The organism is Pseudomonas fluorescens group sp. PF-1, assembly GCF_054481335.1.
Genome location: NZ_JBTMNG010000003.1, coordinates 112,700 through 168,007 on the forward strand (window position 1 = coordinate 112,700; position 55,308 = coordinate 168,007).

The following is a 55,308-nucleotide window of genomic DNA, read 5'->3' on the forward strand; positions in this document are numbered from 1 at the left end:
GCGACGACAGCTTTCACTACCTGCCAACCCTAGACCTACACGTACGTCTCAAAGCCCCACGGCGCACAACCTTCGTACCCACCACCAGCAAAGTCGTCGAAGCTCTCGACCCCAAAGTCGCCCAAGCGCTTGAGTTGGCCGTACGCGTAAAAGACCGCGGCCTGCCCGTGCTTATCCACGGCGAAACCGGCGCCGGCAAAGAACACTTCGCCCTCCAGCTGCACAGCGCGAGCAAACGCAAAGACAAACCCTTCGTCGCCGTTAACTGCGCGGCCATTCCAGAGAACCTGATCGAAAGCGAACTGTTCGGCTATACCGCCGGCGCCTTCACCGGCGCCAACAGCAAAGGCATGCGCGGCCTGCTGCAACAAGCTGACGGCGGCACATTGTTCCTCGACGAAATCGGCGACATGCCGTTGATGTTGCAAACCCGCCTGCTGCGCGCATTAAGCGAAGGCGAGGTGTCACCTCTGGGCGCCTCCCGCCCGCAACACATCGATATCCAGGTGGTCTGCGCCAGCCACCGCGACCTGGCAGCCCTGGTCGAACAAGGCACCTTCCGCGAAGACCTCTACTTCCGCCTCAGCGGTGCCCGATTCGAAATCCCGCCGCTGCGCGAACGCACCGATAAGCTGGCGCTGATTAACAAGCTGCTCGACGAAGAATGCGAGCGTTCTGGAGAGCGTTTCGGGCTAAGCGATGCAGCCCTGGAAATGCTGTTGAACCACAACTGGCCGGGCAATATGCGGCAGCTGCACCACGCGCTGCGGTATGCGTGTGCAGTGTGTGCCGGGCAGGTAATTGGTGTGCAAGATTTGCCGGTCACGCTGGGTGCGAGTACACCCGTGATTGGCATGGAAACAGCGGCGGGAAGTCCTGAGCGGCAGGCTTTGATTGATGCGTTGGTGCGCAATCGGTGGAAGCCGGTGCTGGCGGCGCAGGAACTGGGGATTTCGCGGGCTACGTTGTATCGGCGGGTGAGTCAGCATGGCATTCATATGCCGGGTAAGGGGTCTTACAACTAGTCGATTACCAACAGAACGTGCAAAGGTCTATTACGCGCTGGCGCCCGCATTACGGTGAACCATTGGGTTGGCAGCAAGTTCCATTGGTAGGCCTGCGCGGCAACCCTCCGCGCTCCGATCGACGTGAACCTCCAGGAGTGCCTGATGGCCGACCCTACCCGCTCCACCGACCCGATCAGTTCAACCGTCGAAATCGACTACCCCGACTTCACACAGCTGCCGGAACACGTGCGCGACACGTTCGAGAAGCTCCCCACCAAAGTTAATTTCTTTCGCATGCTGGGCTACAGTCCTGGCGCGTTTGTTTCCATGATGGACTTGACCAACGCCATATTCAGAGACCTGACGATCTCCGATTACCACAAGGAGCTGATGGTGCTACTGGTGGCTGCCCACGAGCAGGTGGCTTACGAATGGGAGCAGCACGTATCCATCGCCCAGGTGGCCGGCGTGCGCCCCGAGCAGTTTGTGGCCATTGCTGAACACCGCCTGGAAGATATGCAGGTGTTTAAGGAAGACGAGCGCGTGTTGCTGCGCTTTGGTCAGGCCATTCTCGAGCAGGGCAAGGCGCCGGGCGTACTGTTCAAACACGCGCTAAAGCACTTCTCGCTTCAGGAATTGAGCGACGCCATTATTGTGCTCGGCTACTACCGGATGTTGTCGGGCTATATCCAGACCTTCAATATCGCCATTGACGCGCAAACCGACGGCAACTGGATTAAGGGCTAAGAACCATTTTGGCGCCGGGCAATAGCTCGGCGCCGCAGCTCAAATGGTTTGCTCTAACGCCGGAATCGCCTCAAACAAATCCGCCACCAACCCGTAATCCGCCACCTGGAAGATCGGTGCTTCTTCGTCTTTGTTGATCGCGACGATGACTTTGGAGTCCTTCATGCCCGCCAAGTGCTGGATGGCACCGGAGATGCCGACCGCGATGTACAGCTGCGGTGCGACGATCTTGCCGGTTTGGCCAACCTGCATGTCGTTTGGCACGAAGCCGGCGTCCACTGCAGCGCGCGAAGCACCTACAGCAGCGCCGAGTTTGTCGGCCAGCGAGTACAGGTGTTTGAAGTTGTCACCGTTCTGCATGCCACGACCGCCGGAAACGACGATTTTGGCAGCGGTCAGTTCAGGACGGTCAGACTTGGCCAACTCTTCGCCCACGAAGGACGACTTGCCAGCATCGCTCGGGCCGCACACTGCTTCAACAGCGGCAGAACCGCCTTCAGCAGAGACTGGATCGAAACCGGTGGAACGCACGGTGATCACTTTTACGGCAGCCGAAGACTGCACGGTAGCGATAGCGTTACCGGCGTAGATCGGACGCTTAAAGGTGTCGGCGCTTTCTACCGAAATGATCTCGGAGATTTGGTCAACGTCCAGCGCAGCAGCAACGCGCGGCAGGATGTTTTTGCCGTTCGACGTAGCGCTGGCCAGGATGTGGCTGTAGCTCTTGCCCTGCTCTCCATTTACAAGAGCAGCGATCAGCGGCGCAACGTTTTCCGGCAGCTGGTGAGCGTAAGCAGCATTGTCGGCTACCAGCACTTTCGAAACACCAGCGATTTTTGCAACAGCTTCAGCAGCGGCCCCAACATAGCTGCCGGCTACCAGTACATGAATGTCACCCCCGATTTTTGCAGCAGCAGCCACAGTGTTCAGGGTGGCAGGTGCCAGGGCAGCGTTCGAGTGTTCAGCGATAACTAGGATAGTCATTAGATTACCTTTGCCTCGTTCTTCAATTTCTCAACCAGCTCAGCTACCGACTTCACCTTGATGCCGGCGCTGCGAGCAGCTGGGGCTTCAACTTTCAGGGTTTTGACGGTGGACGAGGTGGAGATGCCAAGTGCATCCGGAGTAACAACTTCCAGCGGCTTTTTCTTGGCTTTCATGATGTTCGGCAGCGACGCGTAGCGCGGTTCGTTCAGGCGCAGGTCGGTGGTAACGATTGCCGGCAGGTTCAACGCAACGGTCTGCAGACCGCCGTCGATTTCGCGGGTTACGTTGACCTTGTCGCCAGCTACTTCAACCTTGGAGGCGAAAGTGCCTTGGGCGTAGCCGCTGAGGGCAGCCAGCATCTGGCCAGTCTGGTTGTTGTCACTGTCGATCGCTTGTTTGCCGAGGATGACCAGCGAAGGCTGCTCTTTATCGACTACAGCTTTGAGCAGCTTGGCCACGGCGAGCGAGTTCAGCTCTTCCGCGGTGTCGACCAGAATGGCACGGTCAGCACCCAAAGCCAGCGCAGTGCGCAGTTGCTCTTGAGCGGTGGTCGGGCCGATGGAAACTACGACGATCTCTGTCGCCACGCCTTTTTCTTTCAGGCGGACGGCTTCTTCTACCGCGATTTCGCAGAAGGGATTCATCGACATTTTGACGTTGGCGAGATCAACGCCGGAGTTGTCCGCTTTGACGCGAACTTTGACGTTGTAATCGACCACACGCTTGATCGCTACGAGGACTTTCATAAACGCTCCAGTTGGAAAAATTCAACGGTTGCCGAGCTGCTCGATAATGCCTTGGGCTTTGAGCTGCGCCAGGCGTTCATCGTCCAGACCCAGCTCGCGTTTGAGCACTTCATCGGTGTGTTCGCCGAGCATCGGTGCCGGGCGCAGGTATTCGACCGGGGTGCCTGACAACTTGATGGGGCTGCCCACGGTGACAAAGTCGGCTTTCAACGGGTGAGGAATATTCACCAGCATGTTGCGGGCGAGCATCTGCGGTTCATCCAGCGCCTGGGCGATGCTGTTGATGGCACCAACCGGCACGCCCTGCAGGTGTATGCGCCCTACCCACTCGTCTGCGCTGGCGCCGAGGAAATGCTTGGCCAGAATGGCGACGATGGCTTCGCGGTTGCTGACGCGGTCGGCGTTGCGGGCAAAGCGTGGATCGTTCGGCAGGTCGGGCAAACCAATGGCGGTGCACAGCGCGACAAACTGCGAGTCGTTGCCGCAGGCGATGATGAAGTCACGGTCACTGGCGCGGAATACCTGGTATGGCACGATGTTGGCGTGGGCGTTGCCGTAGCGGCCTGGCGGCTTTCCGGACGCCAGGTAGTTCTGGCTTTGGTTGCACAGGGTGGCTAACTGTACATCGAGCAGGGCCATGTCGACATGTTGGCCGAGGCCGGTTTTTTCTCGGCTCAGCAGCGCGGCCTGAATGGCCACTGTCGAGTACAGGCCGGTCATCAAGTCAGCAAAGGCCACGCCTACTTTTTGTGGGCCGCCACCGGGCAGATCGTCGCGTTCGCCGGTGATGCTCATCAGGCCGCCCATGCCCTGGATAATGAAGTCGTAACCGGGCTCTGCAGCACGCGGGCCTGTCTGGCCGAAGCCGGTGACCGAGCAGTACACCAGGCGTGGATTGATCGCAGCGAGGCTGGCGTAGTCCAGGCCGTACTTGGCCAGGGAGCCTGCCTTGTAGTTTTCGATCAATACGTCGCAACTGGCGGCCAGGGCGCGGATCATTTCTTGCCCTTCGGGGCTGGCGATATTCAGCGCCACCGACAGTTTGCCGCGGTTGGTTGATTGGTAGTACGACGCCTCGCCGGAGGACTCGGCGTTTTGCCCTTTCATCCAGGGTGGCCCCCAGCCACGGGTGTCATCACCCGCACCAGGGCGTTCAATTTTGATCACTTCGGCACCCAGGTCAGCCAGGGTTTGGCCACACCAGGGGCCAGCGAGTACGCGGCTCAAATCCAGCACGCGAAATCCAGTCAAAGCACCCATTTCAATTCACCTTTGCTTGCGTGCGCTTACACACGTTCGATGACCATCGCCAGGCCTTGGCCGACGCCGATACACAGGCTCACCACCGCATAGCGTTTGCCAGTGTGTTGCAAGGCACGTGCAGTGCTCAGTGCCAGCCGCGCGCCAGAAGCGCCCAGCGGGTGGCCAACGGCGATGGCGCCGCCGTTGGGGTTTACTCGTGGGTCGTCGAAGGCGACGTTCAGGCCCTTCAGGCAACCCAGCACCTGGCTGGCGAAGGCTTCGTTGATTTCGATGATATCCATGTCCGCCAGGGTCAGCTCGGCGCGTGCCAGGGCTTTGTGAATGGCTTCGACCGGCCCCACGCCCATGATGCGTGGCGCAACGCCCGCCGCAGCGGCAGACAGAATGCGCGCCATCGGCACCAGGCCGTGACGCTCGCCCGCTGCGGCTGAACCAATCAACAAGGCCGCTGCGCCGTCGTTAACGCCAGAAGCGTTGCCGGCAGTCACCACGCCGCCTTCGGAAAGCGGCTTCAGGCGGGCCAGGGCTGCCAGGTCCGATTGCGGGCGCGGATGTTCATCATGTTCCACCACGTTGGGTGGGGACTTGCGCCCGGTCGGCACGCTCACGGCAACCAACTCGTCCTGGAAGAAGCCGGCACTGCGCGCAGCTTCATAGCGAGCTTGAGAGTTGGCGGCGAAGGTGTCGGCTTGCTCGCGGGTGATGGCGTATTCCTGGGCTACGTTGTCGCCGGTCTGCGGCATGGTGTCGTTACCAAACTCCGCGACGATTTTCGGGTTGGGAAAGCGTGCACCAATGGTGCTGTCGAACACCGTCAGCTCGCGACTATAAGCCGCCTCGGCTTTGGCCATGACGAAGGGGGCGCGGGACATGCTTTCCACACCGCCCGCCACAAACAGATCGCCTTCTTTGCAGGTGACGGCGCGGGCAGCATCAATCACTGCAGCCAGGCCGCTGGCGCACAAGCGGTTTACGGTTTGGCCCGGGACGGTCACTGGCAAACCCGCCAGCAGCGCGGCGTGGCGGGCAATGTTGCGGCTGTCTTCACCGGCCTGGTTGGTGTTGCCGAGAATCACGTCCTCAATAGCTTCGCCGGGAATGGCGTGGCGGGACAGCAGTTCGCGAATAACGTTGGCAACTAGATCGTCGGGGCGAACCGGTGCAAGCGCGCCGCCGTGGCGGCCGAAGGGGGTTCGTAATCCGGCAAAAATGTAGGCGTCGAGCATTGAGAAATCCTGGCGTTGAAAGTCAGTTAAGGGACGGTTCGGTATGGCGCAGCGACAGGCCAAGGGTGGCGCGGCGACGCAACCAGGGGCCAGGGCGATAGCGAGGGTCGCCTGTGAGCTGTGTCATGCGCTCAAGTACGGTGTGCAAGCGCTTGGGGCCGACACTGTCGCCCCACGCCAGCGGACCTTGCGGATAACCCAGGCCGCGGCGCACGCCCTCATCCAGGTCATCCACGCTGGCGATGCCTTGTTGCACGATATCGCCGGCGAGGTTGACGATCATGGCCAGCACGCGTTGGGCCACAAAGCCAACGCTGTCATTGATCACACTCACGCCCACGCCATCGCTGGCCAGCAGCGCATGGCCAGCGTCGCGCATGTCGCTGCGTGTGGCTGGGTTGAGCATCAGCGTGCGGTAGCGGGCGGTGTCCAACAACGGGTCGATGCACACGGTACGAGCGGCGTCAGTGCCAAACAGGCCAACGGCGCTGGTGGCGTCCAACCCGTAAGGCGCCAACAGGCACAGCGCTTCGCCACTGGGCTGGGCGCCCTCTTCCACTTGTGCGCCCAGTTGTTGCAGCAGTTCGCTAAAGCGGGTGTGGTCTTCTTTGTTCTCGGTACCTAGCCAAACCGGTGGCAGGCTGGTCACGCTCGGCACAGGTTGTGGCGCAGGAGGATCAATCATCTTGCCGTCGGCGTAACGGTAGAAGCCGCGGCCGACCTTGCGACCCACATAACCGGCGTCGAGCATTTGCCGGGTTAGCGCTGCCGGTCGATACCGCGGTTCTTGGTAGAACTGGTTGTAGATCGACTCGATCACCGGGTGGGAGACGTCCAGCGCCGTCAGGTCAAACAACTCCAACGGCCCCATGCGAAAGCCCAGACCTTCACGCAGGATGCGGTCTATTTCAGCCGGCTCGGTAACGCTTTCCTTGAGAATCTGCAGGGCTTCGGTGCTGTATGCGCGGCCGGCGTGGTTGATGATAAAACCGGGGGTGTCTTTGGCGCGGATGCCGCGATGGCCCATGCGGGTGGCCAGCGCTTGCAGGCAATCGCCCACCAGTGGGTCTGTGGCCAAGCCGTCGATGACCTCGACCACTTTCATCAGTGGCACCGGGTTGAAGAAGTGAAAGCCTGCCACTCGCTGCGGTACACGGCAGTTGCGTGCGATGGTAGTGACCGACAGCGACGAGGTATTGGTGGCCAGAATGCAGGTGTCCGCTACCACGGCTTCAAGGTCGGCAAGTAGAGCTTGCTTCGCGTCAAGGCGCTCGATGATGGCTTCTACCACCAGGTCGACGTCGCCCAGCTCGGCAAGCACCGTTGCCACCTGAACCCGGGAAAGCGTCGCCAGCGCATCGGCAAACGGAATCTTGCCCTTCTCTACCAGCTTGTCCAGCGTGCCTTTCAGGGTGTCACGCGCGGCTTGCGCGGCGCCTTCGCGGTTGTCGAATAACATCACGCGCACACCTGCCTGGGCGGCGATCTGGGCAATGCCGGTGCCCATGATGCCGGCGCCGACTACAGCCATCTGATTAATGGTGCGTGTCATGGTCACTCTCCCGAGAAGATCGCTTTGCGTTTTTCCAGGAAGGCTTGAGCGCCCTCTTTCTGGTCACTTGAATCGAATAGCAGCTGGAAGGCTTTGCGCTCCAGCACCAAAGCGCTTTCCAGCGGCAGGTCGGCGCCGGCGAGCATCACTTCTTTGATTTGCGCGACGGCCAGTGGTGGCAGTGCGGCAATTTCAGCGGCTAGTTCCAGCGCGCGGTCGATGGTCTGTTCGTCGTCCACCACTTCACTGAGCATGCCTATGGCCAAGGCTTGTTGGGCCGACACCAGGCAGCCGGTCAAAGCAATGCGCATGGCTTGAAATTTACCTACCGCGCGTATCAGTCGCTGGGTACCACCGGCACCCGGCATCAGGCCGAGCTTCACTTCCGGCTGGCCAAAGCGCGCCGAGGCGCCGGCCACGATCAGGTCGCAGTGCATAGCCAGCTCGCAGCCGCCACCCAGGGCAAAACCGTTGACCGCAGCGATAATCGGCTTGGGGCAGCGCGAGATGGCTTCCCATAGCAGCTCGGTGTGGCGCAGGTACATTTCGATTGGGCTGGCTTGGGCGAACTCGCGGATGTCCGCCCCCGCTACGAAGCACTTCTCACCGCCAGTCAACACGATGGCGCGCACCTTTGGGTTGCGGGCGACGGCGCGGAAGTGCTCGGCCAGTTGTTCGCGCACGGCGCCATTAAGGGCGTTCTTTGCTTCTGGCCGGTCGATGCGCACAACGGCGACACCGTCTTGGCGAATATCCAGATGCACTACAGATTCAGGTTGCTGACTCATACCCACCTCTAAAAATGTTTCGCCATACGAAATTGCATTCCGTATTTAAGAAATATCATAGAGATGGCCCGGTTTTTATGTAAACAAAAAATCCAAACTATTTAATTAAAGTGTTTATTTACAACTACTTACGCTACATAAAAACAGCGTTTCAATTTCAAATCCGACTAATCTATAATTTCGTCAGACGAAATACGATTTTATTTTCTTGCATTTTCCAAAAGTGGGGTTCTAACATGGCTCGCAACAAAGCGGATCAGCAGAACGCTGAGAGCAGCACGGGAGCGGATGAAATCGGCTTACTGAAGATGGGCATGCTCGACCCGGCCACGGCGCTCGGCGAGGACGAAGCCGGTGGCCAATTTGTCACCGCGCTGGCCCGTGGCCTGGAACTGATGCGCTGCTTTACCCCGCGCGACAGCGTGCTGGGTAATCAGGATTTGGCACGCATGACCGGTCTGCCGAAACCGACTGTCACGCGCTTGACCAACACCCTGATGCGCCTGGGCTGCCTCAAGCGTGAAGTGCATTCGGGCAAGTACCAACTAGATGTCGGCGTGCTGGGGTTTGGCTACGCCATGCTGACCAATCTGTCGATTCGTTCGGTGGCCCATCCGCTGATGGAAGAACTGGCCAACCACGCGCAAGCCGCCGTGGCGATGGCAGCCCGAGACCGCTTGCAGATGGTTTATCTGGATGTGGTGCAGGGCCAAGGCAACACCACGATGCGCCGCCAGATCGGCAGTTATCTGCCCCTGGCGCAAAGCTCGGCAGGCCGTGCGTGCCTGGCGGCGATGCCAGAGAGCGAACGGGAGTTTTTGCTCGACCATATTCGCCAACGCGAAGCAGACCAATGGCCGGCCATTCGCAAAGGCCTGGACCGTGCGTTTCGCGATTACACCGATTACGGCTTCTGCCTGTCGATCGGCGAATGGCACCGCGACGTCAACTCCGTTGCCGTGCCGTTGTTACACCCGCAGTTCGGGTTACTGACCTTCAACTGCGGTGGCCCGAGCTTTCAACTGCCACGGGACAAGCTTGCAGACGATATCGGGCCTCGCCTGATCAACATGGTTAACAACATTGGCGCCGCTGCCCTGTAACCGTTCAGGGATCGGCGCCCCTTACGAAATAGGCCCACGTGTTGGGCCACAGGAGCGCACATGATCCGTGATACCGAAACCTTGCAGATACTGGTGGATTCGCTTCGCCAGTTCGTCAACGAAGTGCTGATTCCCCGTGAAAACGAGGTGGCCGAGACTGACGCGATTCCTGCCGATATCGTCGATCAGATGCGCGACATGGGCCTGTTTGGTTTAACCATTCCGGAGGAATACGGCGGCCTGGGCGTGACCATGGAAGAAGAGGTGAACATCGCCTTTGAACTAGGCCGCACCTCGCCGGCGTTTCGCTCCTACATCGGCACCAACAACGGCATCGGCTCCATCGGGATCTTGCTCGACGGCACCGAAGAACAACGCCAGCACTACCTGCCCATACTGGCCAGCGGCGAGCTGCTCAGCTCCTTCTGCCTGACTGAGCCAGACGCCGGCTCCGACGCTGGCTCGCTAAAAACCACCGCCGTGCGCGATGGCGATTTCTACGTTCTCAACGGCACCAAACGGTTTATTACCAATGCTCCCGAGGCCGGCATCTACACCGTGATGGCGCGCACCAACCCGGTGATCAAAGGTTCTGGCGGCATCAGCGCCTTTATTGTTGAGCGCGGCACCCCTGGCGTTGTACTGGGCAAAGCCGACCACAAAATGGGCCACAAAGGAGCCCACACCTGCGACGTGATTTTCGACAACGCCCGCGTGCCCGCCAGCCAACTCATCGGCGGCTTAGAAGGTGTCGGTTTTAAAACGGCGATGAAAGTCTTGGACAAAGGCCGTCTTCACATCGCGGCCCTCAGCGTCGGCGCTGCCGAGCGCATGCTCGACGACGCCCTGCACTACGCCCTGGACCGTAAGCAGTTCGGCCAACCCATCGCCGAATTCCAGTTGATCCAAGCCATGCTCGCAGACAGCAAAGCCGAGATCTACGCGGCCAAGTGCATGGTATTGGACGCTGCGCGCAAACGTGACTACGGTAAGAACGTCAGCACCGAGGCTTCATGCGCGAAGATGTTCTCCACTGAAATGTGTGGCCGAGTGGCTGATCGTTGCGTGCAAATCCACGGCGGTGCGGGCTACGTCAGCGAGTACGCCATTGAGCGGTTCTACCGTGATGTGCGGTTATTCCGGATCTACGAAGGTACGACGCAGATTCAACAGGTGGTGATTGCGCGGAATATGATTCGGGAAGCGCAGCGTTAACCAAGGTATGAGGCCTCGCGAGCGGGGCCTTTGCAGTTACCTACCAAGTTAGCGTGGGGGACTTCGAGCAGATAATTAACTGCTTGCTACCTCGAGTCATTGCGACGTAAAGGTTTTTAGCATTCATCTTCTCGGGCTCGAGAATTATGGCTACGTCAGCTTCGAGCCCTTTCAGCAGCAAGGTACTTCCCACGGATTTGGAGTTCATCGTACGAGGCATATGCCGAAAGCGCTCTCGCTCCCGTACAACAGCTTCTTGGAATGTAAATGTCCCGCTTACTGCTCGGAGCGCCCTCGAACATAACCGAACAATGTCGGGTCGGAACGCGAAAACACCAGCAGCTTTTTGAAAAGCATCCAACATATCGGCGGCACTTCGATGCGAGGGCGCGCCCAAGTACGCCAACGCAATAGCCTCAATCTTTGTGGCGCTAGTCTTCGCCCTCCCCCCATGCAAAGAACGGCTCCGCGCAATCAACTGCACAGGAGATAGCCCTGATAACAACGTGCCAAAGAAGGCCACTGCATCGTCCAACGACGATTCTGCGGCTGGATCAAATGCTGCAGCAAACTTCATGAAATCCACCATGTCATTTGCTTCAACCATTGTCGCTCGTGCTCTCCTAGCAGTTTCCCATTGAGCTTCCTTGTTTTTCGAGTCAGCAATAATTAGGGCTGAGCCCGAAAATTTTCGCTTCGCAATTGTCAGCCGCGTTTCACTCATTTGCGCTGGCGTGCCTTCAATGCAAACCCATTCCACGCCCTTAGGGGCCTTGGAAAGATCAATCGAACCGCTAGCAAGGCAACGGTTACATCCTGACGAGCGATATGAACCGATGCGACTGGTGCACAGCGCCGAAGAAGCGGCCGAGGAAATTGCCCAGCTATATCGTAACTATCACTCCAGCCGACTGCTCAAGGATCGCTTCGTGATCCGCCTGAACCATGCGCTAAATGATACAGCCATGCAGCTGTTGAACAGTGAGTTCGCCGAGCTGTGCCTGAGTGGCGGGTTCCGGCAGCAGCCACCTTCTGAGGCCGAACAGGACGAGCCTGAATTGCGCCACCTGACTCGCCTGGCGTTCGCCTTTAATGGCCGCGACCATGGCCGCTTGCGTGAGTTGCTCAACCTGATCAACCTACCGCAACACTGGGCCTGACCCTATCGTTGCGACAGGACAACCCAGGGCACCCTTAAGCCATGTGTGGCTTAAGGGTGCCAGCCTCGCTTAATCATCCAACGCACCACGTAACAGACGACCAATAAGCTCCAGGGGATAGCCGCGATAACTGAGAAAACGCCCTTGTTGGGCACGCTCGCAGGCGTCGCCAGGCAACTGGCCGGCAAACTTGCGGCGCCAGGTCTGTACCAGTTGCTCGCGCCAATCGATCCTGCTGTCGCGCAACGCCTGCTCGATGTCGTCCCGCGCCAAGCCCCGCTGCGCCAACTCTTCACGAATCCGCAACGGCCCGTATCCGGCACGCGCGCGGTAACTGACAAAACTCTCCAGATAGCGCGTCTCAGACAACAAGCCCTCTTCAGTCAGGCGGTCGAGGGCTTTGTCGATAAGGTCGGCGGAGGCGCCACGTTTGCGCAGTTTGCGCGTGAGCTCGACGCGCCCGTGCTCGCGGCGCGCCAGCAGGTCCATGACCGCCCGTCGCACGGCGGCGGGGTTATCGAGGATGACGAACATACTCGGCTAAATCAGGCGTCGGTTTCTGCGGCAACCAGATCAGCGGCACCAGCTTTCGCCGGAGTGGCGGGGACCAGCAATTTCTCGCGAATCATGCCTTCGATGGTGCGGGCTACTTCTGGGTTGTCTTCCAGGTACTTGGCTGAGTTGGCTTTGCCCTGACCGATCTTACTGCCCTGGTAGCTGTACCAGGCACCGGACTTCTCCAGCAGGCCCTGTTGCACGCCCAGATCGATGATCTCGCCGTTGCGGTAGATGCCCTTGCCGTAAAGGATCTGGAATTCGGCCTGACGGAACGGTGGCGCGACCTTGTTTTTAACCACCTTGTCCCGGGTTTCGCTACCGACTACTTCGTCGCCCTCTTTCACCGCACCAATGCGTCGGATATCCAGACGTACCGAGGCGTAGAACTTCAGAGCGTTACCGCTAGTCGTAGTTTCCGGGCTTACTGTCAGGCTCATCATCTGCTCCGTTTTTGACGTAGTTTTTCAACATCTTCTGAAATTTTTTCAGCTAAGTTGAAACGATGCTTTCCTGATTCATCGTCAACAACCATCGAGGACTCCGGGCACAACATTCGATACCGCTGAAGGTTTCCGTAGGCGCCAGTATAAGCTTCTGATTTATACAGACTATCGAAATTACCACCTAGTGTCCTGCCCCTGAAGTATTTGGCATTAATTGTGCTTGCCATTGCAGTGTCTTGAGACCGGAGATACCGCGATGAGAACAGGCAGACCGAAGGCCGAGTTGGTATTGAGTGAAGGCGAACGTTCGCAGCTGCAGTCGTTCGTCCGCAGCCGCTCTCTCCCAGCGGCACAGAGCACCCGGGCGCGCATCATCCTAGCAGTGCCGACGGCGAGTCGAACAAGGTGATTGCCGAACGGCTGGGGATAACCCAGGCCACTGTGGGTAAATGGCGCTCACGCTTCATCGAACGGCGCGCTGCTGGTCTCTACGATGACGTGCGTCCCGGTGCGCCGCGCACGATCGACGACGAACGCGTGGCGCAATTGATCAACACGACGCTGCACAGCAAGCCGGCAGATGGCTCGACGCACTGGAGCGTGCGCACGGTAGCCGCCGAAACTGGCATTTCCAAGAGCAGTGTGCAGCGCTACTTTCGGCTCTTCGGGCTGCAGCCGCATCGCACCGAAGGGTTCAAGCTGTCCAACGACCCGTTCTTCATCGAGAAGCTGCGCGACGTCGTGGGACTGTATCTGAGTTCGCCCGAAAATGCCTTGGTGCTTTGCGTCGACGAGAAGAGCCAGTGCCAAGCCCTGGAGCGCACGCAGCCGATGTTAACAGCTACCGCCAGCCCTTCCGCTGGGTCGCCACCGCAGATGAGATCCTAGAAAAGCTACATCGACTTTGTTCACGTATTACTGGGACTGTTGTGGCTGACGCCAGGGTTGTGCTGTCCACGAGTTGGGCTCGCCATCTCGGTTTCAGTCGTGCTCGCAAAGCGTTACCAGCCGATCTGGCAGCAGGGGTCGTTGGAGCCACTTGGCACTCTGCGATGGGCAAGGGCTGGCCTGACTACATTCCCCGGGACAATCAGACTCGATTCGAGCAGATAGCGGCCTATCTGAGCCGCCTCCCCGCCCCGGTGCCGTGGCTGGCATTAGATGATGACGATAGGGGGTGGCCCGATGCACAGCGCAGCAATCTGGTTCACACAGACGGAATGCTCGGGCTATCTGCTGCTGATGCTCAGACTGAGCTAATCAGCCGGCTACAACGTCTCAATAAACTTCCTTACCCATAGTAAACTCGCGCAATTTGGCGCAAGCAGCGCGCCTGGTGTAACCAAAAGGAATTTTCCCCGATGTCCGCCCTCTTTGCCCTGCTCAACACCTACCGCTCCACCTCTGTCACCGAACGCGAAAAGGGCACTTACTTTGAAGAGCTGATCTGCGCCTACCTGCGCAACGAAGCCACCTACCGCGATCTCTACGACAAGGTTTGGATGTACGGCGACTGGGCCAAAGAGCAAGGGCTGGATGGCCGCGACACAGGCATCGACCTGGTGGCGCGCACTCAGGGCACGGGCGAGTACCACGCCATCCAGTGCAAGCTGTACGCCGAGGACTACCGCGTCCAGAAGAAGGACATCGACAGCTTCTTTACCGCATCCGGCAAGGCTCCGTTCTCGCATCGCATCATCGTCACCACGACCAACAACTGGAGTGAGCACGCCGAGGATGCCCTTCAGGGCCAGCAGCCCCCTGTCAGCAAGATCGACCTGCAAGCCCTGGAAGAAAGCCAGATCGACTGGGCCAAGTACCAGCCCAACCAAGCTGTTGCCCTCAAGGCGCGCAAGCAACTGCGCGATCACCAGCAGACCGCATTGAACGCCACCGCTGCAGGCCTCAAAGATGCCGAGCGCGGCAAGTTGATCATGGCCTGCGGTACGGGCAAGACCTTCACCAGCTTGAAGATCGCCGAGCGCCTGGCAGGCAAGGGTAAGCGTGTCCTGTTCCTGGTCCCCAGCCTTTCGCTGCTGTCACAGACGCTCACCGAATGGACACAGGAAAGCGAAACCCCGTTGCATAGCTTCGCCGTTTGCTCCGACAGCGACGTAGGCAAGAAGCGCAAGGCCGACGAAGACACCGTACAGGTGTTCACTCACGAACTGCGCTACCCAGCCACCACCAAGGCGGATCGCCTCGCAGCGGAAATGCTCAAGCGCCACGATGCCGAGCACATGAGCGTGGTGTTCTCCACCTATCACTCCATCGACGTGATCAGCCGCGCCCAGCATGACTATGACCTGGCAGCGTTCGACCTGGTGATCTGCGATGAGGCGCACCGCACAACCGGCGCGACCTTTGACGATGATGACGAAAGCACCTTTGTGCGCATCCATGATGCCGACTACATCCGCGCTGCCAAACGCCTGTACATGACGGCCACGCCGCGCATCTATGGCGACAACGCCAAGATCAAGGCCGAGTCCGGTGAAGTCACCCTGTGCTCGATGGATGACGAGGCGCTGTATGGCAAAGAGTTGTTCGTCATCAACTTCTCCGAGGCCGTTCAGCGCGGCCTGCTCACAGACTACAAGGTGCTGGTACTCACGGTTGAAGAGAGCGTCATTAACCGTCGTCTCCAGGAGCTGCTGAAGGACGAAGACAACCAGCTAAAGGTGGACGACGCTGCCAAAATCGTCGGCTGCTGGAAGGCGCTGGCTAAACAGGGTCTCGCCGAAAACCTGGTGGGTGATGACCAGCCCATGAAGCGCGCTGTGGCCTTCTGTCAGGTCATCTCGCCCAACTACAAGGGCACCAAGCACAAGGTCAGCTCAGTAAACATCGCCAGCATGTTCCAGTCGGTGGTTGAGGCTTACCAGGAGTCCGAAAACATCGACGAAGCCTCGCGCATTATCTGCGAGGCCGAGCACGTCGATGGCGGCATGAATGCTAGCCAGAAGGAAGCCAAGCCCCAGCGGTAGGGTTGACACTACATAGCCGAGGTACCGGCCGATGCACTGTCGAACGCTTGCGGTGTTGCCGCTTTCAGCGTCGAGCACCCGCAATTTCAGCGCCATCTTCCCCGGCGTAGCCTGGAGACGACGCCACAGAACTACCGTCAGGATCGCTGGCAGGACAAAGTTGATTGCTAAATCCGCTGGCCCTTGGATCAGCTTGTCGCTGCTGAAATAGCCCGTGCCATAGATCATCATCAGGAGCGGCAGGGAAACCAGGGTGAAAAGGATGCCGTCAACAATGCACGCCCCTGTTCTCGCCCAGAAACCCGCGTATTCAAGTTGTTCGTTCTGCATGAAAAATATTCCCTGTGATTGGTTGGCAAGCCACTTTGGCTTGGCCTGATGCTATCGGGCTGGGAACTAGGCCGGGCGCGTTTTCACGCTGGTTTTGTGCCTGAAATGGAGGTCGTCCAACAGCCTGTTGGACAAATTCGGCCCGGCTATTGGAGTTGGGTTTTCTGCGGACGCATTCACCCTGAAGGCTATCCAGTTCAATCGAGTCATTTGCATGAACCAGAAAAACTCCAAAGAGCCACTGACCTTCACCGCTCGCTTGGTGAACTCCCATCACGGTTTTCAGGATTTCGATATCGACGGGCATCCTGTGGTGCGGCGTGCCTGTGTTCCGAATTCGATCAAGAAGGGCGGGCACTTCAACGTCTATCACGGGGAAAGCTCGAAGTCGGGCGCTGTATGGACAGGGACGCTCGGTGACTCCCTCCGCAAATTTGCGCTCATCTGAGGGGTGCCTATGTGTTTCCCTCGTAAACCCAGTCTTGGCCGGTACAGCGCGACCAGGGCTGATTGGTGTCGGTGCTACCGGCAAGCCCGCATTGCTGCTGGCAGCGGCTTAGCTCCCGACCCGAAGTCATCTGGTATCGCCTGGAAGGCCCAGCTCATCGTCGCTTTTGAACGCCGAGGCCACGATCCTCTGGCGTATCCCGTCCAGTGTCGGCTCAATGCTCATCGGATCATCAATGAAATTCGAGCCGAAGAAATCTCCCTGGAACATGTGAAGGACTGACCTATGACCCTGTATTTCGAGTGGATCGGAAGCCTCTGTGGCGTCCTCGGCGCGCTGATGATCTCCACCAATACCCGTGTTTCTCCGTGGGGATGGTGGCTATTCCTCGTGTCGAGCTTGAGCCTCTGCTGCTACGCCGTTCTCGCGCAGGCCTGGGGATTGTTGCTGCTGAATGGTTGTTTCGTTGCTACGAACATTACCGGGCTGATCCGCTGGTGGTACCCCGCTGTGTCGGCCATGCGTTCAACTTGCCATGCAGGCGTCAAGGGGTAGGCCGCTTGCTCGACCTTCGGCAGAGTGCGTGCTTGACGGCTTGGGTTTTGCGGAATGGTCGGCATGCTGGGGGCATTCATCACTGGGAGCCACCACATGCAACTATTCAACCCGATCCACAAGGCAGAGCTGATTTCTATCGTCGAAGAAGCGTCAGCCAAAGCAGCGAAGAATGCAGGCGTTGTCCAGGAGTTGGTTTTCCCGCACATCTACTTCGTTCTCAGCAAACGCCTCAGCGTAGTAGAAGGGGCATCGACTACTGCGGAGGCCAAAGATTCTACTCTGTTGGCTGCTCTCACTGAGGCCAAAAAAGCGCTTCAGGATTGCGTGTCGGTGATGAGCAACGACCTGGGGGGCTTAACGCTGATACAGCCGGAGCTTGAGGGGGCGCGCCAAGCCTTGGCGGCAGTTGAAGCGGTGTTTATTGGTCAGTAATTCTTTGTATCGTTGACATCCTCACTGCCCTGAAGGGCGAGGCTTATCGCGCAACACTGTTGAACCCCAAAAAACGGCGCTGACTCGAGCTTATTGGGCTACTCGAAACATACGCCTTCAAACCGCCTACACAGGGGCACACCTAGCCCGTCTGCCCCTAGATCGGTCGATTATTTCCCAAACCGCCTACGCGGCGGCATACAAACAGGGCTCACCTCCCATTTCCTGATTATGCCTACAAGCCACCTAGACGGCGGCATACAAAAGCCGTCCGATGACGATGCCCCACTGGTTCTTATAAGCCGCCTAGACGGCGGCACATGTATCCCAGATACGCAAATTCCCGAGATCGTACCTTCAAGCCGCCCATACGGTGGCACACAGTTTCGCAGCCGTCTTCAACGATTCCGCAGCCTCAAGCCACCTACGCGGCGGCACACTGCTTGCAATCGTCAGTGCGCTGACTATCGCACCTTCAAGCCACCTACACGGCGGCACACCAGCAGGAAAATTCCCTGCACCATATGATTTGACTTCAAGCCACCTACACGGCGGCACACACGTTCATAGTGCAGGGCTAGGCCCAGGTCGCACTTCAAGCCACCTACACGGCGGCACACGAAGACGGCGATACCGCCGGTTCTTACATCCAACTTCAAGCCACCTACACGGCGGCACACGCTACTACAGCGGAATCGTTGAGCAGGTGTTCACTTCAAGCCACCTACACGGCGGCACACTTCATACGGGTCTTCTTTCTCGTCAGCCTTGCACTTCAAGCCACCTACACGGCGGCACACGCAGGTATGTGGAAACAGGCCGTTGAGCCTATACTTCAAGCCACCTACACGGCGGCACACCTCGGTATACGGTCACACAAAACAGGTATGCAACTTCAAGCCACCTACACGGCGGCACACCCGCGCTGGCGGCGCTGCTTGCGGGGTGCGGTAACTTCAAGCCACCTACACGGCGGCACACTGTTATAAATCCGCGATTACTTTCTATTTTTCAATCACTTGCTTCAATAAATAGTCACTATCAATGAGGCATTTTGCGCTGATAGATTTATGAGAAAACCAGCCATTTTCATCCCAATCGGTTCGAGCACCACAGAAGAACAAAAGAGTCATTCTGCGCCCTGATCGCACAGCAAAAACGGCCACAGCACTGGTTTTACTCGCTGCCTTTGCAAGCTCGCTGCGCATCTGCTGGATACCCTCTTGGCTTAGGCTCCCAGTCCATGTGCGAGAGCCTATTTGGCTGAGCCATTTGGATAACACTCGCCTGGATCTCCTCAGCGAACGCTTTTGGCTCTCATCAACGGCGATGACAATCACAAGCGTCCTTAATTGTTTCGATCATGGTTTCCAAAACCCGGTATTTATCGAAGACAGCAATGCACTTGGCCCTAAATTCGGCCCTGTCGTCGCCGAGCGCGGCACTGCGAAAAGCTGTCGGCATGACGCAAGCGTCTTTGACTACATCCGCCAGGTCGAACACTAAGCCACCCCGCCGAGTACGACCGTGGACGACTGGAAGGCTGTGCGGAATCCCGAGAAGCCAGAGCGAGGATGCTGCCAGCCCGTAGGCTAAGTAGTTCCCGGTCGATAGCAGCTTGTTCGCCGAATCATCGCCTTGATGATCTCGGGTAAAACCATCCATGGCCGCTGCGCCAGCACATGCGCGATAAAGCACCTTCGATAACACGCCTTCTTCTGCCAGTATCTGAGCTTCTGACGTAGCCGCCCTTGTCTCTTGCTCAAACCTGAATATCGCCTGTTCGCACGGGTTCAGTTCGGCAAAAACGCTGGCTGTTTTCCTGAGCATTTTGACTCTCGCTGACTGGAAAACTTTCGCCATCGCCAAGCGAGTATTTGGCTCACTCCAACTCCGAACCCATGCTTGCAGGTACTCGGTTGGCCTGTATTCGTTTTGGGATGCGTAATAGATCGGCGTCCCCTCGCCACCTACAAATGCGACAAGTACACCCTCGCTCCCCAGAAACTTCGCCGCTGCCTGAGTTAACGAAGTACCAGGGCCGAGCAAGATGGAAAGAGTCGCCGCGTGCGGAATGCTCCAGAACTTCTCCAGTGCGTCTTTCGAGCGCACCAAGCAGAGCCTTTCATCGTCCACCTGGATGCGGCAATGCTCCAAGTAGACGATTCCCTCTTTGTGACTCGCCAGCACCGCGTTACGCCGCCGTGTCCATCGGGTAGACCGCCTGGACAGCCTCACCCGACCAATACGGCACCCGCACAGTCAGATCAGCGACCGGCATTTTGCGGTGGCCGCTAATGCGGTTCCACACGTCGAGCGGTAACGGCCTGGCCGGCGAGCCGCTGGGCATGATCCAGGAGCAATCACGGTCAGCCGATACCTTCACCCAGCTCACGTCGATGATTTCGCCAGCGCCAGCATTGGCCCGGCGACCGAGGCCAGGAATATTGTTCTTGATCAGCTCAACCACGCGATCAGGATCACCTTTTCCAAAGAAAATCACGGTCTTGGCGTCAATGCCGGCGTAACTGCTCATGTTGGCTTTGTACGGGCCGCGCTTAATGTCCACGCCAAGGTAACGTTTAACCTTGCCCTTGGAGTTAGGCGCAAAGTGCTCATCGGTCATATCTGCAAGGCCGCGCAGGTTCATAATGCGCTGTACCGTGGCGTGGGTGTACCCACCCGACACAAACGCGCAACTCCCTTTAAAGATGCCGTCCTCACGCTCAAGCGGGATGTGGGGTATTGTGTCGCCCCCCATGAGCCCCGTTTCACGAAACACGGCAGCCGACAGCAGTCCGTCGAGCGTGGTGCGCGGTCGGCTCATCACGAATGGCGTTGCGAGCTTGATTACTAGCTTGAAATCAATTGCCATCAGACAAGCTCCGGTGTGTGGACTTTGCCGCTGGTCAAGAACAAGCGAGCCGCGTTGAAGCTGTCTTCAAAGCGTTGCGGGATGCAGCCGGCAAACGTGGCCAGCACCCGCTGCCGCCGAACCATCAAAGCATCGTCAAGTGACGAAGAAAAAGACTCTGGGTACGGAAAGCGCGAGTCAGCAATCCAGACCTCTACGCGGTCATCGCGCTGACGAATCCCACGGCCCAAGCCCTGTACGAGGCGGCGGCGCGCCTCGGCACCGAGGTCGGCAAACTTGATGGCGGTGATCTTGTCTTCGCTGTAGCCACGGTGACGCAGCACCGCTTCTTTCAGGCTCAGGCGGAAGCCATTAAGGGAGCCGAAGGGCAGGCGCGTGATAACGAGGTTCTGCACGTCACCCGGCAGGTCAAGCCCTTCCCAAGCGCCCGGCGATATCATCACGGCGTTTTCGGTTTCGACATAACGCTGTTTCAGCGTGCTCATAGAGTCGCCCTGCTTGGCGACGATCAGGCCCGGCACGTCGGCGAGAATCAGGCCCAGGCTTTTCGTATCCGCATGACTGAGCGTCAGCACCAGCGTTTTGCCGCCCGCGCTAGCTGCCTCACGAATCATTGCCCCGGTGTACGCCAGCCATTCGGGGTTGGAGGCGGAAACATAATCCTGATCTTCGCTGACTTCGCCGGTCGGTAACGGCGCATCTGGCGCAGGCAAGACAAAGAACATTTCACCGAAGTCGGCTGGCGCATCGAATACGCGATACAGATCAGCGGTGACGTTGTGAATCGGCGTGTTCATGCCTGCTTTGCAGTGGCGGATGACACCTACAGTGTTGGCGAAGGCATCGAAAGCTGCCGGCAATGTGCGCCCCGGTGTAGCCAAGGTTGCAGACGTAAAAAGAGCTGCTTTCAGGTAGCTGCGTTCAGGCAGTACGCGGCCATCGTCTTCATCCCACCAGTCAGCCTTTGCAAGCAAGCGGGTCAAGATGCGAGCAGGTTCAGGCTGTCCCACGCGCAACGATGGGTAGTGGCGCACGGGAGACCAACTGATGATGCTCGTGTTGCCTTGTGAGCGTGAAGCCTTCAGAACGGCATCCAGGCTGTTGTAGCTGTCGCAGAAGTTGGCGATCAGTGCCTTCTTGTGCGCAGAATCACCCAGCTCGCTTTGCGGCGAGGTGAGGATCGTGGAGAATTTCTCGACATGAGGTTTGAGCGTGCTCAGAACGCCAGCGATGCGTTGCCCAATCTCTTGTGGCAATGTCGCCATTTTCGCGTGGCCGGGATCGACAGCCATCACCGCGCTGTACAGGTTGCCGACATGATCAGTGATGCCCGGCAGGCTGAATGCCTCGGCCACTTCCTGCGTCAATCGGCTGAACTGGTGCATGGACACGTCAGCGCCCAGCACGGACTCGGCAGCGTCAGTCAAGCGGTCAGCCTCGTCGCAGATCAGTACGCTAGCTTGGCGCCCAGGATTGAGCAGTGCAGTCCAAAGCATGGCGTCCATCATCACTAGCGCGTGGTTGACGATCGCCACGTCGACGGCATGCGTCTCTTGCATCGCGATCGTGTAAGCCTCGTTTTCGACTTCCGGTGATTCACTCGACAGGCACAGCAGCTTGCTATCCAAGCCGTCAGGCAGGCTTGCACCCTCCCCCAGTTCGGCCAAGTAGTCATCGAGCGTCGGCAACTGTTGCGCATCACCTTGCAGCCACGCGATAACACCAGCCACAAAATCGGCGGCTTCGGCTGCGCCAGCATCGGCAAGAAGCGCTTTCTGATACTGGCATGCTTGCATGGAAAGGTAGTTGGCGCGCCCGACCCGGCGCGCAAAACTCACGCTGACGCCCAGTTCATCTTGCACCCAAGCTTGCGCCCGAGGCGCGTCGTTTTTCAAAATCTGCTGCTGCAATGCCTTCGTGTACGTCGAAACAATCACACGCTCACCCGTAATAGCAGAGTAAGCGAATGCCGGCACCAGGTAGCCGAGTGTTTTGCCCGTCCCCGTGGCGGCTTGCAGCATGTTGACCGCCGCCGCTCGCTCGGCAGGTGAATACCGGCAAAAGCCGCGAGCAACGGCTTTTGCGTATTCGTGCTGCTTGTTGTTGTAGCGGAACGTGCGCTTACCTTGCTCGCACTTCCCACGCACCATTTTGCCGTTCGGCCCGAGCACGTTATCCACGACTTGGAGCAGCTTTTTTTCTAAATCGCTCATGGAGCACTCCGGCTTAAAATTGAGGGACGACCGCGCCGAAGCCATAGCCGCGGGGCTCCGCCGAACGCAGATCAGCAGCGCTTACACGCTTGATGAAGATGTAAAAGTGCTGCCCCGTGGATCGGCTCTGCATGGGCAGCCGATGACTGGCTTTCAGCCATTCGCCATAAGCCGGCTGCTCATACACTTCACCCCGCGCCAGCGCACGACGCTCCAGCCGGCGCTGGTGAGTGGGTGAGCACTTGTCGGGTTTGCGGTGACGGCGATAGCCGTGCGACCAGGCAGCATTATCTGGCACCGTTTTCACTTCACCCCACACATCTACCAACTCAGCCTCAACCAGCGGCGAAATAACCGACAGGCAGTGTTCGATGGCCGAAGGCTCACCAAGCAGGCGCACCACAGGGCCAAACCCGCCCGGTACGTTTTTCCAGCCCGGCCAATCAATCGCGACCGGCTTCCCATCTTGGGCGCTCAGGTGTGCTCCCGTCACAATGCGCCCATGAAGCTCAAAGAATGCGTTGCCATTGTGGGGCGCGAGGTCGATGTAGTGCGTCAGGCTTTGCATGCGGCAGCACTCGGAATCGACAAGTTGAATTGATCCCCAGCCAAGTAGTCTTGGAACGCTTTGCGGGCGGCGAATACTTCGCTGTCGGCTGGCGCTTCGATGGTCACAGCGCCAGCGAACGGCTCAAGAACCAGTACGCCCAACGAGGTCTTGCCTTCGCCCGGAACGACTTTAAACAGCTCCCAGCGGGCAGATACGAGGCCGCATCCTGCGGCGAGGTGAGCGCCGAGGGTAGGCAGTGCGCTGAAATGATCCAGCGCCGCAAGCAGTGCACCCAGCTCGGTCGGTTTGGCGTTGTTCAGCATGAAACGATGGCGCATCACCGCACCAGCCGGAATGGCTTGCCAGCCGTCGAGCGGCATACCGATAGACATTTTCGCCCCGGTTTCAGCCTTGACGTTCTTCATGTCAGTTTCGAGCTGTTCGATTTTGGCACTCAGTTCATCGACACGATCACCCTCTTTCGCGGCGCGTGCAGCTTTGCGGGCTTTGTCGAGTACGGCTATTTCCTTCTTGATGCCCGAGGCATCGCGGTTGCCCTGCGACTGTGCTACCAGGGCGCTAATATCTGCCTGCGACAAGAACTCAATTTGGCTGCGGTCGCGGTACAGGTCGTCACTGCGCACGCCGCTGAACACATGCGGCACGCTGACCGATTCACAGATCGCGTTGCCAACGGCCAGCCGGCCATGAACCATGCCCATGTAGCCTGCATCGCCAGCACCAAACAGACTCAGCAGGACGTTGCGCTCACGCCACTGCGATTCTTGATCCACCGATGCCTTGTCGGTTTCCTCGGAACCCTTGATGCCGCCGAGGGTGAGCAGATAGTGCTGGTCGAGCGACAGCGGCTTGTCGTTGCCAGTGCGTTTGATTTCGTTCTCACGCAGCACATCACGCAAAGCGCGGCGCAGCTTGCCGCGAATCCCGGTAGCCGGGAAATACAGACGGTTGCCTTCCGGGGTCTGCATGTGGGGCACAGGGATTGGCTTACCCTTGCCGCCTTCCGCTTCTTTCAGCGCCGCGCTGCACGTAGCCAGCGGCTGCTCTGCTTTGATTTCGCCTTCGAGTACATAGTGAGTTGCCATTGAATCGTCTCCAAGTAGACAGCGCGGATGGCTGGAAGTAATCTCGGCGAGAAATTAAACCCGAGGTAAGTTAAATGCAAGAATTAGATTTCTGGTACAACTGCATTGGCCGCTACCTGGCACCCGATGTTGAGCCTGCGGCGTCCACCAAGATCGGCGTCCAGACCCGCATGAAAAAGGGCATTGCGAGCAACACGCTCGGCGCAGGTATTGATGCGTTCTATATCGCCAGCCCGGACAAGAGCGTTCTCATCGGCAAGGTCGAAATGCCGAATATGCCCGGCCTGTCTTTCGTGCCGAGCGAAGACGGCAGCGGCGAGAAGTACATTGCGCAATGGCTGGTCAATGATGCGCCGCTGGATGCGGCGTGGATGATCGGGGTCATCGGCAACGCAAACCCGAACGCCAGCATGAAACGCTCTCAGCCCCCGGCGCTCTGCCGATTTTGCGCAGCCGGTGCGACGTTTGAGTTTGACCTGAGCATTGTGCGGCAGGCCGTGACGATCATGGGCGATTTGGACTGGAAGAAAGACGTAGCGCCAGCGCTGCATACCTTTCAGTCGCGTCAGCAGGCCAACGTTGCGGGTAACGCCGCCAAGGTCGAGTCGGATAACAAGACACTGCAAAAGGCTTTCGCCAAAGCGCCAGCGCTCAAAGATGCTTTGCTGGCGCTGTGCCGACTCCCGCTAAAACCACGCTCAGGAGAATATGAAGTGCTGTCATGGTATAACCGCGTCCGTTGATGTCTTTGCCGCCGCATAGGCGGCTTGCAGGGTGCTGAGCCACCCAACCGATCTGTTGCTGTGTGCCGCCGTGTAGGCGGTTGATAGAGAGGTCAGTTAGATGCACCTATTGCCGCCGAACAGGCGGCTTCTAGTTGAGCGATTGGCTAGATTTCCAAGAACAGCATCGCAAGCGGCTGCATCATCTGAAGTCCCCAGGCGAAAAGCTCGAATCGAAGCAAGCCCAGCAGGCAGGTGATAAAGAATCCCACCACGATCCCTACCAGGAAGACCGAGTACAAAGTTCCAACTCCTGGGCTACTGGATTCGCCCCCCTCTCTTTCCCCTCCCCAGTTCGGAACTTTGATGCGAAGCCGCTCGCGACGGAAATCTTTTGGGTTGTAGTAGGCATCCTTTACCGGATCGTTCTCTGAGCGGTCTGTCTGATTCCCTTCGCGGGCGCGTTGCCTCGCTCGCTCCTGCATGTACTCCCTATCGTCCAGTCCCACATACGTCTCCTACAGTTTTCCGAGAAACGAAAGCAACCCAACCACGGAGCCAGCCAACGTCGATACAGAAAAGGTCAAATCCCGCATTGCCCTGCGTTTCTTGTCGATCCTTCGCGCCAGCAATGCTCCGAACAATGCGCCAGCGAGCGAGCACCCAACGAACATGAAGATTTTCGCGTGGAATTCGGCTATTGCTGCGGCCACATAGGGTGGGAGCGAAGATTGAGCCAGCGCTGACGCCGGTGCAGCCAGTATCAGCAAAACGGCAGAGAAAAATTTCATTGGCTTGAGCGTCCACCTGTCTCTGAATGTGGGGCCAATTTTCGCTCGGAGCGTGCGCTCATTTTGCTGTTTTCACGCAACGTTTTCGTCGGATTTAATGGGCCGCTACTACTTGGGTTTTCCAGAAAGTGGGGGAAGCTGAACTCATAGCAAACACGGAGTTTAGCCAAGTGAATCAGCAAGTAGCCCAAGTCCTCCCCCTCGGCCGTATCCGCCGCAACCCGCAAATCGACCCGCGTAAAGGCCGGAAGAAGTCCGCTTATGAGCAACTGGTACGTTCGATCAGCGCTAAAGGCATCATCCAGCCGATTCTGGTCAGGCCTGTAAGCGATGACCCGAACTACGACCATGAGGTGGTCGCTGGCAACCGGCGCTGGACTGCGGCCCACGATGCGGGCTTGATCGAGGTTCCCGCCCTGATCCGCGCTATGAGCGATCAGGAAGCGCGGTTGATTGCTGCGCTGGAGAACCAGGTGCGGGCTGACCTGACGCCAATCGAAGAAGCCCAGCATGCCGTAATTTTGCTGGAGGACATGGCCAACGACCACTTGGCGGTGATGAAGGCCTTGGATTGGTCTAGAACCAAGCTCGACAGCCGCCTGCTGCTCGCCCATGCCTGTGATGCGGTGGCCGATGCCCTGCTGGAGGAGCAAATCAAGATTGGCCACGCTGAATTGCTGTGTCGTCTCCCTGCCCCCGATCAGGCGGGCATTCTGTCGAAGATCATCGAGAAGAATTATTCCGTCGAGCAGACCAGGGCGCGCCTGCTGGAGTTGACTCGGGACGTTTCGACTGCACGCTTTGACACCACCGAATGCCGGAGCTGCATCCACAACTCGGGCGCGAATGCCGATTTGTTCGAGGCAAGCCTTGGGGCGTCTCGCTGCCAGAACTCTGTCTGCTGGAACCGGAAAACCGAGCAGCTAATTTCTGTTCGGTTGATCGAGGCGCAGGAGGAGCACGCGGTGGTTCATAGCGAGCTGAATCTCGCGAAGGACTCATACGTGAAGCTCGTCGCACGGGGCGAGGATGGTGTGGGAGAGCAACAGGCAGCGGCGTGCGCTACCTGTGCAAGCTTCGGCGCAGTGGTCATGGTGTCGAGGGGGCGCGAAGGCGACGTGATCGGCGGTATGTGCTTCAACAAGCCTTGCCACAAGGAGAAAACCGCCGCCTACAAAACAGCCCTGGCCACCGTAACGAACACAGCACCAGCCACCGTTGCCGGGGGCGCTGTTGGAGCAGCCCCGGCCAAGCCGAAGGCCGCAAGCGCAAAGCCCACCCAGGTGAAGAAGTCGCTACGCCGTGAAGCCTTCGACCTTTACGCCCGCATGAGCAAGCAAGTCGTGCTCAATGACCGCTCGCTAGCGCTGGCTGTGGCCATCGTCAGCATGTATTTCGAGATGCGCAGCGACCTCAAGAGCGAGCTGCGGGCACAGATGGAAAAGGCAATGGGTGTCACAAGCGCCCTGATGACCACGGCTCGCGCCGATGCCGAGATTCGGCTTGCGCAACTCGGGGAGGAAAAGCTCCTCACGTTCATGGGCAGCATGGCTGCTGCCTCGCTATTCCGCACGGATAGCGCTGACGCATTCGAGAAATCCGTGTCGGGTGCTCAGTCGCTCAAGTTCATGGAGTACGCGAACGTCGATCCGGCCAAAGGATTCGTGATGAACGACGGCTACCTCAAGGCCCAGGTTAAGGCGGGCATCATCGAAGATTGCAAGCGTTCAGGCTTTGCCGCCGCCTACAACGAGGCGAAGGGCGAAAAGGCTTTTGAAGGGCTGACCACCGGCAAGGCAAGCGCTCTTATCGACGCCATCTTGGCTTTCAAAGAGTTCAGCTGGTTGGGTTATTTGCCGCCTGCGTTACAACTATCGGCACAGGGCGGGAAGAACCCCGCTCCCCAGCAATCCGAATCGACCCAAGCCTGACAGGGAACATCATCATGCAATCCACGTTTTTTTCCGTAATGGCCACTGCACTTGCTGGCACTCAACACCGCGTCAATGTGGCAATCGAAACCGCCTCCGCCGACGCGCTGAAAGTGATGATTACCGCTGACCTCGGCCCTACACCTGAGAAGGCATCCGAGCACGAAGTGCAGCTTCGCGCCGCCATGTGCCGCCCGCTGATCCTGGTAGGGAGTGCTGTTGAGATCGAGGAGGCGCTGATGAAGCGCCTGACACAGCACGTCCAGGCGCTGAATGAGGGGGTGAGCCTGCTGGATGAAATCCGCTCGATTGGTGCGACTGTGCAGGCGAAAGCCGCCACGCCAGCTACTGAGCAGGCTGCAACGCCTGACCTCGATGCCGATGCCGATGCCGAGGATGGCGACGCTGCGCAGGTAGGTGGCGGTTCTGGCGTGGACAGCTGCTCGGATGAACCCAATCTGAACCTCGCGGCCTCTTTCTAGGAATTGCACTCATGGCACTTGTTGAAATCTCTCTTGCCCGCATTTTTCGCTACGCCGGTCGCGACCTCCCCGACCCGCAGCCCGAAATGTCCGTGACTGACGTGCTGAAACACTATGCCCGTCAGTTCCCAAAGCTCAACGGAGCGAAAATTATCGACCCCATTGTGGAGAATGACAGCTATGTCTACGAGTTCCGAGACGGCGGATTCGGCGCAAAAGGTTGACCCGCTTGAAGTCCTGAAAGCGTGGGAGCGTGGCGAACTGGATCGCCACCTCCCATCCGGTACCGAACCTGATTGTTTAGACCACCAGCAGAGACAAAGGCTATGGAAGTTGCTCTCCTCCCCCGCCAATCCCGGCACTATCGACTTCCAACTGCCGCGCTGACACCTCTTAGCTTGCCGAATGTTGGGCCTGTGATGCGTGAAGCACAGGCCCAACTGTTCAGCCGGGACTATGCAGGGGTGGTCGACCACCAAGCTCATAGCATGCTGTGCCGGGAGGCCTTGGAAGCTGGCCTGGTAGCTGAAAGCTCAATCGAATGGCTTCGGCAGTACCCAAATAGCTACGGGCTGCATCGCCTTACGGGCGAAGTAGTACAGCGCCTTGGTGCGTGCTTTGCCATCAGTGATGAAGGCCTTTTTCCACAGCGCACCAGCCTGCTGAATCGGCTGAATACCCCATACGTCGATCCAGTTGAGACGGCATCCTATGCAATAGCCGCTGTAGAGGCTGGGCTGGTCGGACTTGATGCGCTCGCCCCCCACATCGAGGCAGGCCCTGATGGGGCAGGCAGGATAATGGCGGAGCTGGAGCGCTCGTTGATTGGCCGGGTCAAGCTGCCCACATCCGTCGAGGACGCCTACGCCTTCGGAATCCAGGACGGTCATTTCATCCTGGAGTCGAGCTGCTTCGCTACTTTCACAGTTCAAGCGCCAGCGAGCCTGGAACTGCGGGTGCTTCTTTTCAAGACACTCGACGCGATGACACGCCATCTTCTGCCGTTCCATACGCCAATGACCTTCCTGGGGCCGCATAGCTACTTCAACCACGGCCTTTCGGAGGCTTTCGAGGAGCTGTCTTCGCGCTTGGAAACACACTCTAGAGAGGAACTGTGCGCCTTCCTGCTGGACGATTCGGTCGAGCATGATGATTACATCGCTGAATATCTCTACTGCCATGGCCAAGACGAGGATTCTGTAAACAGCTTGCTTGACGCCATCTATGAGATGGATGAATTGAAACAGATAGCTGGAGCCACCCTTGGCCAGGGAGATCGGTTGGAGATCGAGGAGCTGTCCGATCAGGCGCGGCAAATCTGTGAGCGTGATGATGCACACGCCCCGTTGGTTCAAGTGCTGGCGGAAGCCTTGCAGCACTGCCTGGAGCATGAGGCCAGTGGATCGCTCAAAGAGTTCAACCCCCATGATTTCCCAGGCACAGCCGGTGATGGGGTTTCTCTTTTCGAGAGCATTCTGGTTTGCCTGACTAGGGATTTTCCAAATCTAGAGCAGAGTAGCTATGACGGTTTTGACGGCATCGTCGGCGGCTCTGGCTTCCCAGCCATCGGGTTACCGCTGAGTCCTGATCAGTTGCGAACCGTCACCCTGCCAGTTCTAGACACGCTATCGCTGACCCTAGGTCTGTTGCAGCGAATCGCCGACGCTTTAGAGGAATGCGGTAATGCTGAGTGAAAAAGTTTCGAGCAAGGCCATGCTGATACACCACCACAGCCAGACCGGCGTGGTCACCGTCACCAGTCACAGCGTCATTGCGCTGGAAGATGGTAAGTCCGGCTTCACGCTGGGCGCTGGGAGGGCATTCAGTCCCTACGACAAATCCGAACTGGCTGCTCTGCTGTTGAATGAGGATGCCGGAGCAGAATTTCTCCCTGAGAGTTATCTGTTCAGCTCACGCACCGTCTTGGCGTGGTACCGCCGCCCTGGTGTGCACGATATTCCGATCCTTGGCGAGCGCATACGCGCCCCGCTGCCGGGCTTGATCTTCATCGCTGCGGCCAACCAATCCTTCCGTTGCTTTGCGTTCAAGGGCAATCAGCGCCCGACGCCGGAGACAGAACTCTTCTATGCCCCGTTGGGGAACGTGTACCAAGGCGGAACCTTCTGCACTGGCAGCGGCAATGTTCCCCGCGATGTTCGACGTGAGAACATCCCGGCCTGGGAGAACTTCGTGCTGGAGAGCGACAACACCCACAGCGGCACGGTTGAGCCGGTGGCGGGTTGCCGCTCGTTTGAGGCCTTGAAGGAGTTCTATCGAGCACTGAACGAGAAAGGATCGAAGCGGTTCCCAGCCTCTAAACTGGTTTCAGCAGGGTCATACAGTGGCCCGCTAACGCTAGCGCAAGCTATCAAAGGGGGTGCGCGATGAGCGTTCATCCGATCACAGCTCACCAATCGCCGATCTACAAGACGCCAGCCTCGTGGGTTGAACGCGCACCACGCATTGTGGTTATCGGGGCCGGTGGCAATGGCAGTGAGGTGGTTGATGCGCTGGCCAGCTTCCACCATGCGCTTCGCTCCCTCGGCCATCCAGAGGGTCTGGAGGTCACGGTCATTGACGATGCCATCGTGCGCGAGCCGAACCTCGTACGTCAGCGTTTCTGGCCGTGTGACTTGGGCCAATTCAAAGCAATCAGTTTGGTGAATCGTTACAATCTCATGCTGGGTACGTCCTGGGAGGCCCTGCCCTTCCGATTTCCAAGCCAAGAGACGATAGAGGCGATGCGCGCCGCCGACTTGATCATTTCCGCTGTTGACCTTTCTTCGGCCCGCCGCGCAATCGCCAGCAGCGCGCTGCTATCCCGACACTGCATGTGGCTTGACCTCGGCAACGAGGCCCGCCATGGACAGGTTGTTTTCGGCGCTGCGCATGTAGACAAGAGGGGCATCTACCCCAACGTGATGGACGCTTACCCTGAAATCGAAACGCTCGAAGATGACACCAAAAAATCCTGCTCGGTTGCGGAAGCCATTCGTTCGCAGGACTGCTTGGTCAACCGGGCAGTTACAACTGCCGGAATGAGCATTGTGTGGGAGTTGCTGCGGACGGGGGAAACCGATAAGCACTGGATCACAGTGGATCTGGCGTCCGGCTCTCAAAACGCTTTTCCGTTCCCTGCTGTTCCGCAATCCGCCTAACTCAACCGCTTCCGTCTTCGCATTGATCCAGCCGCTGCTCCATCTGCGATATCAGGTCAGCGGCTTTAACTTCGAGGGCTTTGGACAATCTCATAATCAAGGGAAGTGTGGGCAGACTCTCGCCCCGCTCGATTTTCCCCAGGTGCGCCCGCTCAACCCCAGCCAGGAGAGCAAGTTTCTCTTGAGCTAGGCCCGATTTTAGGCGTTCTTCGCGTACGACATTGCCAAAAGCTCCTGCCACCTGAGGGTCAAAGCTTGATGTTCCTGCCGGTCGCCCGCGTGTAGGTGGTCGCTTCTCCATAGACAGAAGCGTTATCGGCAGGAACAATTAAAACCACGTTTAAGAATACCCGTTTCGCTATTTACGCTATGCCCAGAGGGCCAGCGGAGCGGTTTTATGTGCACACTCCCCTGGTTAGGACTAGCAAACATGACTCACGTTGACCCCTCCGTACCTCAGCACTTGGCAGAGCTTTACCAGGAGCTAAACGCATCGAGAGCGACCCTGCTTGCGGATTCCACGGTCATCTGGCCACCCATTCCATGAGCATCTGACCACCGATTCCACGCTGATCCGGCCACCCATTCCACTCGCATCCGGCCACTGATTCCACGGCCATCCGGCCACTCAACCGGGCAGGCAGCTACGCAGGATTTCTTCACTACCATCGACCTCTTTTTCGAAGCAGAGAGGTCGTCGTGGAGCGTTTATCCATGCGTAAGATTCGCGAAGTACTACGTCTCAAGTTCGAGGTCGGACTATCAGCTCGCCAGATTGCGGTCAGCGTGCAGGTCGGTCGTGTCACCGTCGGCGACTACCTCAATCGTTTTGCCGCCAGTGGTCTCAGTTGGCCCTGTTCGTTGTCCGATGCCGAGTTGGAGCAGCAACTGTTCCCGCCGGCCCCGGCGGTTGCCAGCGAGAAGCGGCCTTTACCCGATTGGGCATGGGTGCATGCCGAACTGCGCCGCCCCGGGGTGACCCTGGCGCTGCTCTGGCAGGAGTACCGCCTGAGCCAGCCGCAGGGCTTTCAGTACAGCTGGTTCTGTGAGCACTACCGGGCCTGGCAGGGCAAGCTGGACGTGGTGATGCGTCAGGAGCACCGCGTCGGCGAGAAGCTGTTCGTCGACTATGCCGGCCAGACGGTGCCGGTTATCGACCGCCACAGCGGCGAGATCCGCCAGGCGCAGGTGTTCGTCGCGGTGCTCGGCGCGTCCAGCTACACCTTCGCCGAAGCCACCTGGTCGCAGCAGCTGCCGGACTGGCTGGGCTCGCATACCCGTTGCTTCGCCTTCCTCGGCGGCGTGCCGGAGATCGTGGTGCCGGACAACCTGCGCAGCGCGGTGAGCAAGAGTCACCGCTACGAGCCGGACATCAACCCGAGCTACCGCGATCTGGCCGAGCACTATGGCGTGGCGGTGGTGCCGGCGCGGGCACGCAAACCGCGCGACAAGGCCAAGGCCGAAGTCGGCGTGCAGGTGGTCGAGCGTTGGATCCTCGCCGCACTGAGGAATCGGCAGTTCTTCTCCTTGGACGAACTCAACACGGCCATCGCAGTGCTGCTGGAGCGGCTCAACCAACGCCCGTTCAAGAAGCTGCCGGGCTCCCGGCAGTCGGCCTTCGAAGCTCTGGATCGTCCGGCGCTGCGCCCCCTGCCGGAGCAACCCTACGTCTACGCCGAGTGGAAGAAGGCGCGGGTGCACATCGACTACCACGTCGAGGTCGATGGGCATTACTACTCGGTGCCGTATCAACTGGTGAAGAAGCAGCTGGAGGTGCGCCTGACGGCGCGCACCGTCGAGTTTTTCCACGCCAACCAGCGAGTGGCCAGCCACCTGCGCTCAATGCACAAGGGCAGGCACAGCACGCAGGCCGAGCACATGCCCAAGAGCCATCGCGAGCATGCCGAGTGGACGCCGCAACGGCTGATCCGCTGGGCCGAGCAGACCGGGCCGAACACCGCCGGCGTGATCCGGCACATCCTCGAACGGCGCATCCATCCGCAGCAGGGCTACCGGGCCTGCCTGGGCATCCTGCGCCTGGGTAAAACCCACGGTGAGGCGCGTCTGGAGTTGGCCTGCCGTCGCGCCATCAGCCTCGGCACGTGCAGCTACAAGAGCCTCGAATCGATCCTGCGCCAGGGCCTGGAAAACCTGCCGCTAGCTCAAACCAACCTGCCGCTGCTGCCGGACGACCACGCCAACCTGCGCGGATCCGCCTACTACCACTGACCCCAAGGAATCCCACCATGCTGCCCCATCCGACCCTGGACAAGCTGCAAACCCTGCGCCTGCACGGCATGCTCAAGGCGCTGAATGAACAACTGAAAACCCCGGACATCGACAGCCTGAGCTTCGAAGAACGCCTCGGCCTGCTGGTCGACCGCGAGCTGACCGAACGCGATGACAAGCGCCTGAGCAGCCGCCTGCGCCAGGCCCGGCTCAAGCACAACGCCTGCCTCGAAGACATCGACTACCGCAGCCCGCGCGGACTGGATAAGGCGCTGATCTTGCAACTGAGCAGTGGTCAGTGGCTGCGCGACGGCCTCAACCTGATCATCGGCGGCCCCACCGGTGTCGGTAAAACCTGGCTGGCCTGCGCCCTGGCCCACCAGGCCTGCCGGGAGGGCTACAGCGTGCGCTACCTGCGCCTGCCACGTTTGCTGGAAGAACTGGGTCTGGCCCATGGCGACGGCCGCTTCGCCAAGCTGATGAGCAGCTACGCCAAGACCGACCTGCTGATCCTCGACGACTGGGGCCTGGCCCCGTTCACCGGCGAGCAACGGCGCGACATGCTGGAGCTACTGGACGACCGTTACGGCCAGCGCTCGACCATCGTCACCAGCCAGATGCCGGTGGACAACTGGCACGAACTGATCGGCGATCCGACCCTGGCCGATGCCATCCTCGACCGCCTGGTGCACAACGCTTATCGGATCAATCTGAAGGGTGAATCAATGCGCAAACGGACGCAGAAATTGACGACGCCAGCCAACCCGGACTAACAATGCCACCCCTGCGTCGCTGCGCTCCGACTGCCCGGCCGGATGGCCGTGGAACAGGTGGCCAGATGGCCCTGGAATGCCTGGCCAGATGAGAGCGGACTGGGTGGCCGGATGGCGTGGAATCCGCAGTTTACCGCAATGAGGGTGTTCCTGGAGGTCTACGAGCAAGGTGTTCGCTATGAGATCCCAGACATCGCGGCGCTGCCAAAGTACACCGAGGCAGACCTGCGCTACCCCGAGGTCGAGGTGCCGTTCTGTGATGATCAGTACCAGGGAATGTTCAACGGCCTGCGCAGTATTTCCCATGCTGCTGCCGATGCTGAGTTCCTGACCACAACACGCAGTGGCATGGTGGTCATGGACGTGGTGACCAGCAGCGGATTCGAGATCGATCGGGAAGGTGCAGAGCTGTTTGTGAACTTCGAGTTGGATAACGCCCTGTCCCGCGTGACCTTCGACCAGTCTCCGACTGCGGGGCTGCATTACCTGATGGGGCTGGGAACCATCGCGATCTACAAGGGCGACCATGGCGACTGGGATCGGATGATGCGGATGTCCAACCAGATTTTCAGAAGCGATCTTCAGCCCATCCTGCATGACCGCACTGCGCTGATAACCCGCCTGGGCGGTAACTCATTGGGCCAGATCGATCTGTTCTGATCGTTCCGCTCGGCTACGCATTGGTTGGCTTGGGATTTTCGTGCCGATCGGCATGATTCGGCTCGAACTCAACCCAGAGGACACATCCCATGCCGCGCCAAACTCTGCCACTCGCTCTGCTCGCAATTCTCACCAGCGGTTGTACAAGCGCGCCGATACAAAACCAGGCGTTGCCTACCGAGGTGAGGTCGACCGCAAGGATCGCGCCGGGTTGCATCCAACTCGCTGATGGATGGCACTGCCAGGAATTGGTACCTGCCTCGAAAGCCGAGTCGATGGATCGCCAGCGAGTACCCGGCATTCTGTTGTAGTTGACCATCCCTCTTAGCGAGGGATGGCCTGCCCGGCGGCGGCGTTCAGGACTGCATCGCACCGCCGATTCAGCAGGTCGTGCAGCAGTTCGGCGTCATTGGCCGCATCCACGCAATCGCGGTGGATCGCCTTCTCCAAACTGCACTTCAGCCAGTCACTGGTACCGGGGTTGCTGAGTACCGCCTGAATTTCTTCGTTGATGGCCATTATTTGATTCCTCTGTCCGGAAGGCGTTGTGTGCTCAGCGATTCACTGCCGGAGCACTGGGGAGGTTGCGGTTTTCCTGCGGAGCCATCGGTTGCCCCATCAGCTCAAACGCCGGCGAAATGAACTCGGCTGTCATGGCCTCGGAAAGCGCCTCCAGCTCGAAGTCGGTCACCTGAAAGCTCCCTGGCCAGATCCTGATGAGTGCCGATTTTCGTGCGACAAGGAATTTCTCCTGTTTGAGCATGGCCTCGTTGACGGCGATACCAACAGCCTCCGCAAGAGCATCGCGGCTCCTGAAGAAATGAGTCAGGGAGGAAAACGGGCAGTCGATCGGCACTCCGTCGACGATCACTTGATTCGGCTTCAGGTCGATGACGACGCGATTCGCCACCACTTTCCGCTCCGTCCACTCAATAAACCAGGCCCCGAGAGCGCCAGCAGCAGCCACGGTGCCGGCGACTATCCAGTTTCCCTGGCTGGGCGCATCGAAAACAGGAAACACAGCAAATGAGCCCAGCAGCGTGAGGGGCATAGCCCCCAACCCGAGTAGGCCTTTCGACAGAGCATTCATTGGAGGGGAACCTTGATCGCTGATTTCGACCGATTATTCCACGCCGTCAGCGCCAGCAAGGCCGTAATCAGGTCGTAAAGCGGTCAGAAAACATTTCCCTCGGATTTGCGAGACATGCCCCTGTACGACCCAGGCCAATCTGCTGTCCAGGTCGCCGGCGAGGCCTTCAGGGGGATGGAGTTGGCTGAGCTTTCGCTGCCGTGGACATATCAGACGCCCAGTCCCGGAGATAACCAGGAACGATGAGCTTGTGACGAGCTCTCGATCCACCCGTGTAAAGGGCTGCAAAAGCCCTGCTCGCCGCAATGCGGTCACCAGGCCCTACTTGACTGAGCAAGTCTGGCGCGAGCATCACAGCGTCGACCTCTGAATTGCGTGCGTCCATGACCCGGCCGAGCTGTAGCGGGGCTGTCCCTGACGCATCGAGGTTGAGTAACGATGCCTCGAACTCTGATGAGCTATAGCCCTTACTGAGCATCCGGTCGATGCGCTGAAAGCTACTATTTTTGCTGCCCATGTCCGCCCGGAGATCATCCCAGTTGGTGTACCTGAAGAGCGCGCTGTGGGTTGGCCGTACCTGATCATGGAACAGGCCAATGCAATCGAGAATGAACCGGCGGAAAGTGTTGATTGCTCCAGGTAGCAAGCTGAAGGTCGCGCCAGCGCTCCCCAGGCGCTGAAACCACTCGAATAATCCCCACTCGGAATCAACCAGTATCGTCACGGCCCCGGTGGGAACCTCTGGCTTGTCGTAGTAGACAACCTTTGTCTCGATGCCGTTGTTGCCCTCGAGCGAAGCCAATTTCAGTATCGGGTGTTTGTCGATGAGGGGGTTTATAACTCCCTCGATCTGCCGGCCGGCGCGAATGGAGTGGGTGCATCCAGGCGCTGGCATGCGTCACCCAGGGTAATCACGGGCTGGGTACAGCGGTCGAGAAATACCGAGAGTGGCCAGCTCAGGTCGTGAGCTTCATCGACAATGATGTGGGTGAACTCCAGACCTATGACCGCCTCATGAAGAAGGGTCATGTGCTTGATTCGGTGATAGCCGCGAAGGGGGAGCTGAAGGCGCTGATCGGTTGGTTCTATGGTCTGGTCCCACAGCCTTTGCGCATACCCTACCAGCACCAAGCGATCTACGGCATCGAGGGTAAGCCCTTTGGGGATGTGCTGCTCTGATAAGGCAAGGTCAGTGCTGTTGCAAAAGGAGGCAACCATCCTCGCGCAGGCCGTGGCTACTTGGGCTGGACTGAGCCTACTTATCGACCCGAAGCCTAACCGGGAAGCGATGTCTTCCGGGGTAACCTGGTGCCGAGCGGATGCCCGCTTGCCCGGCCTGTAATAACCGACACTTCGTTCAAGCACGTAGTTGGCGAGATCTCCGAACGTCATTCCTCTCACGTTCGCGGCTGCGATTCGCTGCATCAGGGCCTGGAGCTGCACCGCGGTGAACGCCAGCACGAGTGGTCGACATGATGAAAGCGAGTCCACCAAGCGTTCGATCATGTGGGTCTTGCCGGTACCAGCCAGGCCCTGGATATGGATGCTCTCATCGGGTTCGGCGTGAATAACGCGAAACGTCCGGCTCTGCTGATTCGACAGAGAAATTGTTTTCCCCGATGGGGTCTCGAACGAATGCTTGAGCGGGTTGAGCTTTTGGGTGTGCGCTGCACAGAAGTTGAAGTCCCAGTGGCCACCATTCAGGAATTGCTTCGCGTCCAGCGTCTCCTCATCCAGGAAGCGCAGCCGCAGCCGAGGCATAAGCGCCAGCCCTCGCTCAAACAACTCTCGCTTAAATCGGCCGGCAATCAGGCTAGAAAAAGTACCAGGTGGATGCGTTTGGCTCAGTTCCGTTCCGACTGAGATCAACTCGGCCAGGGCCTTCTCAACGAGCGTTTCGCTTTTCGGCTTACCGTCCAGGGCCGGCAAATTCTGGATGACAGCCACCGAAGCCACTTGGGGCACGTCCCACTGCCCCAGTAGGACACGAGCAGAACTACTCGGATCAACCAGGATGTCGGCCTGTGAAGCCAGCAGTGGGATGTAAAGAACCGGGTCGCTCACGCTTTTATCTCGGTGAAATGAACATCGTCGACCGCCACCAGCACTATCGCCGGAGGCGGGCCCAGCTATCCAGTGTATGCCAGGCCAGCCGGAGGTCACACTATCTCAACGCCGGTACCAGTTGAGCTGGTAGCACCTGGCGTCCTCGGGGATCTGATCGGACGGCCAGCGCAGGCAGTTCAGATACAGACGCTCAGGTTTGCTCGGGCTGGGCCGAGTAGCCTGCACCAGGTAGGCCGACCCACCGGAAGTGAGGATGTAGTCGCCAGCGCTTAGGTCGTCAGCGCCATCGATGTACAGCTTGCATGGGGTGAAGGGCTGGCGTCGGCTGGCCATATCCGCTTTCCTTGATCAGTTTTCGATTTCACAGCTATCAAGTAAGGATTTGATCCGGTCTTGAAACTCCGGGTGCTCAGCAGATATCTCCTGAAGCTCAGGTAGTCGCTCAGTCACAATATCGGCCGCATTTACCCCGAACTCGGAAACCAGCCTTTCGAGGCTGTTGATGACCTCTTCTGGTGCAATATTCTCTCGGACAGTGTTGCAAATAAGGGCTACTGCGGCCTTGGAATGATCATCGAGCTCCACGACACGGATAGGGACTATATCCATAGCCAGTTTCTTAGCTGCCAGCCAGCGAACCTGGCCACCGCCAGGGGTGATCTCATAGCGGTCACCAAGACGGGTAACCAAAAGGGGCTCCATGATTCCGTAACTGAGAATGCTCTCAGCCATAGCATCGACTTGGGCCTGACTGGGAGTTTTTGGGCTGAGCTTGCTTCGCACCAGCTTGTTCGTTTGGACCGCCGTGGGGTTTTTCAAGTCTGTTTTCCTCAACCTTTCGGGTTAGTGCTCTGCGGTTCGCCACTCGCAGCCTTCTTCGGCAATTTAGATGGAATATTTCTGCTGCTTCATTGCGCTTTTGCCACTTCCGCAATGACATGGCCATCGGCGAAGGCCAGATCCAGCTTGCCTGCATCGCGAGCCTGCTGGGCACTACTGATTATCTCCCCACCAGGGCCACGGACTAAGGCAAAGCCTCTCCCGAGCAGTGCAAGCGGATTTGTCTTGTCGTAGACCGTGCATGCAAGCTCCAGGCGCGAAATTTCCTTGGCGATCAGCGCTCTACTCAGGGAAGCCACCCTCGAGGCGGCAAACAGCCCCCTTTGGCGCTCAGCTGCACACAGACCAGCCCCGAGCCTTGAAAATCGATCCTGCGCGAGCTGGAGGGCCATGCGCTGTTGGCTGAGGAGGCGGTCCCGGCCTTTGTCGAGGCTGCTTTGCTGTTGCAACAGTTGCCGATGCTCCCCATGGAGCGTTTCCGTCACCCGCCGGCTGAAGGTGCTCCAAGCGCGATCCAGATGCGGGGCTTGCCCAGACACCAGGCGCAAGATCATGCCGTTGGCCCGCTCGACCTGAGCCCGAGCAGTTGAGGCCTCAGACATGAGCGCTGTTTTGATGAACCCGATGACCTTCGATGGTGTGTCGAACCGGCGGTGTGCCACGAGGTCAAGCACGCATTCGTCGATCTCGTGCCCAATGCCGGTGAATACCGGAACAGGCAACCGGCACACCCAAGCCGCAAGGTTCGCGTCGTTGAGCCAGGCCAGATCGCTTTTCGCCCCACCCCCGCGGATGATGCATACGGCGTCGAATGGCTGCTGTTGATGTTGCTCATGAACCGTCCGCAACGCAGAGCGGATGCTGTCTGATGCATCACGCCCCTGGAACGTCGCTGAGAAATACTCGAAGCCGCACACCTCGGCCGCAGCCAACTGCTCTGCATCACGCCGAAAATCGGCCAGCCCAGCAGCCTCGTGCGGAGCCACAACCGCAACGCGCCAGAACCCCCCTGGAGAGGGAAGTCCCCGCTGTAGGTCGAACCACTGCCGCTCCTTCAGGGAGGCAATGATCTTCTGCATCTTGGCCTGCATGTCACCCAGCGTGTAGCTCGGGTCGATGCCGGTGACCATCAGGGAGAAGCCAAACTGAGGGGAAAAATCCGCCCTCACTTTCAGCAGGACGTTCATTCCTGCTTGGGGCAGGCCTCCGGTTGCCTGCTGCCACTCACCAAGTACCTTGCCGGCGACGTTCGCAAACATGGTGCACCGTGCCTTCGCGACCTCGGCTCCCTCACGCGACTCCAAGATGTCCATGTAGCAGTGGCCGTTCGGGCGGCGCTTGAAGTCACTGAGTTCTGCAACAACCCAGCAGCTGTCTGGCACCGCAGCACGGATGGCCTTCTGGATCTGGGTAAGGTATGCGCTGAGAGTGAGGTGCTGCTCAATCGGATCAGGTGCGCTCACCGGCCTGTCCCTCTTCAGCGCCCAAGGTTGCTTGAACAACGCCCTCGATGCGGGTAAGCCGGTCGGCGCAGAACTTACGGGCATCCGCAAATTCGCGAGCAAGGGTCTCCAACTCGTCGATGCTCACTTCATTGCGCTCCAGGCGCTTTACCGTCTGGTCGATGAAGGCGATGTTGGCTTCGTAGGTATCTCGGCTCATGTGGGAAGTCCTGGGGAAGATGGGATCAATCAACGTGCCGATTGTCGCAGCTTCCCCAAAAGACCCAACCCTATCAGCCTTCAGGCTGAACCCACGTTGTCTGACCCTCTGGGATCACGCCTCGATTGCAGCCGTATTTGGACAGGTACAACACCCTGCTCTGCCGCAACCAGGCCTCAACGGTTGGAACGATCATCGCGGCATACTCGGCAAGGCTCGGGTGTTTCTTCCAGTCGCCATTGCCGATCGCGGATTCCAGCGAACGGTCATACCAGGCGTTGACCAGCTGCTCGACTCCAGCCAGTTCCTCGCCGGCGGACGGTGCGGAATGGATCAGGTTATGCGCCTCGCGTTTCCTTTGCTCTCGGGTGGCATGTGCAGCTGGTAACGCTCCGAGGGAGAAAAGAGCGTCCTCAAAATTGAGGTGACGCTTCTCGTGAGTAGTCGAGTCCTCGGCTACATCGGGGACGAAAGAAAAGCGGCAGAGCTTGCAGTAGACCACGCCACCGTCCTTCCGCTCGTAGTGCTGCTCTAACGAGCGAGCGACCCACTTACGAACTTCGTGATAGCTGCGTGCTTGAAGATGATGCTGCGCCATCAGGTTGAGGCGCTGCGCATGGCTCAGTCCTGGGTGAAGGGCCTTTGCCTGTTTGGCGAGCTTTTTGAGGTTTTCGATATCGCGGAGTGTGATTGGGTTTTGCATACGGCAGCCTCCAAAGGCTGATGCTCTGTGTCCACTTCGGAGCACCCATAAGGGTTCCGTTGGTTTGTCGGTAGTGCTTTCGCTTTGCCAATGTGGACGGCAGGCACCTACCCGTGTGCCGAGGGGAATATCTCTGTCTCGATTGCGAACGTCAAGTGTGATGTCGAATTTCGCCCGGCTGGTTGAAATTTGAGCATCGCCGGGGGAGCGTTTCCAGACCGCCACGCCAGGACTTTATCCACAGGCTTACCCCCACTTTCAGGGGACAAACCTCGGGCGAAAAAAATCCCGCTCGAGCGGGACTTATTCCTGGGCCCTGCGTCATTCCAACTCCAACTGCCTGTGCTCGTCACGCCCCATGGGTTTGTGCAGAGAAACGCTTTCACCATCCATTTTGCCCTGAATGTACGCTCGGTACGCATCCATATCCAGTTTTCGGCGTTTCATCTTTGTGATCGGAACACCAGGATAATGTCTTTGGGTATAAGCGTGGATTGCCCGCTCCCCTTCTTCCGTAACGCCGGCAAATTCCTCTACTCGTTTATGTACGCCGATGATCCACGCTTCTGCATACAGCACTCCCGCTCTGCGCCTTTGCACTGTGCCCTGAATGCTGACCCCTGAGAGGTATTTTCTCTTGGAGTCTTTCAGTTGCCGGATAAGCACCTCATACGCATAGGCCGACATTTCAGCGCTACCGATTTCTCCAATAAAAATCAGCGACTGCCCGTCAGGCCCATAGCTGTAGAAACTCACACAGCCAAACGCCTTAGAGACAGTCATCGACAACATGCGAATCCATTGTGGCGGAACGCTTTTGGCTTTACCGATCCGCAGGGAGAATTCTTCCGCCTGGGTAGCACGCACATCGCCTACTTCCAGCTTGAACTTGTCCATAAGTTTGCGGGCTTGCCGCATTGCTGCTTCGGCCTCATGCGGGTTGCTGGATTTTGCGAGCGCAAAACATTTCTTGATTCTGCCTAGTGCGCGAGTGCGCTTATCCATGTCTGCAATTGCGCACTCACTCACCAGCCAATCCTCCGCTTCGCGACACGTTATTAAGCATGACGTTTCAGCGACAACCAATATCTCCCCGTATTCGGGTTGCTCAGCAAGTATACTTGCTCCATCCCCTCAAAAGAGGTGTCCAACTTTTGGACGCCAGCCCCGAAATACTCCCCCAAACGCGACAACACTTTTTCCTGTTCTGCTTGCGGCTGGTCTTTAAGTTCATCGAGAACCATCTTCAGCTCTGTGATAGCGGCGGCAAAAAACGTTCTTGCTCGCAACGCATCCGCTTGCCCGAGCGTTGACTCGTATTCACTAAGCACTACCGCCATCGCCATAGAACTCCGCTCACGCAACCCTGCGCACTCCTGAGTGAGTACGATTGCAATTAGGAGATCATGACTGCCCGGAATGTCTGCATGCAGCACCTCCAATATTTCCTCAGACCACTCCTTATCCGCAGGGAGGTTGTATCCTTCAAGAGAAAAACTACCGCTGGCCCCGATCAACTCATTAACGCCGTACATAAAACATTTTCTCCGTAAATTTGTAGGTCACCGTAACGGCCCGCACTCATCCGCTTCGCGACACAGGGGGGCATCTACCACACCCACCAATGTCTATTTTATGGAAGTGAGCCGCTTCACTGCTAATACGGTTAAGGCCCAGTCGTCTTGCTGGACTCTCGCCTCACTGCTAATAACCTCTGCACATATAAACCACTCTTCAAATGTCCCTCCGAGGGCTTTACCCCAGGGCAGGCAGGAAGACTCACTGCTAATAGCTGGCCTACACCTGCCGTTTTGACTCGTAGCTGATGCGATTCATCAGGCAATAGTCGACAGTGTATCCATCTATCCGGGTAACGATTTCCCCAGTCAAATCGAGCAGAGCAGATGCCCCTGCGTAAAATCCAATTCCGCCGCTGGCATATTTTCCGCTCCGAATCTGGAATCCTTTGGCGTCAGTGATGGATACGCCGGATATTTCGTGCCATAGGAGAAATACACCCTCCCCGTACAGGCCGTCATCCCGCACTGAAAAAAGAACCTGCCGGAGTTGGCTCCCATGGGCAACGCCTATGAAATCGCCGTTTGGTAGCACCGGCGGGAATAACCTGCCGCCATCTCTTTTTCTAAACTCCAAATGTCACCGCCTGTTCATTGCCGTGTTTCGCCGGCTCTTTATGTTCGATATCACGCTGGTGACAACCAATGCTGACTTGATCGACAAGCTTACGCAGCAAGCGATGCCGGTAATGCACATGCCAGTGAAAATCATCCCGTGGATTGCTGATGTCCATGCTCCGAGGTATGGCAGGTTCGCGAAGATCATTCGCTAGGCCCTCCCCTTACGCTCGCAGATTTGCCAGCCAAGGCTTTCATCGCCGCCCGCAGTTTCGCGCAGTCGGTTTTTGCATCGCTGAGTACATACCTCGATCCGTAGTAGGTCAGCCAGGCGGTTGCTAACCCGGCACTCAATGCGCCGATTGATCCAAGCAGTAGTTCCAGTTGTTCGCTCCCGAGCATGAGATTTACTCCCTCTCAATCCTGGCTGCTTACTCCAGCCCGCAAATTTGCGCTGTGCCAATGCTCCCACCATCGCAATCAATCCCAAGGATTTAGTGCGCTCCGAATCCGCTGCCCGCCCTCTCCCTGCCCGCAGGTGCTTGCTCACTTCCGTTACACCCCCTTCACCCGCTTCGCGACACAGGTTCAGGAAAACCACCCTCACACCACCTCGCTTGCTTATGGGAGTCTGACGGTTCACCTCACATAGAGAGAAAATCGCATTGGGGCTAGTTTCATGCGCGCCGCTCTGAAAGGCCCGCGCAACGGGGCGTGTAGCGATATCCACGTCAGATGGTTGCCGTGAAGGGGTGTCGTCATCGCCAAAGGGGTGTCGTGAAGGGGTGTTGTGAAGGGGTGTTGCTGGACTGAAACGCCCGCCCGCTAAGGCGTCGCGGCTATTCAGCCGGGTCAGTTTGCAGCAAACGGTACTGTGAAGAGGTGTCGTCATCGTCGAAGGGTGTCGTGAAGGGGTGTCGTGAAGAGGTGTTGTAGGTCGGAGCCCTTGATTTTGTTGGGCTCCACCATTTTTCGGCACAGTTCCCAGGCGACTCGCTTAGTCGGACGTTGCGGGGTAATCATGAGTGATGAACGCAGAAATCGAGCCGTCAACCACGCCAGCTTTCTTCACCGCAGGGACAAGCTGACGGCGGACTCGCTGAATGACCGAGCACGTTTCCCGGATCTCGGCGAGCTGGATTTCGTAGGCCCGAACGATGTTCTTCAAGGGCTCCTTGACGAATGAGAACGACGAGACCGGGTACTTGCTTCCCTGACCCTTATTGATTGTCCGGATGACCCGCGGTTTCTTGGCTTCGCCTTCCTTGAGCCTCGGCAAAATGACTTTCGCCCATTCGATGGTGACGGCATTCGGGCTGGATTGCCGAATACGGATCACGATCGGTATGTGCCCTGGCTTACCTGCGTGCAGTGAAAGGGCTGTCTGGAAGAAAGAGTCGCGCAGCTCCTCCGCTCGGCCGACAAGGCTGGAATAGACGCGATCAAGCTCCGCTACTGCTGGGTGCTTGGGGGCTTCAGAGGGTGAGTTCATATGTTGCTCCTTTGTGGATGGGAGCATTTTGCGGGTCGACAGAGAAGGCGTGGATCGTTTTCAGACGCTAAAACGTCCTGAAAACGAAGCCCAAAGCTTTCAGGAAGGCTGATTATTACGGTGCGTCGTCATCTGGTGACCGGGTGATGCAGATATAGCGCTTGGGATTCTTTGGATGTGGGGTTTCATGTGCTGCGGGGTCATTCGCGTCGTCATCTGACGCACTTCTTTTGTCATTTTTTGCTGGGAGCGGCATTCGAATGGGTAACGCCTTAGGTCTGGATATTGGTTACAGCAACGTGATTGGCGTTTTTGGCAGTGGGGATGGGCATCCGGAGTCGATTATTCGCCCCTCGCAGGCCGCTCCCTTGAGCGTTCTGCCTGGGGATTCTGGGTTACGCGCTGGTGAAGTAATCGTGGAGGTTGATGGAGCGCCCTGGGTGGCATTTGCCGCGCCCGGCCGTGTTCAGGATGGACGAGAACTGCACGAGGATTACACGTCTTCGCACGCCTATGAGGCCCTGTTTAAGGGAGCTCTGCTGCATGCTGCGGGTGATAAAGACGTGATTGACTGCTTAGTAACTGGCCTTCCTGTCTCGCAGGCTCGCGATAAGGCCTATGTGGAAGCCCTAGTAAAGCGTATGACTGGGACGCATCGCATTACGCCAAAGCGAGAGGTTACCGTTAAGCGAGTAGAGGTTGTTGCTCAGCCGATCGGGACTCTGACAGAGATCTACTGCAACTCAGATGCATCGGAAGTTATTGAGGAGTCAGTTTCGATCATTATCGATCCGGGATTTTTCAGTGTTGATTGGGTCGTATTTGACCATCGCGAGCTGGTAGTCAACTCCAGCAGCAGCAGCCTCAAGGCTATGTCTGTTGTACTTGAAGCGTGCAATGAAGAGATTGCGAAGGATCATGGCGGTATTCCTGGCGTAGAAAAGATTGAACATGCGCTCCAGTCGGGTAAGTCATACATCCTGATTTATGGCCGCAAGGTTGAACTTGCAGAATATCTAGAGCGTGCTGCCGAACGTGTTATCCCATCCGTTTTCACTGAGATTAAGCAAGGACTTCGATTCCTGAAGGGCCGTGCTATCGACTGTGTGATCCTCGGCGGCGGGGGAGCCTCATTGTATGAGCCATTTGCCAGAAAAGAATTTCCCGATGCATTGGTAGTCAAGCCCGTGAACAGCGTAAAAAGCAATGCCGAAGGTTTCTGGCATATCGCACGCTCTTAATTTAACGGGTGCGCAAGGACGCGCTAAGGAGGGAATGTGGATAAAACGATGAGACTACAATGTCGAGTCACGCCAGCGACACAAGAATTGCACGCGCATCTTGAAACTATTGACCCCGATTATCGGGGTAAAAGACTTGTTGCAATGGCAGCGCTATATCTAAGCATGATAAGTGCGACCGAAGATGCTAAAAGCAAGCAAGCAGATACTCAGCAAGATAATATTGTTGCTGATGACAAAAAGGAACAAGTAAGTAATGAGCCAGCCTCTCGTCCAGTTGCCAGCTGGATAAGGGGGGCAAATGTTTAATATCCGTATCAGCTCTTTTATTGCAGTATCTGCATGCATTGCCATAGGTACTTCAGTGAGCGCTAAAGCTAATGGCTTTTCATTAAAAGGAACGATGTGGGAGCGAGCGTCAATGGCCTCCGCATGCAAGCCGGACCCTCTGCTTCTATATTCACTAGCTCTAAAGGAATCTAAAACATCTGCCGGAAAAGGCATGATTGCACCACACCCGTTTGCGCTTCGCAATGAACCTAGTGGCGCTCTGTACCCTAATACCTACATGGATGCCAAGGCTGTACTCGGCAAATATATTGCCGAAGACATCCTCACCGACATAGGGATTATGCAAATAAACTATCGTTGGAACGGCAATAGAGTAGCGCGCCCGGAGTTTCTTCTTGACCCCGAGGTGAACATCCGCGTTGGTGCTCAGATACTTTGCGAGTCGATTGCTCAATATCCTGTCGATATGCAACTTGCTATTGGTGGGTACCATACACGAAACCCAAAGCGTGAACTTGACGCACGCGAGTATGCGAGTAATGTGCTCAGCATTTGGCGTTCACTACAGCGTTTAAAGTAAGGGCAGGGACATGCGAGTTAAGATCAACGCATCGATGATACAAATGGGTCTGCGCTGGCTGACATCTGGCTTGCGGGATTTCAATGTCATTCTCGCCGAGCAGCGCTTGACTCAAAGCGATATGGTTTGGCTTTCGTCTTTGAGCGCGAACCAGCGTCAGTTGAACGCTGTAGATGCCCTTCCCGTTTCTCTCTACCGTGTTCACTACAACACCCTGAAAGTCGGCAGGGGCTACCTGGACGATGAGGAGTTCAGGGAGATTGGCAACAAGATGGTCATGTTCATGGAGTTTTGTCATTTCTCCCGCGTCAACGAAACAAGCCCTATTCTGGCTGTAGGCCTCGACGATGTTGGGTATCGGGTGTTCGAGGCAGGATCTTTCGACTCTCGCATGATGCTGGTGAGCCGCGGCGGGTTCTCGATTGGCACCAGGTGCAACCTCAGGAAGCTGAGGATGAACCTATCATCGCCAGATGATCAACTGAGAGACGTGACCACCGTATTGCTTGGCGACCTTCGGTACTTCCTGAAGCCTGGCGTAAGTGGCATAGGCCGGGTTAAAGACTATCCGTCTACGATGCCCCTCGATGTGGTTGCGACCGAGTTGCTTCAGCAGAAGCTACAGCCGAAGCTGGTCGCGCAATGGACAGGATTGAATGCAGACGAGGTAGTTCGGATGAAGCGCTCCTTGCTACGGGATACCCCCCTTGTCCAGTCCCAAAGCGGGCGAATACAGGCACCGAATAAGACACTGGCTGAAAGCCCTCTTCACAGCCTGCTCTACCTCACTGTGTACAGGCTGCTCGCCGACAATCCTCTTCGGCGGACGAATGCTCGCGCGGTGGTTGCGGCTCATCGTGAGTATGTGGAGCTGTGTAAAGCGGTTGGCGTCGAGGCCAGCGATATGATCTCCCCTTCCAATGGCTACCAGCTCAGCAACGCAATGAAGACCGGAGACATCACTCTCACCCCATGCAGCAAGTGCAAGGAGATCAATGCTCGTTACGCGCTCAAGCCCGGCCGATGCATCTGGTGCAACCACTGAATCCCATCCACGAGAAGCTATTCGCAAACCCTGCTCCCCTTGGTTGGGGCTTTCTGTTTGGGTTTCTGCCTGGTAGTGAGATTATGTTGATGAGATGAATTGAATGGTGAACGAGATGCGAAACGACAAAGTTGAGTGCCAGTGCTGCAAGAAGATGATGGTCCCGAAGGTCATCACTAGCGCCCCTTTCTACATCAGCGGCATCCCTGTTGGTGGCCGTGACCCTGAGTCCTCGGTTTGTCCGTTTTGCCTGTCGCCCAAGTGGATGCTGACTGAGCAACAGGTTCTCACTGGCGCAAAGGCGAATGCTGAGTTTTTCGGCATCATGGTGTTGCTTTTGATCAACATCGTTGTGTTCGCCCGCTTGGGTGCTGAGGCGGTCGGTGTGAGCGTTGGTCTGTCTGTTTTGTTGTTCCTGTTCCGGGAGCAAATCGCAAAGGCGGTGAAGGATCGGCTGACTGAAATCTTCAAGGGGTAAAATATGCAGTTGGGTAAGAAAAAGGCCGGGGAATCCCGGCCTTGTCGTTTCAGCTTTATGTCATCTAGTCAGCATTGATTCCTGTCGGTCGCTGAGGTTTGAGGTTGGTGGGTTCCGCCGAGGATGGTGATGGAGCAGGTGGTGGAACAGATCTGGCTGGTTGTGGGGCCGGAGCCTGGGTTGGAACTTGAGGAACATCCTCGTTCGACGGGCCCTGGTACGCCTGGTACTGCACAGCATCCCTTGAGTCCGCGAGCGCCGTCAGGGTGGGATAGGAACCGCTTTCAGGGGCCTTGGCAGCATCATCGATCGCAGTAATAGCCCCGGCGATGTAGTTGTCATCCCGGATGCCTTGGCTGCGGTAGTAGCTATTCAGCTCACGATAAGCATCCCCTTGGGACTCGCCGAACTCACCAGTTGCTTTGGCAGCAAAGTATTGCGCCTCCTCTGGCTTCAGCCCTTGACTGATACCAATGTCATAGTAGTTGTCGAGCTTTTCACTATCTGAGCTGCTGCGGAACGCTCGAGCAATCGTATCGATACCTGTAAACGCCGAGTTGGCACCTTCGGCCACTACCTTGCCTAGATTGGAGCCTTGTCTTGCGGCTTCGCCTCGCTCCGCCAGGGTGTCATAGGCCGCTTGGGATGAACGGTTATCAATGGCTCCCGAATTCGACGTGCTTGCCTCTATCACGGGCTTCAGGTTCTCAGCATTGCGCTGATCAATGGCCGTAGCCCCATCTTCCTTCGTAGCCTGATAACCGCTGACGTTCATGTCGTTCGTGCTCGCGTAAGCACCTGCATTGGAGCCCCACTTCGCATCGAACCTGCCGCCAATGGCATCTGTGCCAGCCGTAGCGCTCGCAGCATCACCGGTGAGACCGGCGTTCGCGTTGGCATCGCCTTGGTTGACGTTGAAGTCGAAGGGGTTGTATGGGCTCATCAACAGCTCACCAAGGCGTCCATCCTGGTTGATCGCACGAATAGCTGCCATAGCACGACGCTCGCTCGTGTCTTTCGACATGTCTTGGATGCTTTGGCTACCAAAGGCTTGTTTGTACAGATCTTTGCCTGACTCTGTTTGTCCTGCCATTTTCTCAAGCGCCAGCGCAGTTTCATTGCGGCCGAGCCCGCGGGTGAGCGCTTTGACGCCGGCGTCTCTAAGGTTGAGTGATTGACCTGCCTTAATCGAATCTTGTTGAGCAGATGCCTGGCTATAGGTCTGTTGCGCCTGAAGGGCACTCGAACGGGTTTTCCCGATCTCGTCTGTGTTCGATGCGCTCTGCTGCGCCAACGCGCTACTGGAGAAGGCATCGCCCGTCGCAAAGGTCAACGTGCTCGAATCGGTTGCCTGGACAGACTGCGTAAGTTGCGCGAGTGCTTTTTCCGCCTTGGCTCTGCTTTCCTGAGTCATGGTGTCGGCCGAGGTGTTGTCCGACCGCTTCATGCCGCCAAGTGGCGTAGAAATGCCCATCGCGGCGTTGGACGTGGCCTGATTCAGCGACGACTCGGAGAAGCCGAGGCTGCGCAGGGACTCTTTTGCCTCGTTGTAAGATGCATTCGAGCTGAGGACCGAACCTGCCGAAAGGTTTTCCCCGATCTGCGCAAGTGCTTGCCGTCCTGTGGCAGACGAGTTGAGTTGTTGCCCGGCTGCCTTGAGACTTTCCTGGTACTGCGAGGTTGCAGTTTGGGAGGCCATATTTGCGCTCTGCACGACCGCACTAGCGGCCTGCTCGCTGCTGATGGTTTCTGCAAGTTGCGGAGTGCCTGTTTTAGCAACGCCCGCGCTTACCTGGTCAGATGTGAACGAAGCATTGGTGCTTAGGACAGGTGCGCTCTCCTGAGATCGAGGAGTAACGTCTTCGGACTTGAATTTGTCGCCTGCCGTCATTTGGCTCATGACGCTGTTGGCAACCATGGCAGAGCCGGAAACGATGAACAGTGCCAATGGAGGCACGGACGCCGCAAGCAGACCGCCAATACCCAGTGCCTTGCCGATGGCTTTGTCTATGTCCATGAGTTGGAGCATTGCGAAACCAGAACCTGTGGGGTCGTAGCCGTTGAATACGGCTTCCATCTGGGAGCCTGCATACCAGAGGGTAAAAGCATTCACGATACTCAACAGCGGCATCCACAAACCCACCGCCAGCGGCAACACGAGATACTTGCCGAGGATAGAAAGGCCAGGCCCACCCAGGAACAAAGCAAAGGCCATGAACGGCGTCATCGCATAGAGCATGCCCTCGAAGAAGGCGATCATCGGTCTCATGTAGTGTTTGAAGCTGTCGCCCTTCCCCGCCCATTGAATTTCTTGCTGGTTGAGCGATTCGCGAAGAGCCATTGCGGCTCTTTGCTCTTGCCAATGGTTCATGGCATCGACACGGGAATCGTTGAAAATCGGCGCAATTAGCGAAGTCAAAACGTAGTCCTGAGCCGACTTGCTACTCAGTGCGAGGCTCTGAATAGCTTGGTCAGTAGCGGCTTGAACCTGGATACCGCTGGTCATGCGGTTGGTCTTGGCCTCTTCGCTGAACCCTTTCTGGAGAATGTCCTCTAGCACGTCTGTATAGACGTTCTGCAAATGGGCGTTGAGAAACGACCGCGCCTCTGCACAGCTTTTCATGGTGCCGGCGGTACCGTCATAGACGTAGATGAACATCGATGAGTTCTGGTTTGACAGCACCTCCGCCCAGCCAGGCGATCGGTACAAGTCGGTCAAGGTCTTATCCGTTCTCAGCGCCACGGGGTTCAGTGAACAGAATGTCATGTACTCGTTCACCGATCGGGGCAGATCCCACCCGTCCGCTTTTCGGTAGTTTTGGAAGCCGTCCAGTGCCATCGGGTTCCGAAGAGCGTCGCGCACTTTCGACAATGTGCTCAGGCTCGAGAACAGCCCGTAGTCGGTCATGCTTGGAGTAGAAAATGCCTGCTCCGCGGTTTTTGTAATGCCGTAGGCCACCGTTGAGATGACTGAGCCGACAAAGGCAGGGCCAAGAGGCACGTTGTCCACCACCCGCACCTGCGACGACACCGTATCCTCGATAACAGTGGTGGCTGTAGGACCGTAGAACATCATGTAAAGGACGAGCACAAGGCCCGCCTTACCGAAGGTAATGGCCTGGTTGTTAAAAACTGCTTGGAACGCCAACAGAAAGAGGCCTATCAGCGCGCCAATACGGGCAAGATCTTCTGCGTCACCGCTGCCTGTGATCATTGCGCAGGCATTGAGCATGATCTCAAGGAACTCGGCGCTGCCTGTCGTGTAGATAGTGAAGTCCATGGATATCTCCGTTACGCGCCTGCGTTATCGTTGATGGTTCCCTGTGGCAGGGTTCCGCTATCAAACACAGGGGCCATCTGGAGCATTTTTTCTGCTTGGCCATCGGCATCTTTGCCCTGCATTGCGTCCTCGATGTACGAGCGGTATTCGTCCATGAGCTCACCCTTTGTAGCCCGCAGATCCTCGATCACCTTCCCAGCATCCGCCATGTTTAGGCTGGTCAGGCCCTTCTCTGTGTGCCCAAGCAGCTGGTAGATCAGGCTCATCGATGCATCAGCAGCAATTTTCTTGGCGAACTGATTCAGATAGTCATAACCGGATTGAGCCCCTGCCTTCTGGGTGATTTTCATCAGATTCACCCCTACGCGGCTTGATGCGAGGTATGCAATCCGGTTTCCGTCAGCAGCGGTTGCAGTGCCGTTGGCAAAACGCTCAAGGATTCCATTGTTTTGAAGATCCTCAAGGATTCGGGTTTCGAGGCCCTTGAAGCTGGTGAGAGTACGGATGTTCGGGTCTGAGCAGTCAGGGTCATCCTGGTCGCACTGGTAGACCTTGACATCGAGATTGGTTGAGCCTTCAACCAGAATCTTCAGACCTTCGCCGGTGATGAGCTTCGGCATGGGATGCGCAGCGAAGTTTTTTCCCCCGCTGGCGTCGTTGGTGAGCGACACGTTGTAGCTGCCGACCATCGACATGATGAATTCCGCGTTTTCATCGCTGCCGAATAGGATCTGCGACTGGAGGCCAGACTTCATCATGGCGCACCACAGAACGTTCCCTGTGTTCTCGCATTGAACGGCCTTACCAGAGGCAGCAATCCGGTTCGCTGGAGAGTCTTCTTTGGTGGATTTCGCGGTAAAGAAGTCAGATGAGACGTTCGACCCGAAGGCCGTCATCGCGGATTTGAAGTCGGTGCTTTCTTCATATGCCTTTTTGGCATTCGTAACCAACCCACTCGCCAGCTGGCAGCTGTTGGAAAACATTTGATTGAGCGCCTGGATCTTGTTGGCCAGGTTGCGGATCACGCCACCTGTCTGAGCGTCCATCGCATCGAGGGCCAACTCAAAGGCAAAGCCCGAAACAATGCCAGCAGCGTTCGACGCCACATTCCTCATGAGCGCTACGAACTCTTCGCCGTTGATAAAGGAGAACGAGCCACTGTAAAGGTTGATCCCCCCGCATCCACCCTTTGCGCTTGGCGGGGTAATGCTGATGAGGTTGGCAGTGGATATCCGATTCCGAAGGACAACGGAGCCGCCGGTAATAACCCCGCGGGTGGCTGTTTTATATGCCCCTGGACTGGTGACGTTGATCATGCCGCTGAACATTTCATTGACCTGCTGTTGAATGTTCGCGTGAGCCCCGAAGGGCACCATCAGCGCTACAGCAAGGGCGATCGGTTTGATTTTCACTGGGCACCTCCGTTGTCTTTTTGAAAGGCGCGACGAGCTTCATCGCGCATCCGATTCACGAATTCGTTAGGGTTTTTTGTTGCGTCGGGCGGTGCGTCAGCCAGTTTCGTGGCGTCGATCAAACCCATGGTGTTAAGGCGGGATGTGGCGTTGTATTCCTGATCGGAAATCAGCCCCGCTTCATTCGCCGCCATTAGAATCCGAGTGGTTGCCGTCTCCATTGAAACGGTGCTGAAGCTGACGATCTTCACGTCATTCGGAGGGATGACTAGGGCCAGCGCCGGCGAGGTGATGATGCCCAGCTGCTCTGCGAGCCCAGTGTCGTACTGTGTGTTTGGGTATTTGCCGCCAGGAAGGGGGGCCCCATCCATCGAGACGGGCATGACAGTAAACCCGTACCTGAACTCGAGAGCAGAGACCGCTGCCAGGGCCTGTTCGCACAAAATGCAGTCATTACCGTTGTAGAAGAACATCAGCGCAGAGCTGCCAGCGATGAGCTTCAACAGGGTTTCTTTCTGCTTGCCGGCCGCAGTTGCTAGAGCGTCAGAAGCGGCGTTGGAGGCGGGATAACGCATATCCTCGTCGAGGAATGGGTCATTACGGATTACGTCGACGGAGTGACGTGAGAATCGCTCGGCCTTGTCGAGCATGATTCGCTGAGCCCAGAAGTACGCACTCACATTCTCCTTGGTGGGGTTATCCATGGCTGCATCACGCAGTTTCGGAAGCATTTCGCGAATCCACGCCACGCTGCCGGTCGGTGGCAGCTCGGGCGCGGCTGGCTCGGAGGATTCCGTTTCGGCTTGAGGTGGGGGCGCTGGAACCGGCGCGGGCTCGAGTTTTTCGGGTTCCTGTTCAGGAGGCGGATCTTCGTACCAGAACCAGCCGCGCTCTTTGTCCTGGTAGAACGAAGAACCAGCAACCTGGGGCGTTTTTGACTCGGCGGGCTTGGTCTCTCCCGCAAGGGAAGTGCTGCTTATAGCGGCAGCAAGCAACAAGATGGGAAATTTTAGGGGCGTCATGAGTCCGTCTGGCCAAGATGGGGATGCTCGAATTGTGAGCGTTGGCCAACAGGAGGGGGCGCGTTTTCAGGCGCTTTTACGGTCGGAAAAAGAGGGGGAAGTTGAGAAGGCCAGAGGCCTATCGCTGTGCGCGATAGACCTCGTGGCCTAGGAAGCCGAGAGAACCACGTTCACGAAGAACGTCATTCCAGTCGACACCTTTGGAGCCGTCAGGGATGGGCATGTCGGGCAACATTATCTGTGCCTTGATCCCCATTTCCCACAGACGTTTTTTCAAGGTCAATGCCGCTTTCTGGCCACCCTCCTTGCGGTCCTTGTCAGCCCAGATTCGGACTGCTTTGGTGCAGGCTGGTGGTACGAAGCTCTCCAACAAGTAGGAATTCACCAAGGGCCATACTGGTATACCCATGGCTGTTTCCACCGACAGAGCTGTTTCCAATCCTTCACATACATCCAAGACTTCTCCTGGATGCGATGTTGGCACCGCACAACCGGGAAGCTTGCGGTTGCTGGGAATTGGAAACATTTTTTTCGGCTCCGCGAGATCGGCTTTCTCACCCTTCATCGTCAGGTAGTGACGGTTGATGGTCACAGCCTGGCCTTCAGGATCGATGAGCGTACACACTATCCCTGGATGCTTAGAACGCTTGCCGGCTTTGTCCTTGTAGGTCAATTCCGGGTGAAAGCGAACGTAGCGGCTCAGCTCTGGTCGATCCCAAGCAAGAATGCCTCGGGAGCGAAGATAGAGCCTTGCTGGTTCCGCTGATGGGTCTGTGAGAGGAACGGTTCCCTTCCACAGGTTGCGCATAGCTTCACGCAGCCAATCGTCTGAAGCCTCTGGTTTTGCTGGGGCTCGCTCCTTTCGGATTACAACGCTTGGGATAAATCCATCAGCGGTGCGTCCATACGGGTCTTTGACCCGGAGCAATG

Annotated in this window: 57 protein-coding genes, 5 pseudogenes and 1 CRISPR repeat array (2 of these 63 only partly in view); of the genes and pseudogenes, 27 read left to right on the forward strand and 35 right to left on the reverse strand. The window is 57.6% G+C overall.

The window, feature by feature from the left end; all coding sequences use genetic code 11:
• Both ACX3YD_RS32365 and ACX3YD_RS32370 read left to right on the forward strand, forming a co-directional pair.
• Window positions 1-1,025, forward strand: partial view of a sigma-54-dependent Fis family transcriptional regulator gene (locus ACX3YD_RS32365; RefSeq protein ID WP_458962136.1) — the 3' portion only. Its footprint begins 841 nt before the window's first position; only the last 1,025 of its 1,866 coding nucleotides appear in the window; its start codon lies off the left edge, out of view; it ends in the stop codon at window positions 1,023-1,025.
• A gap of 144 nt (window positions 1,026-1,169) precedes the next feature.
• A complete protein-coding gene (locus ACX3YD_RS32370; protein ID WP_458962137.1) occupies window positions 1,170-1,754 on the forward strand; it encodes a carboxymuconolactone decarboxylase family protein in 585 nt (194 codons plus the stop codon).
• A gap of 39 nt (window positions 1,755-1,793) precedes the next feature.
• Here ACX3YD_RS32370 and ACX3YD_RS32375 read toward each other — a convergent pair whose 3' ends face one another.
• The 6 genes from ACX3YD_RS32375 to ACX3YD_RS32400 are packed head-to-tail and all read right to left on the reverse strand — an operon-like array spanning window position 1,794 to window position 8,316.
• A complete protein-coding gene (locus tag ACX3YD_RS32375; protein WP_458962138.1) occupies window positions 1,794-2,738 on the reverse strand; it encodes an electron transfer flavoprotein subunit alpha/FixB family protein in 945 nt (314 codons plus the stop codon).
• Window positions 2,738-3,487 (reverse strand): electron transfer flavoprotein subunit beta/FixA family protein, encoded by a 750-nt coding sequence (locus tag ACX3YD_RS32380; protein ID WP_458962139.1) that lies wholly within the window; start codon window positions 3,485-3,487, stop codon window positions 2,738-2,740. Before ACX3YD_RS32380 ends, ACX3YD_RS32375 begins: the two co-directional genes overlap by 1 nt.
• Before the next feature lie 21 nt (window positions 3,488-3,508).
• Window positions 3,509-4,747, reverse strand: a complete 1,239-nt coding sequence (locus ACX3YD_RS32385) for a CaiB/BaiF CoA transferase family protein (RefSeq protein WP_458962140.1) — start codon at window positions 4,745-4,747, stop codon at window positions 3,509-3,511.
• A gap of 26 nt (window positions 4,748-4,773) precedes the next feature.
• On the reverse strand, window positions 4,774-5,976 hold the full coding sequence (locus ACX3YD_RS32390) for a 3-oxoadipyl-CoA thiolase (protein WP_458962141.1): 1,203 nt from the start codon (window positions 5,974-5,976) through the stop codon (window positions 4,774-4,776).
• A 22-nt stretch (window positions 5,977-5,998) separates the two neighbouring features.
• The gene (locus ACX3YD_RS32395) at window positions 5,999-7,528 is read right to left on the reverse strand and encodes a 3-hydroxyacyl-CoA dehydrogenase (protein ID WP_458962142.1); all 1,530 of its coding nucleotides are present in this window, start codon (window positions 7,526-7,528) and stop codon (window positions 5,999-6,001) included.
• Window positions 7,529-7,530: 2 nt separating this feature from the next.
• Window positions 7,531-8,316, reverse strand: a complete 786-nt coding sequence (locus ACX3YD_RS32400; protein WP_458962143.1) for an enoyl-CoA hydratase — start codon at window positions 8,314-8,316, stop codon at window positions 7,531-7,533.
• Between the two features lie 236 nt (window positions 8,317-8,552).
• On the opposite strand from ACX3YD_RS32400, the gene ACX3YD_RS32405 reads away from it, so the two are divergent.
• Together ACX3YD_RS32405 and ACX3YD_RS32410 are read left to right on the forward strand one after the other, a co-directional pair.
• Window positions 8,553-9,419 carry an IclR family transcriptional regulator gene (locus ACX3YD_RS32405; RefSeq protein ID WP_458962144.1) on the forward strand — a complete coding sequence of 289 codons (867 nt, stop codon included), beginning with the start codon at window positions 8,553-8,555 and terminating at the stop codon, window positions 9,417-9,419.
• Window positions 9,420-9,479: 60 nt separating this feature from the next.
• Window positions 9,480-10,634, forward strand: a complete 1,155-nt coding sequence (locus ACX3YD_RS32410; RefSeq protein WP_458962145.1) for an acyl-CoA dehydrogenase family protein — start codon at window positions 9,480-9,482, stop codon at window positions 10,632-10,634.
• A 40-nt stretch (window positions 10,635-10,674) separates the two neighbouring features.
• Here ACX3YD_RS32410 and ACX3YD_RS32415 read toward each other — a convergent pair whose 3' ends face one another.
• Window positions 10,675-11,241 (reverse strand): hypothetical protein, encoded by a 567-nt coding sequence (locus ACX3YD_RS32415; protein WP_458962146.1) that lies wholly within the window; start codon window positions 11,239-11,241, stop codon window positions 10,675-10,677.
• Window positions 11,242-11,438: 197 nt separating this feature from the next.
• On the opposite strand from ACX3YD_RS32415, the pseudogene ACX3YD_RS32420 reads away from it, so the two are divergent.
• Window positions 11,439-11,794 (forward strand): annotated as a pseudogene (locus tag ACX3YD_RS32420) (cytochrome D ubiquinol oxidase subunit II); the annotation flags it as partial.
• Between the two features lie 69 nt (window positions 11,795-11,863).
• Here ACX3YD_RS32420 and recX read toward each other — a convergent pair.
• Together recX and ACX3YD_RS32430 are read right to left on the reverse strand one after the other, a co-directional pair.
• On the reverse strand, window positions 11,864-12,328 hold the full coding sequence (gene recX / locus ACX3YD_RS32425) for a recombination regulator RecX (RefSeq protein ID WP_458962147.1): 465 nt from the start codon (window positions 12,326-12,328) through the stop codon (window positions 11,864-11,866).
• A gap of 11 nt (window positions 12,329-12,339) precedes the next feature.
• Window positions 12,340-12,774, reverse strand: a pseudogene (locus ACX3YD_RS32430) (recombinase RecA family protein); the annotation flags it as partial.
• A 277-nt stretch (window positions 12,775-13,051) separates the two neighbouring features.
• Here ACX3YD_RS32430 and ACX3YD_RS32435 point away from each other — a divergent pair.
• The 3 genes and pseudogenes from ACX3YD_RS32435 to ACX3YD_RS32445 all read left to right on the forward strand — a co-directional run.
• Window positions 13,052-13,632, forward strand: a pseudogene (locus ACX3YD_RS32435) (IS630 family transposase); the annotation flags it as partial.
• 92 nt (window positions 13,633-13,724) lie between these two features.
• Complete coding sequence (locus ACX3YD_RS32440) at window positions 13,725-14,096, forward strand: HAD domain-containing protein (protein ID WP_458962148.1); 372 nt, start codon at window positions 13,725-13,727, stop codon at window positions 14,094-14,096.
• A 60-nt stretch (window positions 14,097-14,156) separates the two neighbouring features.
• Window positions 14,157-15,770: pseudogene (locus tag ACX3YD_RS32445) on the forward strand (restriction endonuclease); the annotation flags it as partial.
• Window positions 15,771-15,806: 36 nt separating this feature from the next.
• Here ACX3YD_RS32445 and ACX3YD_RS32450 read toward each other — a convergent pair.
• Window positions 15,807-16,112 (reverse strand): annotated as a pseudogene (locus tag ACX3YD_RS32450) (RDD family protein); the annotation flags it as partial.
• 214 nt (window positions 16,113-16,326) lie between these two features.
• Between ACX3YD_RS32450 and ACX3YD_RS32455 the strand changes: the two are divergent.
• From ACX3YD_RS32455 to ACX3YD_RS32465, 3 genes are all read left to right on the forward strand, one after another.
• Window positions 16,327-16,560 carry a hypothetical protein gene (locus tag ACX3YD_RS32455; RefSeq protein WP_458962149.1) on the forward strand — a complete coding sequence of 78 codons (234 nt, stop codon included), beginning with the start codon at window positions 16,327-16,329 and terminating at the stop codon, window positions 16,558-16,560.
• Window positions 16,561-16,845: 285 nt separating this feature from the next.
• On the forward strand, window positions 16,846-17,115 hold the full coding sequence (locus tag ACX3YD_RS32460; RefSeq protein WP_078459335.1) for a nicotinamide mononucleotide transporter: 270 nt from the start codon (window positions 16,846-16,848) through the stop codon (window positions 17,113-17,115).
• Window positions 17,116-17,211: 96 nt separating this feature from the next.
• On the forward strand, window positions 17,212-17,550 hold the full coding sequence (locus tag ACX3YD_RS32465) for a hypothetical protein (protein ID WP_131657990.1): 339 nt from the start codon (window positions 17,212-17,214) through the stop codon (window positions 17,548-17,550).
• 354 nt (window positions 17,551-17,904) lie between these two features.
• Window positions 17,905-18,531: direct repeats of the CRISPR family, unit length 28 nt; unit sequence ACTTCAAGCCACCTACACGGCGGCACAC.
• A gap of 23 nt (window positions 18,532-18,554) precedes the next feature.
• On the opposite strand, the gene ACX3YD_RS32470 is transcribed toward ACX3YD_RS32465, so the two are convergent.
• From ACX3YD_RS32470 to ACX3YD_RS32495, 6 genes are read right to left on the reverse strand one after another with little or no spacing between them, the layout of a single operon-like run.
• Window positions 18,555-18,890 (reverse strand): hypothetical protein, encoded by a 336-nt coding sequence (locus tag ACX3YD_RS32470; protein ID WP_322960085.1) that lies wholly within the window; start codon window positions 18,888-18,890, stop codon window positions 18,555-18,557.
• Complete coding sequence (gene cas1f, locus ACX3YD_RS32475) at window positions 18,871-19,740, reverse strand: type I-F CRISPR-associated endonuclease Cas1f (protein WP_031684010.1); 870 nt, start codon at window positions 19,738-19,740, stop codon at window positions 18,871-18,873. Before cas1f ends, ACX3YD_RS32470 begins: the two co-directional genes overlap by 20 nt.
• 4 nt (window positions 19,741-19,744) lie before the next feature.
• Window positions 19,745-20,425, reverse strand: coding sequence for a hypothetical protein (locus ACX3YD_RS32480; protein WP_023093826.1), 681 nt, complete (start codon window positions 20,423-20,425; stop codon window positions 19,745-19,747).
• Entirely contained in the window at window positions 20,425-22,683 is a 2,259-nt protein-coding gene (locus tag ACX3YD_RS32485; RefSeq protein WP_080725281.1) for an ATP-dependent DNA helicase, read from the reverse strand. Before ACX3YD_RS32485 ends, ACX3YD_RS32480 begins: the two co-directional genes overlap by 1 nt.
• A complete protein-coding gene (locus ACX3YD_RS32490) occupies window positions 22,652-23,206 on the reverse strand; it encodes a type I-F CRISPR-associated endoribonuclease Cas6/Csy4 (protein ID WP_033039671.1) in 555 nt (184 codons plus the stop codon). Before ACX3YD_RS32490 ends, ACX3YD_RS32485 begins: the two co-directional genes overlap by 32 nt.
• Window positions 23,194-24,294 (reverse strand): RAMP superfamily CRISPR-associated protein, encoded by a 1,101-nt coding sequence (locus tag ACX3YD_RS32495; RefSeq protein ID WP_023093823.1) that lies wholly within the window; start codon window positions 24,292-24,294, stop codon window positions 23,194-23,196. Before ACX3YD_RS32495 ends, ACX3YD_RS32490 begins: the two co-directional genes overlap by 13 nt.
• Window positions 24,295-24,368: 74 nt before the next feature.
• On the opposite strand from ACX3YD_RS32495, the gene ACX3YD_RS32500 reads away from it, so the two are divergent.
• Window positions 24,369-25,037 (forward strand): hypothetical protein, encoded by a 669-nt coding sequence (locus ACX3YD_RS32500; RefSeq protein WP_033039666.1) that lies wholly within the window; start codon window positions 24,369-24,371, stop codon window positions 25,035-25,037.
• Window positions 25,038-25,183: 146 nt separating this feature from the next.
• On the opposite strand, the gene ACX3YD_RS32505 is transcribed toward ACX3YD_RS32500, so the two are convergent.
• On the reverse strand, window positions 25,184-25,525 hold the full coding sequence (locus ACX3YD_RS32505; RefSeq protein WP_011600745.1) for a hypothetical protein: 342 nt from the start codon (window positions 25,523-25,525) through the stop codon (window positions 25,184-25,186).
• 9 nt (window positions 25,526-25,534) lie between these two features.
• A complete protein-coding gene (locus ACX3YD_RS32510) occupies window positions 25,535-25,807 on the reverse strand; it encodes a hypothetical protein (protein ID WP_033039663.1) in 273 nt (90 codons plus the stop codon).
• 170 nt (window positions 25,808-25,977) lie between these two features.
• Between ACX3YD_RS32510 and ACX3YD_RS32515 the strand changes: the two genes are divergently transcribed.
• The 6 genes from ACX3YD_RS32515 to ACX3YD_RS32540 all read left to right on the forward strand — a co-directional run bounded on the left by ACX3YD_RS32515 (window position 25,978) and on the right by ACX3YD_RS32540 (window position 31,378).
• On the forward strand, window positions 25,978-27,738 hold the full coding sequence (locus ACX3YD_RS32515; RefSeq protein WP_083377962.1) for a PRTRC system ParB family protein: 1,761 nt from the start codon (window positions 25,978-25,980) through the stop codon (window positions 27,736-27,738).
• A 14-nt stretch (window positions 27,739-27,752) separates the two neighbouring features.
• The gene (locus ACX3YD_RS32520) at window positions 27,753-28,220 is read left to right on the forward strand and encodes a hypothetical protein (protein WP_050511554.1); all 468 of its coding nucleotides are present in this window, start codon (window positions 27,753-27,755) and stop codon (window positions 28,218-28,220) included.
• An 11-nt stretch (window positions 28,221-28,231) separates the two neighbouring features.
• Window positions 28,232-28,444, forward strand: a complete 213-nt coding sequence (locus ACX3YD_RS32525) for a PRTRC system protein C (RefSeq protein WP_033039658.1) — start codon at window positions 28,232-28,234, stop codon at window positions 28,442-28,444.
• A 195-nt stretch (window positions 28,445-28,639) separates the two neighbouring features.
• A complete protein-coding gene (locus ACX3YD_RS32530) occupies window positions 28,640-29,914 on the forward strand; it encodes a hypothetical protein (RefSeq protein WP_458962150.1) in 1,275 nt (424 codons plus the stop codon).
• Window positions 29,904-30,608 carry a PRTRC system protein B gene (locus ACX3YD_RS32535; protein ID WP_373347807.1) on the forward strand — a complete coding sequence of 235 codons (705 nt, stop codon included), beginning with the start codon at window positions 29,904-29,906 and terminating at the stop codon, window positions 30,606-30,608. Before ACX3YD_RS32530 ends, ACX3YD_RS32535 begins: the two co-directional genes overlap by 11 nt.
• Entirely contained in the window at window positions 30,605-31,378 is a 774-nt protein-coding gene (locus ACX3YD_RS32540; RefSeq protein WP_084341307.1) for a PRTRC system ThiF family protein, read from the forward strand. The genes ACX3YD_RS32535 and ACX3YD_RS32540 overlap by 4 nt, the downstream gene beginning before the upstream one ends.
• Before the next feature lies 1 nt (window position 31,379).
• Here the strand turns inward: ACX3YD_RS32540 and ACX3YD_RS32545 are convergent, their stop codons facing one another.
• The gene (locus ACX3YD_RS32545; RefSeq protein WP_011600738.1) at window positions 31,380-31,679 is read right to left on the reverse strand and encodes a helix-turn-helix domain-containing protein; all 300 of its coding nucleotides are present in this window, start codon (window positions 31,677-31,679) and stop codon (window positions 31,380-31,382) included.
• A gap of 413 nt (window positions 31,680-32,092) precedes the next feature.
• Between ACX3YD_RS32545 and istA the strand changes: the two genes are divergently transcribed.
• The 3 genes from istA to ACX3YD_RS32560 are packed head-to-tail and all read left to right on the forward strand — an operon-like array spanning window position 32,093 to window position 35,040.
• A complete protein-coding gene (istA, locus tag ACX3YD_RS32550; protein ID WP_458962151.1) occupies window positions 32,093-33,607 on the forward strand; it encodes an IS21 family transposase in 1,515 nt (504 codons plus the stop codon).
• 17 nt (window positions 33,608-33,624) lie between these two features.
• The gene (gene istB / locus ACX3YD_RS32555) at window positions 33,625-34,380 is read left to right on the forward strand and encodes an IS21-like element ISPpu7 family helper ATPase IstB (protein WP_019437637.1); all 756 of its coding nucleotides are present in this window, start codon (window positions 33,625-33,627) and stop codon (window positions 34,378-34,380) included.
• A 48-nt stretch (window positions 34,381-34,428) separates the two neighbouring features.
• Window positions 34,429-35,040 carry a hypothetical protein gene (locus ACX3YD_RS32560; RefSeq protein ID WP_458962152.1) on the forward strand — a complete coding sequence of 204 codons (612 nt, stop codon included), beginning with the start codon at window positions 34,429-34,431 and terminating at the stop codon, window positions 35,038-35,040.
• A 324-nt stretch (window positions 35,041-35,364) separates the two neighbouring features.
• On the opposite strand, the gene ACX3YD_RS32565 is transcribed toward ACX3YD_RS32560, so the two are convergent.
• The 11 genes from ACX3YD_RS32565 to ACX3YD_RS32615 form a co-directional block, all read right to left on the reverse strand.
• On the reverse strand, window positions 35,365-35,559 hold the full coding sequence (locus ACX3YD_RS32565; protein WP_047883121.1) for a hypothetical protein: 195 nt from the start codon (window positions 35,557-35,559) through the stop codon (window positions 35,365-35,367).
• A gap of 34 nt (window positions 35,560-35,593) precedes the next feature.
• Window positions 35,594-36,130, reverse strand: a complete 537-nt coding sequence (locus ACX3YD_RS32570) for a hypothetical protein (protein WP_047883122.1) — start codon at window positions 36,128-36,130, stop codon at window positions 35,594-35,596.
• A gap of 166 nt (window positions 36,131-36,296) precedes the next feature.
• Entirely contained in the window at window positions 36,297-37,025 is a 729-nt protein-coding gene (locus ACX3YD_RS32575) for a hypothetical protein (protein WP_458962153.1), read from the reverse strand.
• Window positions 36,965-38,194 (reverse strand): hypothetical protein, encoded by a 1,230-nt coding sequence (locus tag ACX3YD_RS32580; protein ID WP_458962154.1) that lies wholly within the window; start codon window positions 38,192-38,194, stop codon window positions 36,965-36,967. Before ACX3YD_RS32580 ends, ACX3YD_RS32575 begins: the two co-directional genes overlap by 61 nt.
• Window positions 38,195-38,299: 105 nt before the next feature.
• Entirely contained in the window at window positions 38,300-38,530 is a 231-nt protein-coding gene (locus ACX3YD_RS32585; RefSeq protein ID WP_028619968.1) for a hypothetical protein, read from the reverse strand.
• A gap of 15 nt (window positions 38,531-38,545) precedes the next feature.
• Window positions 38,546-39,016 (reverse strand): ParB/RepB/Spo0J family partition protein, encoded by a 471-nt coding sequence (locus ACX3YD_RS32590; RefSeq protein ID WP_080963864.1) that lies wholly within the window; start codon window positions 39,014-39,016, stop codon window positions 38,546-38,548.
• An 89-nt stretch (window positions 39,017-39,105) separates the two neighbouring features.
• Window positions 39,106-40,500 carry an exodeoxyribonuclease VII large subunit gene (gene xseA, locus ACX3YD_RS32595; RefSeq protein ID WP_458962155.1) on the reverse strand — a complete coding sequence of 465 codons (1,395 nt, stop codon included), beginning with the start codon at window positions 40,498-40,500 and terminating at the stop codon, window positions 39,106-39,108.
• Window positions 40,487-40,699 carry an exodeoxyribonuclease VII small subunit gene (locus ACX3YD_RS32600; protein ID WP_013100931.1) on the reverse strand — a complete coding sequence of 71 codons (213 nt, stop codon included), beginning with the start codon at window positions 40,697-40,699 and terminating at the stop codon, window positions 40,487-40,489. The genes xseA and ACX3YD_RS32600 overlap by 14 nt, the downstream gene beginning before the upstream one ends.
• Window positions 40,700-40,772: 73 nt before the next feature.
• On the reverse strand, window positions 40,773-41,402 hold the full coding sequence (locus ACX3YD_RS32605; protein ID WP_013100930.1) for a hypothetical protein: 630 nt from the start codon (window positions 41,400-41,402) through the stop codon (window positions 40,773-40,775).
• Window positions 41,403-41,723: 321 nt separating this feature from the next.
• On the reverse strand, window positions 41,724-42,407 hold the full coding sequence (locus ACX3YD_RS32610; protein ID WP_458962156.1) for a DUF2786 domain-containing protein: 684 nt from the start codon (window positions 42,405-42,407) through the stop codon (window positions 41,724-41,726).
• A gap of 53 nt (window positions 42,408-42,460) precedes the next feature.
• A complete protein-coding gene (locus tag ACX3YD_RS32615) occupies window positions 42,461-42,937 on the reverse strand; it encodes a hypothetical protein (RefSeq protein ID WP_011154398.1) in 477 nt (158 codons plus the stop codon).
• 554 nt (window positions 42,938-43,491) lie between these two features.
• Here ACX3YD_RS32615 and ACX3YD_RS32620 point away from each other — a divergent pair.
• Window positions 43,492-43,752 (forward strand): hypothetical protein, encoded by a 261-nt coding sequence (locus ACX3YD_RS32620; protein ID WP_169870527.1) that lies wholly within the window; start codon window positions 43,492-43,494, stop codon window positions 43,750-43,752.
• A 782-nt stretch (window positions 43,753-44,534) separates the two neighbouring features.
• On the opposite strand, the gene mobI is transcribed toward ACX3YD_RS32620, so the two are convergent.
• Window positions 44,535-45,029 (reverse strand): conjugative transfer protein MobI(A/C), encoded by a 495-nt coding sequence (gene mobI / locus ACX3YD_RS32625; protein ID WP_013100926.1) that lies wholly within the window; start codon window positions 45,027-45,029, stop codon window positions 44,535-44,537.
• 260 nt (window positions 45,030-45,289) lie between these two features.
• Here mobI and ACX3YD_RS32630 point away from each other — a divergent pair, with 260 nt between their 5' ends.
• From ACX3YD_RS32630 to ACX3YD_RS32650, 5 genes are all read left to right on the forward strand, one after another.
• On the forward strand, window positions 45,290-46,270 hold the full coding sequence (locus ACX3YD_RS32630; protein WP_028621613.1) for a ParM/StbA family protein: 981 nt from the start codon (window positions 45,290-45,292) through the stop codon (window positions 46,268-46,270).
• 36 nt (window positions 46,271-46,306) lie between these two features.
• A complete protein-coding gene (locus ACX3YD_RS32635) occupies window positions 46,307-46,579 on the forward strand; it encodes a hypothetical protein (RefSeq protein ID WP_080922816.1) in 273 nt (90 codons plus the stop codon).
• Complete coding sequence (locus ACX3YD_RS32640) at window positions 46,572-47,141, forward strand: transglycosylase SLT domain-containing protein (RefSeq protein ID WP_013100924.1); 570 nt, start codon at window positions 46,572-46,574, stop codon at window positions 47,139-47,141. The genes ACX3YD_RS32635 and ACX3YD_RS32640 overlap by 8 nt, the downstream gene beginning before the upstream one ends.
• 10 nt (window positions 47,142-47,151) lie before the next feature.
• Complete coding sequence (locus tag ACX3YD_RS32645; protein ID WP_013100922.1) at window positions 47,152-48,186, forward strand: hypothetical protein; 1,035 nt, start codon at window positions 47,152-47,154, stop codon at window positions 48,184-48,186.
• A 103-nt stretch (window positions 48,187-48,289) separates the two neighbouring features.
• The gene (locus ACX3YD_RS32650; RefSeq protein WP_013100921.1) at window positions 48,290-48,664 is read left to right on the forward strand and encodes a hypothetical protein; all 375 of its coding nucleotides are present in this window, start codon (window positions 48,290-48,292) and stop codon (window positions 48,662-48,664) included.
• 64 nt (window positions 48,665-48,728) lie between these two features.
• On the opposite strand, the gene ACX3YD_RS32655 is transcribed toward ACX3YD_RS32650, so the two are convergent.
• The 4 genes from ACX3YD_RS32655 to ACX3YD_RS32670 all read right to left on the reverse strand — a co-directional run.
• Window positions 48,729-51,944, reverse strand: a complete 3,216-nt coding sequence (locus ACX3YD_RS32655; RefSeq protein WP_458962157.1) for a conjugal transfer protein TraG N-terminal domain-containing protein — start codon at window positions 51,942-51,944, stop codon at window positions 48,729-48,731.
• A gap of 11 nt (window positions 51,945-51,955) precedes the next feature.
• On the reverse strand, window positions 51,956-53,356 hold the full coding sequence (locus ACX3YD_RS32660; RefSeq protein WP_013100919.1) for a conjugal transfer protein TraH: 1,401 nt from the start codon (window positions 53,354-53,356) through the stop codon (window positions 51,956-51,958).
• Window positions 53,353-54,378 (reverse strand): conjugal transfer protein TraF, encoded by a 1,026-nt coding sequence (gene traF / locus ACX3YD_RS32665; RefSeq protein ID WP_169870533.1) that lies wholly within the window; start codon window positions 54,376-54,378, stop codon window positions 53,353-53,355. The genes ACX3YD_RS32660 and traF overlap by 4 nt, the downstream gene beginning before the upstream one ends.
• Before the next feature lie 118 nt (window positions 54,379-54,496).
• Window positions 54,497-55,308, reverse strand: partial view of a DUF7146 domain-containing protein gene (locus ACX3YD_RS32670; RefSeq protein ID WP_013100917.1) — the 3' portion only. It continues 304 nt past the right edge of the window; only the last 812 of its 1,116 coding nucleotides appear in the window; the start codon falls outside the window, past its right edge — the gene reads right to left on this strand; its stop codon occupies window positions 54,497-54,499.

Bases quoted from the DNA above. Each gene is read 5' to 3' on its own strand.
- istB (WP_019437637.1), top strand. From the start codon at position 33,625: ATGCTGCCCCATCCGACCCTGGACAAGCTGCAAACCCTGCGCCTGCAC.
- recX (WP_458962147.1), bottom strand. From the start codon at position 12,328: ATGTTCGTCATCCTCGATAACCCCGCCGCCGTGCGACGGGCGGTCATG.
- istA (WP_458962151.1), top strand. From the start codon at position 32,093: ATGCGTAAGATTCGCGAAGTACTACGTCTCAAGTTCGAGGTCGGACTA.
- ACX3YD_RS32460 (WP_078459335.1), top strand. From the start codon at position 16,846: ATGACCCTGTATTTCGAGTGGATCGGAAGCCTCTGTGGCGTCCTCGGC.
- ACX3YD_RS32380 (WP_458962139.1), bottom strand. From the start codon at position 3,487: ATGAAAGTCCTCGTAGCGATCAAGCGTGTGGTCGATTACAACGTCAAA.
- ACX3YD_RS32375 (WP_458962138.1), bottom strand. From the start codon at position 2,738: ATGACTATCCTAGTTATCGCTGAACACTCGAACGCTGCCCTGGCACCT.
- ACX3YD_RS32615 (WP_011154398.1), bottom strand. From the start codon at position 42,937: ATGTACGGCGTTAATGAGTTGATCGGGGCCAGCGGTAGTTTTTCTCTT.
- ACX3YD_RS32575 (WP_458962153.1), bottom strand. From the start codon at position 37,025: ATGCCAGCGCCTGGATGCACCCACTCCATTCGCGCCGGCCGGCAGATC.
- ACX3YD_RS32520 (WP_050511554.1), top strand. From the start codon at position 27,753: ATGCAATCCACGTTTTTTTCCGTAATGGCCACTGCACTTGCTGGCACT.
- ACX3YD_RS32585 (WP_028619968.1), bottom strand. From the start codon at position 38,530: ATGGCCAGCCGACGCCAGCCCTTCACCCCATGCAAGCTGTACATCGAT.
- ACX3YD_RS32465 (WP_131657990.1), top strand. From the start codon at position 17,212: ATGCAACTATTCAACCCGATCCACAAGGCAGAGCTGATTTCTATCGTC.
- ACX3YD_RS32525 (WP_033039658.1), top strand. From the start codon at position 28,232: ATGGCACTTGTTGAAATCTCTCTTGCCCGCATTTTTCGCTACGCCGGT.
- ACX3YD_RS32495 (WP_023093823.1), bottom strand. From the start codon at position 24,294: ATGGCAACTCACTATGTACTCGAAGGCGAAATCAAAGCAGAGCAGCCG.
- ACX3YD_RS32410 (WP_458962145.1), top strand. From the start codon at position 9,480: ATGATCCGTGATACCGAAACCTTGCAGATACTGGTGGATTCGCTTCGC.
- ACX3YD_RS32545 (WP_011600738.1), bottom strand. From the start codon at position 31,679: ATGGAGAAGCGACCACCTACACGCGGGCGACCGGCAGGAACATCAAGC.
- ACX3YD_RS32400 (WP_458962143.1), bottom strand. From the start codon at position 8,316: ATGAGTCAGCAACCTGAATCTGTAGTGCATCTGGATATTCGCCAAGAC.
- ACX3YD_RS32610 (WP_458962156.1), bottom strand. From the start codon at position 42,407: ATGGATAAGCGCACTCGCGCACTAGGCAGAATCAAGAAATGTTTTGCG.
- ACX3YD_RS32655 (WP_458962157.1), bottom strand. From the start codon at position 51,944: ATGGACTTCACTATCTACACGACAGGCAGCGCCGAGTTCCTTGAGATC.
- ACX3YD_RS32630 (WP_028621613.1), top strand. From the start codon at position 45,290: ATGGGTAACGCCTTAGGTCTGGATATTGGTTACAGCAACGTGATTGGC.
- ACX3YD_RS32565 (WP_047883121.1), bottom strand. From the start codon at position 35,559: ATGGCCATCAACGAAGAAATTCAGGCGGTACTCAGCAACCCCGGTACC.
- ACX3YD_RS32370 (WP_458962137.1), top strand. From the start codon at position 1,170: ATGGCCGACCCTACCCGCTCCACCGACCCGATCAGTTCAACCGTCGAA.
- ACX3YD_RS32540 (WP_084341307.1), top strand. From the start codon at position 30,605: ATGAGCGTTCATCCGATCACAGCTCACCAATCGCCGATCTACAAGACG.
- ACX3YD_RS32645 (WP_013100922.1), top strand. From the start codon at position 47,152: ATGCGAGTTAAGATCAACGCATCGATGATACAAATGGGTCTGCGCTGG.
- ACX3YD_RS32640 (WP_013100924.1), top strand. From the start codon at position 46,572: ATGTTTAATATCCGTATCAGCTCTTTTATTGCAGTATCTGCATGCATT.
- ACX3YD_RS32455 (WP_458962149.1), top strand. From the start codon at position 16,327: ATGAACCAGAAAAACTCCAAAGAGCCACTGACCTTCACCGCTCGCTTG.
- ACX3YD_RS32385 (WP_458962140.1), bottom strand. From the start codon at position 4,747: ATGGGTGCTTTGACTGGATTTCGCGTGCTGGATTTGAGCCGCGTACTC.
- ACX3YD_RS32535 (WP_373347807.1), top strand. From the start codon at position 29,904: ATGCTGAGTGAAAAAGTTTCGAGCAAGGCCATGCTGATACACCACCAC.
- ACX3YD_RS32600 (WP_013100931.1), bottom strand. From the start codon at position 40,699: ATGAGCCGAGATACCTACGAAGCCAACATCGCCTTCATCGACCAGACG.
- ACX3YD_RS32415 (WP_458962146.1), bottom strand. From the start codon at position 11,241: ATGGTTGAAGCAAATGACATGGTGGATTTCATGAAGTTTGCTGCAGCA.
- ACX3YD_RS32620 (WP_169870527.1), top strand. From the start codon at position 43,492: ATGAAATCGCCGTTTGGTAGCACCGGCGGGAATAACCTGCCGCCATCT.
- ACX3YD_RS32395 (WP_458962142.1), bottom strand. From the start codon at position 7,528: ATGACACGCACCATTAATCAGATGGCTGTAGTCGGCGCCGGCATCATG.
- ACX3YD_RS32500 (WP_033039666.1), top strand. From the start codon at position 24,369: ATGCAAGAATTAGATTTCTGGTACAACTGCATTGGCCGCTACCTGGCA.
- mobI (WP_013100926.1), bottom strand. From the start codon at position 45,029: ATGAACTCACCCTCTGAAGCCCCCAAGCACCCAGCAGTAGCGGAGCTT.
- ACX3YD_RS32510 (WP_033039663.1), bottom strand. From the start codon at position 25,807: ATGAAATTTTTCTCTGCCGTTTTGCTGATACTGGCTGCACCGGCGTCA.
- ACX3YD_RS32490 (WP_033039671.1), bottom strand. From the start codon at position 23,206: ATGCAAAGCCTGACGCACTACATCGACCTCGCGCCCCACAATGGCAAC.
- ACX3YD_RS32605 (WP_013100930.1), bottom strand. From the start codon at position 41,402: ATGCAAAACCCAATCACACTCCGCGATATCGAAAACCTCAAAAAGCTC.
- ACX3YD_RS32485 (WP_080725281.1), bottom strand. From the start codon at position 22,683: ATGGCTTCGGCGCGGTCGTCCCTCAATTTTAAGCCGGAGTGCTCCATG.
- ACX3YD_RS32405 (WP_458962144.1), top strand. From the start codon at position 8,553: ATGGCTCGCAACAAAGCGGATCAGCAGAACGCTGAGAGCAGCACGGGA.
- ACX3YD_RS32530 (WP_458962150.1), top strand. From the start codon at position 28,640: ATGCGTGAAGCACAGGCCCAACTGTTCAGCCGGGACTATGCAGGGGTG.
- ACX3YD_RS32650 (WP_013100921.1), top strand. From the start codon at position 48,290: ATGGTGAACGAGATGCGAAACGACAAAGTTGAGTGCCAGTGCTGCAAG.
- ACX3YD_RS32570 (WP_047883122.1), bottom strand. From the start codon at position 36,130: ATGAATGCTCTGTCGAAAGGCCTACTCGGGTTGGGGGCTATGCCCCTC.
- ACX3YD_RS32480 (WP_023093826.1), bottom strand. From the start codon at position 20,425: ATGGCAATTGATTTCAAGCTAGTAATCAAGCTCGCAACGCCATTCGTG.
- traF (WP_169870533.1), bottom strand. From the start codon at position 54,378: ATGACGCCCCTAAAATTTCCCATCTTGTTGCTTGCTGCCGCTATAAGC.
- ACX3YD_RS32390 (WP_458962141.1), bottom strand. From the start codon at position 5,976: ATGCTCGACGCCTACATTTTTGCCGGATTACGAACCCCCTTCGGCCGC.